The organism is Butyrivibrio sp. (assembly GCF_017433805.1).
Classification (GTDB): domain Bacteria; phylum Bacillota; class Clostridia; order Lachnospirales; family Lachnospiraceae; genus Butyrivibrio.
The window spans coordinates 115,343-173,013 of sequence record NZ_JAFRGN010000013.1 but is presented as its reverse complement, the minus strand read 5'-3'; the positions used below and the strand labels follow the sequence as shown (position 1 = coordinate 173,013).

Genomic DNA, 57,671 nt, shown 5'->3' with positions numbered 1-57,671 from the left:
TCCATATTCACGTAATACTCAGTATCATTCTCATTGTAGACTGAAATATTAACAAACTCAGAGGTCTCATTACCCTGTTCATCATATTTATCACGAAGAACGCCGGCTGTATTGTCATTGTTCTTAATGACATACGCCTTGGGAATAAGATAAAAGCTCTTATTAGATACAGCAGAATTAGGAATCTTGAGCCCCTTTTCATCCTCTGTTATAAGCTCTACGCTAAGTATTCTATCTCTGCAGAAAGTGATCATTGAATTAGTGAAGGTCAGAACCACAAATGTATCACCATTTAAATTGGTTGCAGTAGAAACCTTGCCCCATGACTCATTCTGATTCTTAAGGAATCTGACTTTAATATAGCCACTATCAACCATTTCCTGAACCTTATCAGGATCATCCTCATGGATGACGATAGACCACTCTTCACTGGTACATAATTTGTAGACTGGATCACCAGCCTTAACAAGAGCATTGTTGATAAGCTGATTCTTGGAATAAGAAGCATTATCAAACATTTCAAGCTTAAGATCTGATGGTGCAAGGTCTTCATAACCATCAGTAGAATAGATAACTATTCCAGTATTGCCTGCATACTTGTAGTTAATAGCCTGCAAAGCTGAGCTATTAGAGTTAAGAGAACTGATATTATTTAGAATGGAATTATTAGAAAGCTTCTGAACTGTACCATCAAGACCAACCTTAAAGTCATAGACAGTATAAAAATCATGTTCATTAAAAGATGACTTGAAATCAACTATCTGAGATCTGAGCTCTCCAAGGTCTTCATCCCCTAGAAATACTTCATCAGAACCCTGAGACTTGAGGAATTCAAGCAGCTGACCTGATTCATCTACAGTATATACCAGATTACCAACAGCAACTCTTCCGCCTTCTGCAGCAAAATAGTTAACGTATCCAGCAGTATCACTTTCAACGATCAGTTCATCCCTAAGAGCTATTGCATCATAGATATTATTGGTAGAAAGAGCTCCCTCTTTGACCTCATAGCCAACTATGTGCTCTTTTCTGAAATATGAAACAACACTAATAATGATGTATATCGCAATTACCGCAAAGAATACAACACCAATATTAATATTATTAAGATTCTTAGGATATTTAGTTACTTTCTGACTACTCCCCTTAGCCATCTGGCTCCAACCTTTTCATACACAAAATAATTTCAAAAGATAAGCCGCGGAATTCCGCGGCTCATCATAATACTCATATCACAGATAATTATCAAAGTGAAATAACGATCTTTGATTTAACGGATTCTGGAACTTCAGCCTCATCCATTGAAAGGCTGAGAACAAAATCAATATTGAACTTCTCTGAAAGTTTTTCAAGCTTGTCTATAGTCTCAGTAATATCCTGACCTTCTAGGCAAGAAATCTTGAGAAAACTATCAAAATACATCTGCTGGAGATCATGGTCTTGAGAAATAATACCACTTACGAAACCAATGAATTCATCGGCATTTGAGATCATAAAATCTGATACAACAATTAAACGAATCTTGTTATTAAGCTCATACATGTGCTTGGTGTTCTTATCGAGAAAGGCAATACTACCTAAAACATTCTTAACTTCAGCATTTACCTTATCCAATAAGCATTTGGTCTTTCCTTTTCCCTTTTTCCCAACAATTAACTGAACCATTGGCATACCCTCCTGCAAGCAAGAATTTTTGATATATTAATTATATGTTATTGGTACTTAAAAGACAACCTTAATTAACGATTTCCTTCAACAATTGTGTCATATCATTATACAGAGTACCACTGTCTGTATCCCGCATGATTACTGAGATGTAAGGATTTCCTGCAGTATCTCTGGCAAGCAGAATAAGGCAATGTCCTGCAGCCTGCGTAGTACCTGTTTTACCGCCTATAACAGTTACTCCGGAGGGCGCAGATTGTGCTCCGGTGATAAAACCATTTGTATTTGAAATATCGACATCTTTGGATGCTCCAGTGGAATCTAAATAAGATGTCGTATAGGTATTCATATTGATTATTTCGCTGAATGTATCGTACTGCATAGCTGCATTAAAAATAAGATACATATCATATGCCGTAACATAGTGTTCATCACTGGTAAGACCATGTGGATTCTCAAAATGAGAATTAGTGGCACCAATAGCATAGGCTTCAGTATTCATCATGTTTACAAAGTCCGGAATTGATCCGCCAATATTAGATGCAATAAGGTTAGCTACATCATTGGCAGAATAAATAAGGAGAATGCGAAGAGCCTGATCAAGAGTCATTCTATCTCCTTCTTTTAAGCCGATCTTCTGGGCTCCACTCTCAGTAACATACACATCAGAGCCTGCAACCAGGACCTGCTCAAGACTTCCATACTTAAGAGCTACATAAGCAGTCATTACCTTGGTAAGACTGGCAGGCATAACTCTTTCATTGACGTTCTGAGCAAACAAAGTCTCTTTTCTGGAAAGATCAAAAAGACCGGCACTGACAGAATCTGTAATACCAGAATCCCCATCACCTATATCTGTATTAACAACACATAGATCAGACGCATAGGTCGGATAATACAAGGAAACCTTGTCATCAGATAAAAAAGAATTAACGGAATATCTGGCTGCAGTCTCTGCACCCACACATCCCGTTAGATTTGTAGTTAGAATTAGTAAAGAAGCTACTACACAAATAGCTTTATTTATACATTTCACGCCACTCAAGATCCCCTCTGTCAAGTGATTTGATTAAAAGCTCAGCTGAAGCCAGATTAGTTGCGACAGGAATATTATGCATATCGCAAAGTGTCATTACATTATTAACATCTGGCTCATGAGATTTAACTGTAAGTGGATCTCTAAGGAAAATTACAAGGTCGATTTCGTTATGCTCAATTGCTGCTCCGAGCTGCTGTGCTCCACCAAGGTGTCCAGCAAGATATTTGTGTACAGAAAGGTTTGTTACTTCCTCTATAAGTCTGCCTGTTGTTCCTGTGGCATATAAATCGTTTTTACTAAGGATACCTCTGTATGCGATACAGAAATTCTGCATAAGTTTTTTCTTGGCGTCATGTGCTATAAGTGCTATATTCATGAACTTATACCCTCCCCAAATTATACTTGTTACTCTGAAGTCTTACATTTAAGACAAATCCCATTCCCATGTAGGAACTAAGAAGTGATGTCAAACCATAGCTTACAAATGGAAGTGGAATTCCAGTATTAGGAATAACTCCAGTTGCAACTCCAATATTAATAAAGCCCTGAAAGCCAATCCAGGCTCCGACACCTGCAGCAATTATCTCTCCCGCCTTGTTCCTGGCCTTCATGGATATCATGAAGCACTCAACAGCAATAGCAAGAATAAGAACAACTACTACACAGGCACCTACAAATCCAAATTCCTCACCAATAACAGTGAAAATAAAGTCTGTAGGAGATTCTGAAATGAAACCACCATTCAATACTGAACTGATCTCATTTGTATTATATCCCTTACCATATAACTGGCCCGAACCAATGGCCATCATGGAATTAAGTGTCTGATACGCATCTGAGTTAGCATAGTCCTCAGGATGAAGCCATGCAAGAATACGCCTCTGCTGGTATTCATGAAGAATACTGCTCTCTCCCTGTACTGCATTATAAATAACAAATAATACTGATGGAATTGCTATAGAAAGAACAGCTATGACAATTTTCCAGCTAATTCCTGCCACGAACATAATAGTACTAAAAATCGTCAAAACCATAATACAGGTCGACAAGTCTGGCTGAAGTGCTATAAGGGCCAGTGGTAATGCAAGGAACATAAGACATATTAGGACAAAACCAAAAGATTTGATTCGGTCCTTATATTTCATAATAAACTGAGCATAAAATAAAATCAATAATATTTTAGCCGCTTCTGAAGGCTGGAAAGTAATGCCAAAAAGGTTGATCCATCGCTGTGCACCGTTAGTGCTACTTCCAAGAGGTGACAAAACAAGTGCCAGTAAAACCGCGTTACCTATATAAAACAAAATATAAAGCTTAACAATCAGCAGATAGTCCAGTAGAGAAATAAAGATCATCATAGCTACACCCAGAACAAAACCTGCTATCTGCTTATTGCTGGAAGCAGGTTCTGCTGAATTGATTGCCATTATGCCAATTGTAGTTAGTGCCATGACCATGATCACGAGCGCAAAATCGTAATCAATAAGTCTATACTTTTTAATCATAAAGTAATATCTCCGATTAGCTTAATCAGCATTAGTAGCGCCATCCTGAAGAGTCTGGGCTGTACCTGAAATAATCTCATCCTCATCCCTAAGTTCAAAATAATAAGAAAGAGCATCCTTGGTAATCTGAGCTGCATAGCTTGAAGTATAACCATTAGCTATTCTGGTAGCTATTGCTATCTCAGGCTTCTCATATGGTGCATAGCAGACAAAAAGTGAGTGGTTAGGCTTACTCTTAGATTCCTGCGCTGTACCTGTCTTACCTGCAACAGCAACACCAAGATTAGAGTAATATGCCTTATCCAGAACAACCTGTCTCATACCAGTATGAATAGCATTCCAGTAAGACTGTGGCATATCAATAACATTTCTGATCCTTGCAGAATAATCTTCAAGAAGGTTACCGTTTGAATCAGTAGTTTTATCTATAAGTGTAAGATTATAGCAAGTACCACTGTTAGCTACAGTAGTAACATATCTTGCAAGGCCAACTGTTGTATAAGAGTTAGTACCCTGTCCAATAGCAGAACGCACAGCATCCATGTTAGATATCTGTGGCTCAGATTCAGCTATCTCTATACCAGATTTCTCAGAAAGACCATAAAGATCCGCATACTTGGCAAGCTTCTCAAGACCTGTATCCGGAGAATAGCTATCTCCCTCAAGTCCAAGTCTGTAACCGACTTCATAAAAGAAACAGTTACAGGAATTACGAATACCGCCGGTAACATTAAGGCCGCCATGACCTCTTGGATAAATCCAGCATCTAGGTGGATTGTCAGTCTTATCAAAAATACCACCGCAGTAAATTACAGAATCGGTAGTAATGATACCTTCCATAAGTCCTGCAGTAGATGAAACCATCTTAAAAGTAGAACCAGGCGCTGTCTTCTGCTGTGTAGCGTAGTTGTACAAAGGATTGGAATTATCCTTACGGAGGCTGGCGTAATACTCAGCATCAACACCATTAGCCATCATATTATTGTCATATCCAGGATATGAAACAAGCGCTAGTACATCACCGGTATTAACATCTGTAATTACCATTGATCCGGTACATGGATCAAGCGCAAGCTGCGCTGGAGTAATATCAAGGTTAGAAATACGATTAACCATGAAAGTATAGGCAGATTCTCCGCCTCTTTGCCACAGTTCAAGCTCTTCCTCATCCACATGAATGGCATTCTGTTCTATTAGAATGTCGCACACCTGAGATCCGGAAATATAGCCATCAAGCAAAAGATATTTATACAGCCTTGTCTTAAACTCAGCATCATCTGCAAGTTCAGTAATAATATATTCTGTGATCTGGTTAAAAATCTCCTCAGAATCAGCATATTGATTATCAATGCTAAGTTTGGAAACATCAATCCAGTTCATGGCAATGGCATATTTAAGATACTCTGCCAAAGAAATTGTCTCATCATTTGTCCAGGCAACGTAAGTAGCATCTTCCTTATCAACCTTGGACGAATCCAAAATACCATCATTATACAGATTCGCAGCAATATGACTCATATACCACTGATACTCTTTGGATAGATGGTCATAGCTTGTCTTATTCTCAGAAAGCTCTGCTCTTATCTGTTCTACAACGCTTTCATTTTTACCAAGGAAAGCTTCATAAACCGCTTTCTCACTGTCTCCAGCATCCTTGGCATAAAAATGATTAACATCAACTACGTTATTATCAAAAATAGCGTAATAAACATCATAAATAGGAATAACAATATTACTGGAGCTGGAAGTCTCAGTAAATGTATATGTCTTGATATTCTGTATCTTAGAAACAAGAATACCAGCAAGTGACTGCTCAATAATGTTATAGCATGCCTCAGTAAGATCCTTATCAATAGTAAGATAAACATCATTACCAGCTACTGAATCAACATAGTTACTGGTCTCGATTACCTGACCTGTATTATCAACATAAACCGTTTCAGAACCTTTTGTACCCTGAAGAACACTCTCCATGGCCTGCTCAATACCGGATTTACCTACTGTATCGTTGATGCCATAGTTACTGTTTATCTGCTGAAGCTCATAGAGCTCATCCTCAGAAACTTTACCTGTATATCCCAGAATCTGTGAAAAATACACTGAGTCAACATACTTTCTTGCAGTGCTCTCTTCAATAGAAACACCATCAAGAGTATCTGCATTTTCCATAACATCAGCAACAGTCTGATCACTAACATCCGAAGCAACCGTTGTATCAATATACTTCTGATAGCTGTTAGTACTCATGTTATATCTGATATTAAGTACCTTAAGTGCTCTCTCATTAGTGTAGTTAAGCCTTGGAACAAACGTGGAGGAATCATCAGGGTCCTCATAATCACCAATTCCAAAGTTTTTGCACATATCATCTACAACTTCTGCAGCTGTCTTGGTCTTTTCTTCATACTTAAGTTCATTTATTGAGCTTCGGCCATAAACATCAGCAAGAAATCTAAGAAGAGCATTTCCTTCTACAGTAAATTCAAAAGAATTATTCTCATCCAGAACAATCCTAAAATCCTGGTCTACAGAATCGCCATTTTCCTCGATAATATCGATAAGCCTGTTAAGAGTAGTGTTAATAGACTTATTCTTACCTCTTCCGGATTTATAAACGTCCTCAATAGTTACGGAATTAGCCAGCTCATTATAAGCAAGGAGCTTACCATTTCTGTCATAAATATTGCCTCGTGTAGCAGCGATGCTCTTTTCCTTCTTGATACGCAGTTTAAAAGAGTCAAGGTAATACTCACCATTAATAATCTGCAGCGAAAAAAGTCTGTAGATCATTACAGACGCAAGACAGAGAAGAACGCCACATACTATGACAGCTCTGGACGTTATGAACTTGATTACAGCTTCCCTTATTTCACTAAACAAATTTCTTGGCACTCCTTTGTTCTCTCTCATCTATCCTATTGTTCAGATACAGAATAAATGGGTAAAAGAAAATTGCTATCAGAGCTGTATAGACCACCTCTGGTACTATGACATTCATCATGTAATAGCCTATATCAAACTTGGTCCTGAACAAGAACATAAGAACATAGCAGACAAAACCAAATAAGAAATCGGCTATAGTGATAAACACAATAGGTATAACGATGTTCTGTGAAAAGAATACTTCATGAAACTTACCGACAATAAATCCAAGATACATATAGATAAGGGCAAAAAAGCCTATATATGTTCCAAAGAAAATATCTACCAGAAGTCCACTAAAAAAACCCATGATGAGGCCTGACTTATCTCCCTTGATAAATCCTGAGGAAGCAACAACTATCATTAAAAGATTTGGTGCATTGCCACCAAAATCCAGAACTCTGAAAACAGTAGTCTGTAAAACAAATGAAACAAGCACCAAAATAAAATTGGTAATAAATCGCCTAATATTCATTTAATTACCCTTAGTCAGTAACATTTTTCTTAAGTTCAAGTAACACCAAAACAATGTTAAGATGCTCAAAATCAACAGCTGGAGTCATTGTGCCAGACTTGGTCAGGTTGTTTGAATCATCATCAATTGTAGAAATATATCCTACAAGAATACCCGGCAAGTATTTGTCACTAATGTTTGATGTAACAATCTTATCTCCTATGCTAACCTTGTCTACATCATCAACAAGCTTGGAAAATCTGATAAGTCCCTGTTTGTATAGCTCAAGGTCACCAGAAACAATAAGATTATCTGATGATGACAGAACCATTCCACTTACAGATGCGTTATCAGCAATAATAGACTGAACCTTAGCCCAGTCAGGACCTACATCTATAATTCTTCCAACAAGCGCGCCATTAGCCATGACATTCATATCAATAGCAAGTCCGTCGTCAGAACCCTTATCAATTACAAAAGCGTGATACCAGTTACCAGCATCCTTGGCAATAATACGGGCACCGATCTTGTCGTATCTCTCATAAGGATCATCAAGCTGATACATATTACGAAGCTCTATCAGCTCATATTTTTCCTGTTCAAGTGTTGTATTAGCTATAGTAAGCTCATCGATCTCATTTTTGAGTCTCTCGTTTTCATCAAGAAGCTGTGTAATAGATGAAAGCTTATCTGTAGTATTCCTAAGGTAAGTCCCAACAGTTGTAATACCCTTCTGAAATGGCACAACAAAAATGCCTGCAAAAGAATTAAGCGGGCCTGTAAACAGATTAGTATTAAACGTTATGATTATCATTCCTGTGCATAGCACTGTTAAAATAAAGAGGAGATATTTACTTGGTAATGTAAAATCTTCTCCTCTTCTCTTGATAATGGGACTCATTATTTATCCTCTTCAATTCCATATGCAAGAGCTTTATACTGGTCTTCCTTGATGATCTTGGCAAGTCCAAGTGCTCCTGATCCCACTGGATTCTCAGCAATATTAACGTTAAGTCCTACGCCATTGCTAAGTCTCTGTGCGAGGTGGCATACCTGTGATGCACCACCAGTAAGATAAAGACCATGCTTAAAGATATCAGCAGCAAGCTCTGGTGGAGTTTTCTCAAGTGCAGCCTTGATGTTATCAAGAATTGCATCAAAGTTCTCAATCAGAGCCTGGTTCAGAAGCTCTGTAGGAATCTTACGCTCAACAGGAAGTCCTGTAACAATGTCTCTTCCATAAACAACAGCGTCCTTACCTTCCTTCTCAAGATCCTTAAGAGAGATCTTAACAGCCTCAGAAGTCTTCTCACCGATGAGAAGTCCAAACTCCTTACGGATAACGTTTCTGATTGACTCATCGAACTTCTTACCACCAACCTTGATAAGCTTACTTACTACGATTCCACGAAGTGAAAGAATAGAAATCTCAGTTGTGTCATAACCAACGTTAACAACAAGAACACCCTGGGAGTTCATAACGTCTACGTTCATTCCAAGACCATCTGCAAGAGGCTTCTTAACCATCATGATCTTCTTGGCCTTGATGCCAGCGTCATTGATAAGGTCATGGAAAGCTCTTCTCTCAACCTCTGTTACATCCTTAGGTACTGCAATATAAACCTCACAAGGCTTAACAGAGCCCTTCATCTGATCTGTCAAAAAGAGCTTAACTAAAGTCTCCATATGCTCAATATCAGCGATAACACCGCTGTTAAGAGGATAAGTTATCTTAATCTTATCTGGAGCCTTCTCATACATCTCATATGCAGAATTGCCATACGCAAAGACATTAGTCTTATTCTCGATAGCAATCATATTCTTCTCAACTGTAAGAGAATCCTCATCCCTGTTGTAAATCTTGATGTTGCTGGTTCCAAGATCGATTCCAAAAATATTACCCAAAACGTCCTCCTTATTGCCACAGCATGCCTTTTTCTTTAAGGCTGCAAAATGACCTGTCTCCTATAATAATATGATCTCTAAGTCTTATATCAAGCATATTGCCTGACTGACTAATTTTATTGGTGATTGAAACATCCGCTCTGCTAGGAGTAGGATCTCCAGTCGGATGATTGTGCAGAAGTATAATGCCTGAAGCTCCGCACTTAAGAGCATGCATAAACACATCTCTTGGTGAAAGACTTGCTGAATTAACGGTTCCCATGGATAAAAGACATTCCTCAATAAGATTAAGTTTATTGTCGAGGCATAAAAGAATTACCTTCTCTCGCTCCTCGTGGCGAAGCCTTTCCATGTAATGCTCTGCAACATCAGCTGGATTATTGCAATTAAATACGCTTTCCCTCTTCTGCGCAGACATTCTCTTGGCAAGCTCAGCGATACATTTGAGTTTGACCGCCTTGACCTGACCGATTCCATGAATGCCCATAAGTTCATCCATGGATAGAGAAAAAAGTGCATTGAGCCCTTTTTCCTTGCCTCTTCCCATCTCCATTATCTGACCGGCTATATCAACCGGTGAGCTTGTGCTACTGCCAGTTCTGATAATGATTGCCAGAAGTTCAGCATCCGTGAGACTCTCAGGTCCATAGGCCAAAAATCTCTCGTAGGGAAGCCCTTCTCTGTACACTGCATTTTCAGCAAGTAGTGTATTAAATGATTTCATGAATCTCCTTCCGATATTAACTCCAGACAATCAGAAAAAGACCACTATATATTTTATCACATATAAAGTTTAGTTTAAACAAGATTCTGACACTATTCCCGCATCAACAAGGCTCTGAAGAGTCTTAAGTATGCCGAGTTTAGCGTGAGGCCATGTAAGACCACCCTGAAAGAACACTGAATAAGGCTCTTTGATAGGGCCATCAGCTGAAAGCTCAATAGATGATCCAGATACAAATGCACCTGCAGCCATAATAACCTGAGCATCATATCCAGGCATATCCCATGGCTCTGGAGCAACGAAGGAATCTACTGGAGCAGCTGCCTGAACGCCCTGACAGAAAGCAATTACGCCGTCTGCTCTTCCAAAAGTCACAGCCTGAATAATATCGTGTCTTGGCTCAGTAGCATTTGGACATACATCAAAGCCAAGCTTCTCATATACATTTGCTGCAAATATAGCTCCCTTAAGAGCAGAAGCAGTTACTGTTGGAGCAAGGAAGAATCCCTGATAGAACTGAGGAAGAATTCCAAGAGAAGCACCAACCTCTTTTCCAAGTCCAGGAGAAGTAAGTCTGAAGGCTGCATTCTCAACACATTCCTTAGTTCCTGCAATATAGCCACCAATAGGAGCAAGTCCGCCGCCTGGATTCTTGATAAGAGATCCAACAACCATATCAGCACCCACATCAGTAGGCTCCTTGATATCAACAAATTCGCCGTAGCAGTTATCTACCATGCAGATAACATCTTTTTTAATTGATTTGATAAAAGAAATAAGCTCGCCAATTCTGTCTACAGAAAGAGTTGGTCTTGTCTGATATCCCTTAGATCTCTGGATAGTACAAAGCTTAATATTGTCATTCTCAAGAAGAGTCTTTTTGATATTGTCAAAATCAAAGGCTCCATCTGGAAGAAGGTCTACCTGAGCATAGATGACACCATATTCAGCAAGAGAACCCTTAGATGGTCTAATACCAATAACCTCTTCAAGCGTATCGTATGGCTTACCAACTGGTGAAAAGAGCATATCACCAGGGCGAAGGTTACTCATAAGCGCAAGTGCAAGAGCATGTGTACCACAAGTGATCTGAGGTCTTACAAGTGCATCCTCTGTATGGAAAACAGATGCATATACAGCCTCAAGCTTCTCTCTACCGATATCATTGTAACCATAACCAGTTGTTCCTAGAAGGCAGGCCTCTGAAACCTTGTTATCCTGCATTGCCTTGAGAACCTTAAGCTGGTTATATTCAGCGTTTTCATCAATCTTCTTAAATCTTTCTTCCAGATCACTTAGAATCTTCTCGCCAAAATCAACTACTGCGTCAGATATTCCAAGTGCTTTATACATTTCCTTCTTCATAAATCCTAATCATCTCTTTCAAAATTAATTCATCATCGTGACCAAATTCATTCTTATCAATCCAGATCACATCCTTCTCACGTCTAAACCACGTGAGCTGTCTCTTGGCAAAATGTCTTGTATTAAGCTTGATAAGGTAAATAGCCCTATCAAGATCATACTCACCATCAAGGTAGCCAATGATTTCTCTGTAGCCAAGACTCTGCATTGATGTAGCTGTCCTTGGGATGTTGTACTGTTCAAGGGATTTAACCTCATCCACAAGACCTTCTTCTATCATCTGATCTACTCTTTTGTCTATGCGAGAGTATAGCGTTTTTCTCTCATCTGTCAATACGAAATATCTAAAATCATAGGGAGAGGTGCGCTGGTGCTGCTCTTCATTGTGCTCAGAAATAGGCTTTCCTGTCTTATGGAAGTATTCCAAAGCTCTTATAACCCTCTTTGAGTTATTCTCATGAATAATCTCAGCAGAAACAGGATCCACTGCCCTAAGCTCCTCATGAAGAACGTGAACGCCTTCAATTCTGGCTCTCTCCTCTAGTAAATGTCTGTAGCTATCGTCCTCATCAGTTTCTGTAAAATCAATATCGTAAAGAACCGCCTGAATATAAAAGCCTGTTCCGCCAACGATGATTGGAACCTTCCCTCTGGATGCTATATCTGCTATAGCCTCTTTTACAAGCTTTTGGAAGGTAAAGACATTAAAGTCCTCTGTAGGCTCCAAAAAGTCTATAAGATGGTGTCTTACTCCTCCCATCTTCTCAGGGCTTATCTTGTCTGTTCCAATATTCATATATTTATAGACCTGCATAGAATCAGCGGAGATTATCTCTCCGCCAAGTCTCTTTGCAAGTTCTATAGATAGTTTTGATTTTCCAACGGCCGTAGGCCCTGTGAGAACAATAAGTTTTTGCATATTATTCAACTACTCTCTTAAACTTCTTATCAATCTCATATTTGCTCATTGAGATAATCGTAGGTCTGCCATGTGGGCAGTTATACGGATTATCAAGTTCTAAAAGCTCATCCAAAAGAGCTTCCATCTCTTCTCTTGTCATTCTGGTATTACCCTTAACAGAAGCCTTGCACGCCATGCTGGCAATCTTATAGTTGATTACATCTGGTGTTCTGTCAAGGTTGGTCTCTCGTGACAATTCATCCAGAATCTCCTGGAACATCTCTTTTTCACTGTCACAGCCAAAAAGATCTATCGGAATAGCTCTCATGGCATATTCATGACCACCAAAATTCTCAATATTAAAGCCAAGCTTTTCAAAATACTGCCTGTACTCAAGGAATACTTCTTCTTCAGCAGCCGATAAAGTTACAATAACAGGAGGATTGACCATCTGAGAAAGGATGTCTCCCGCCTTGTATCTCTTCATCATTCTCTCATAGTTGACCTTCTCGTGAGCAGCATGCTGATCAACCATGAACATCTTATCCTTAAAGCCAATGATCCAGTAGGTTCCAAAAATCTGTCCAAGAATCTCATATTCCTTGACATTTTCTTTAGTAAGAACCTTTTCATCAAAGAGATTAAGCTGAACTGGCTTTTTCTCAACAACAATCGCATCCTGATGCTTGATTATTGGTGATGGGCGCTCGTTCTTCTCTGCCTTGGAGCCATCAAGGTCTCCAAATATCCTTGTCCAGACTGCTGATTTGTTAACGTCCTCAATCTTGATTGGTTTTTCCTTTACTCCAGTAGCATAAACTGGTTCGCTCTCAGCTACCTTATTTTCTTCGAAACGAACTCGCTCAAAAGGCTGTGGTGCTGTCTTCTTAACGACCTTTTCTTCAGTATCAGTATCTATTGACGCCTGAACAGATACCTTTTCGCTGCCATCTACTCTTTCAGCTGCTGCATTAACATTAACAGGCTCTACAGTAGCTTCTTTGGCAGCTTTCTTAGTAGCCTCATCATCCTTACTGGATAACAGAGCATCCGGGATCATTTCCTGCGCGCTCAGAACATTCTCAACACTTGTCTTGATGAAATCATACAAAAGAGCCTGATTATTGAATCTTACTTCAAGCTTGGCAGGGTGCACGTTAACATCAACCATTGAAGGGTCCATTCTGATGTGAAGGATGGCAAAAGGGAACTTGTGCATCATAAGATACTGCTTGTAGCCCTCTTCAAGAGCCTTTGAAATGATCTTGTCCTTAACGTATCTACCATTAACAAAGAAAATCTCAAAGTTCCTATTTGATCTGTTAAGCGTAGGCTCGCCAAGATATCCCTCAACAGTGATCCCGTGATCAGATACGTTTATCGGACGAACGCTTACGCTCACATCTCTTCCAAAGATTCTATAGATAAGCTCCTTGAGATCGCCATTTCCTGAAGTTGAGAACTTATCATCCTTATTATTGATGTAGTGAAAAGAAATAGTGGGATTATCAAGAGCAAGATGCTCCATAACATCCCCTATATAGCTTCCTTCTGTCTGAGGAGTCTTGAGGAACTTCTTCCTGGCTGGAGTATTGTAAAAGAGATTCCTGATGATAAAGCTTGTTCCATCAGGAGCTCCAATCTCCTCCATTCCTACCTCTTCGCCACCATTTATTGAATATCTGGTGCCTGTAAGGTCATCTTTTGTCTTGGTGATGCAATCCACCTGAGCAACAGATGAAATACTGGAAAGCGCTTCACCTCTAAAGCCCAGAGAATGAATACTGAACAGATCATCTATATTCTTGAGCTTACTGGTTGCATGTCTCTTAAAAGCTTTACGAATCTGGCTCTTCTCGATACCGCTTCCATTGTCAGTAACGCGGATCATATCGATTCCGCCGCCCTTAATCTCAACAGTAACTGCTGTAGCGCCTGAATCTATGGCGTTTTCAACCAGCTCTTTTACAACGCTGGCAGGTCTTTCTACAACCTCACCAGCAGCAATCTGATCTATAGTATTTTTATCCAGCTCATTTATAAAGGCCATTTAGCTTTTCCACCTGTTCTTTAAGTCACTTTGTAATTTGTAAAGCGTATTTAAAGCATCCATTGGCGTCAGTGTTGTAATATCAATCTCCTGAAGCCTCTTAAGTACATCTTCGTCTGTCACAGTATCAAACAGTGACATCTGATGAGTATCAACCTCATCGTAGTGCTTAACCTTAACCTTTTTATCACCTTTGTTTTCCTTGGCGATACTCTGAACCTTTTCGGTAATATCGTTATCTGTAAGCTCAGTAACAATCTCTTTGGCTCTGTCTATTACCATGTCAGGAACGCCTGCAAGCTTGGCTACCTGAATACCATAGCTCTTATCAGCGCCGCCCTTAACAATCTTACGTAAAAAGACAATGTCGTCGCCATTTTCCTTAACTGCAATACAGTAGTTATTGACGTTATCCATTTTACCTTCAAGCTCTGTAAGCTCGTGATAGTGAGTAGCAAACAGTGTCTTGGCTCCAAGAATCTTCCTGTTAGAGATATGCTCTGTTACAGCCCAGGCAATTGCAAGTCCGTCATAGGTACTTGTTCCTCTTCCTATCTCATCAAGGATAAGAAGTGAATCCGGGGTTGCGTTCCTGAGGATATTGGCTACCTCATTCATCTCTACCATGAAGGTTGACTGTCCACTTCCGAGATCGTCGCTGGCTCCAACTCTTGTAAATATCCTGTCTACTACGCACATATCAGCCTTGGTAGCAGGAACAAAACTTCCTATCTGAGCCATCAGAACAATAAGTGCTGTCTGTCGCATGTATGTGGACTTACCAGCCATGTTAGGTCCTGTGATAATAGAGATACAATGCTTTTTATTATCAAGATATGTGTCATTAGAAATGAACATATCAGATGTATCAAGCATCTTCTCAACTACTGGGTGTCTGCCTTCCTTGATGTTGATAATACCCTCTTCATTTATTGATGGCTTAACATAGTGATTCTTTTCGGCAACATATGCAAGGGAAGAATATACATCAAGAAGGGCTATAGCCTTGGCAGTAGTCTGTATTCTGTCGATCTCAAGAGCTATTGAATCTCTTATCTTACAGAACATCTCGTACTCAAGGTTATTGAGCTTATCCTGAGCATTTAGGATTGTATCTTCAAGCTCTTTTAATTCAGGTGTTGTATATCTCTCGCAGTTTGTGAGTGTCTGCTTACGTATAAAGTAATCAGGAACCTTATCCTTAAAGGAGTTTGTAACCTCAAAGGAGTAGCCAAATACATTACTGTACTTGATCCTGAGGTTCTTGATTCCTGTCTTATCTCTTTCCTTTTCTTCCATCTCAGCAAGCCAGGTCTTACCATTGGTTCCAGCTTCTCTGAAATGATCTATATCTGCATCAAAGCCTTCCTTGATGATTCCACTCTCTTTAATTGCAAGAGGTGGCTCTTCAACGATTGCCTGATCGATGAGCTCATAAATATCTCTAAGAGCATCGAGTCTTTCCTGAAGCGCAGAAAGTTCTGCATTATCCTGTACATCCAAAAGAGCTGTCTTAATTGCAGGAATCATGCTGATAGAATTCCTGAATGCCAGAAGATCTCTTGGATTGGCAGTCTTATATACAATCTTGGACATAAGTCTCTCTAGGTCATAGATAGGTCCAAGGTATTCTCTGATCTCTTCTCTTGAAACTACGTTCTTAACAAGGCTCTCAACAGCGCTCTGTCTCTTTAATATCTCTTCTCTGTCAATAAGAGGCTGCTCAATAAAGCTCCTGAGAGTTCTGGCTCCCATGGCTGTCTTGGTCTTATCAAGCACCCACAAAAGAGTTCCTCTCTTTTGCTTATCTCGCATTGTCTCTACAAGCTCAAGGTTACGTCTTGTAGAGCTATCAAGAAGCATGAACTTACTTGCAAGGTATGGATAAATATGGGTGATGTTGTTGACATCAGACTTCTGCATATCGATCAGATACTGCAAAAGCGCACCAGCAGCAACTACGCCGTTAGGGAAGTCATCAACACCAAGGCCGATAAGAGATGACACCTTAAAGTGCTTCATCAGAAGTCTCTTGCTGCTATCCTCATCAAAGTATCTTGCATCCAGTGGATTGACGAAGATCTGCATTCTGTTACGTAAATCTTCCATATCCACGCCGCTAACAGAAAAAGACTCATTGCAGATGATCTCAGAAGGCACATATTTGCCAATTTCATCAAGCGCTTCTCTTAAGGAATCAACCTCAGTCAGATAATAATCACCAGTTGTAACATCAGCTATGGAAATACCGATATTATCAGGTGAATACAATATGCTCATGATGTAATTGTTCTTAGTCTCTTCAAGAGCCTGCATATTAAGGTTTGTTCCAGGAGTTACGATTCTGGTAACTTCTCTTTTAACAATTCCCTTAGCAAGCTTGGGATCCTCAGTCTGCTCGCAGATAGCGACCTTATAGCCTCTGCCAACGAGCTTGGTCAGATAAGAATCCACAGCATGAAAAGGAACTCCGCACATCGGAGCTCTCTCTTCAAGGCCACAGGCCTTACCTGTAAGTGTTAATTCAAGCTCTTTAGATGCAACCTGTGCATCGTCAAAAAAGAGCTCATAAAAATCCCCTAATCTGTAAAAAAGGATACAGTCTTTGTTTTCCTTTTTGGTCTGCAGATAATGCTGCATCATAGGTGATACTTTTTCTATATCAACCGTATCAAAAGTAGCGCTGCTCTCCACAACAAAAATTCCCCTTGTAACTCATTTTAAATAAAATAGATCAGATTCAGACTCTTTCCCCTGTAAAGTAGAATCCGTGGCATTCCACAAGCTTAACATCAACAAGCTCGCCAATAAGTGACTCATCACCTGGGAAGTGAACCAGTGTGTTATTGCTAAGTCTGCCTGTAACGAGGCTGTTATCCTGCTCGTTAACACTCTCAACGAGAACCTTCTCGGTTACTCCTGTAAGCTTTTCAGACTGTGTTCTTGCTGTTTTCTGAACAACCTTAAGAAGTCTGTCGAAGTTCTCTTTAACCTCTGCCTCTGGCACCTGATCTGGGAAGCCGGCAGCAGGTGTTCCTGTTCTCTTGGAATAGATAAATGTAAAGGCATTATCAAAAGAAGCCTTCTTAACTACATCTATAGTCTCGTCCACGTCAGCTGGTGTCTCACCAGGGAAGCCAACGATAATATCAGTTGTAATAGCAACATCAGGAAGCTTAGTCCTGATCTTATCTACAAGTGCAAGATATGAATCCTTGGTATACTTACGGTTCATACGGCGAAGGATTTCTGTACTTCCTGACTGAAGTGGCAGATGGATATGTCTTGCAAGTTTAGGATTTCTCTCGATTACATCAAGAAGCTCATCAGAGAAGTCCTTGGGATGAGGAGTCATAAATCTGATTCTCTCAAGTCCCTGTACCTTGCAAACCTCTTCAAGAAGCTCTGGGAAGCTTATCTTATTAGGATCATCATCCTTGAAATCAAGACCATAAGAGTTAACGTTCTGACCAAGGAGCATAACCTCTTTAACTCCATCAGCAACGAGCTTCTCACACTCTCTTACGATATCCTTAGGAGATCTGGATCTCTCACGACCTCTAACATAAGGAACAATACAGTAAGTACAGAAGTTGTTGCAGCCAAACATAATGTTTACGCCTGACTTAAATGGGTACTTACGAAGAACTGGAAGGTCTTCAACAATCTTGTCTGTCTCTTTCCAAATATCGATTATCATTCTGTCTGACTCAAGACAAGTGCAAAGTAGCTCAGCAAATTTATAGATATTATGTGTTCCGAAAATAAGATCAACAAATCTGTAGCTCTTCTGAATCTTCTCAACTGCTGTCTGCTCCTGCATCATGCAGCCACAAAGAGCTATCTTCATATCAGGATTCTTTTTCTTGAAATTACTACATGCACCAAGACGTCCATACACTCTCTGATCTGCGTTATCTCTTACTGTGCAGGTGTTGTAAATTACAAAGTCAGCATTCTCAGACTCAGACTCTTCGTAGCCTACAAGACGAAGGATTGCTAGAAGCTTCTCAGAATCTCTTGCATTCATCTGACAACCAAAGGTTACAACGCAGGCTGTAAGCTTTCTGCCAAGCTCTTTTTCCTTGTCAGCAACATAAGCTTTGGCCTTCTCGATAAACTCAAGCTGTCTAAGGCTCTCTGCATCTGTGATCTCATTTTTATTACTATTTAAAACATTTATTTCTTTACTCATTACCAAAAACTCTTTCTAAAAAAAAACATATTAAAACTTAGTACCATACGCATCAACGATTCCAAGAAGGATATCTACAACCTTCCTCATTTCCTGGATTGAAGCGTACTCATACTTGCCATGATAGTTATAGCCGCCTGTGCAGAGGTTAGGACATGGAAGTCCCTTGTAAGACAACGCTGCACCATCTGTGCCGCCTCTGATAGGAGAATCAATAGGTGTGATTCCAAGCTCTGTCATAACCTTCTTGGCATTATCAACAAGGTGCATGTGAGGACGGATCTTATCGATCATGTTGTAGTACTGATCGTGAACCTCGACTTCTACTGTGCCCTCTCCATATTTCTTGTTAAGATATTCAGCAGCAGCCACAAACAGTTCTTTCTTCTGAGCAAAAAGAGCTTCATCATGGTCTCTTATAATATATGATGCGCTAGCCTTCTCTGTTCCGCCATTAACCTCAGTAAGGTGGAAGAAGCCTTCTCTTTTCTCTGTATACATAGGATTCTGGAATGCAGGTAAAAGAGCATGGAACTCATAGCAAAGAAGCGCTGCATTTATCATCTTGTTCTTGGCATCGCCAGGATGAACGCTTCTACCGTTAACCTTGATATTACCCTCAGCAGCATTGAAGTTCTCGTACTCGAGTTCTCCAAGCTTGCCACCATCAACTGTATATGCGTACTTGGCACCAAATCTATCAATATCAAAGAAAGCTGTTCCAGCGCCAATCTCCTCATCCGGAGTAAAGGCGATCTTAATATCGCCATGCCTTAAATCAGGATTAGTCAAAAGAGTCTCAGCCATAGTCATGATCTCAGAAACTCCGGCCTTATCGTCAGCACCAAGAAGTGTTGTACCATCTGTAACAATGAGGTCTTCTCCGATGTGATTAAGAAGCTCAGGGAAATCCTTAGGTGATAAAACAACCTTCTCCTCAGCATTGAGAACTATGTCTGTTCCCTCGTAGTTATCAACAATACGAGGCTTAACATCCTTGCCGCTTACTTCATCAGAAGTATCCATATGTGCCACAAAGCCAATTGCTGGTCTGTCCTTGCCATCATCAATGTTAGATGGAATACTGGCATATACATAGCAGTGCTCCTTGTCATAGAAAACGTCAGAAGCACCAATCTGTGTAAGCTCGTCAGCAAGAAGTTTAGCCAGATCATGCTGTTTCATTGTAGATGGTGATGTGCCAGTTGTGTCATCAGACTGAGTGTCGATTTTAACATACCTAAGAAATTTTTCGATTACGTCAATTTTTGCCATTTTTCTTTCTCTTTGTTTCCTTTTTCTTTTTATAATCTGGATCGATTTCGCTTATATAAATCCTAGCGCTTCTCTCGTCCAGAACATTAAACTCTGGGTCCTGTACCCCGAGCGTCTTACCATTCAAATCCCCAGTATCCATCAGAAGACTCCAGCGAAGCCCATCAGGAAGCTTAGGAAGAGCAAATTCATTTTTTGCCCAGTGCATGTTGTAACAAGCATAAATAAATGGCTTGTCAGCTGCTTTTTTATCGTATAAACCACAGTACAGCATGCCAAGAATATGGCTATATCCAGATAAATCAGGTCTCCATGCCTCTTTGCCATGACAGGAAAGATCAGGGTAACCACAGGATATATAGTCCATAAGCTTATAAGGCTTATGATTATGCAAAAAGCTATGCGCAAATCTAAGATTCACAATACTCTTAACATACTCAAAAACATCTCTGTTCTTATCAAGAGCACGCCAGTCAACCCAGCCAATTTCGTTGTCCTGGCAATAAGGATTGTTATTACCTGACTGTGAATTACCAAATTCATCACCGCTAAAGAGCATCGGTGTTCCCTGAGCCATAAAGAGCATGGTCAGGATGTTCTTCATCTGCTTCTTACGAAGCTCTAATATATTGTGCTTCCTTGTACGGCCCTCGATACCACAGTTCCAGCTGAGATTGTTGTCTGTGCCGTCCTTGTTGTTCTCACCGTTTTCCTCGTTGTGCTTGTGCTCATAGGTCACAAGGTCAGCAAGTCTGAAGCCCTCGTAATCACATATATAATTGATAACGCCGTTGTCGCAGCCATTATTTATCATAGCTTTGAGGAAATCATTAGCTGTATTATCGTCGCTCTTTAAGAATCTACGGCTCGCATACATAAATGAGTGGTTATATATAGCAAGAACGCGCTCATCAGGCGTTTTGCCACCATAGATATCTCCTGTATCAAACCAGTCGTACCATATCTTGGCATCTGTAAATAAAGGCTCCTTAACTATCTGTCTGATAGGAACTCTTGAGCCCTTGAGATGGAATCCATCAACGTGATAGGTGCATCTCCAGAATCTAAGAGCATCGATTATAAGAGATTCGTTCTCGTTCTCCTCGAAAAAGAACTGCATAATAACTTCAAGTCCGTTTTCATGAAGTGTCTTAACAAAACTCTTAAACTCATTTTCTGCATCACAAGGATTCTCGCAGAAAGCAGTTCTTGGAGCAAAATAATAGCCCTTTTTATAGCCCCAGAAGTTTACTTTTCTGGTAATCTCGTTTTCATTTAAAAGGCTTCCATCCTTGGAATAGATGACTTTATTGCCTATAGCCTTAACCTTTTTAACAGGGTTCTCAACCTCATTCATCTCATAAGCAGGCATCAGCTCTATAGTTGTAACACCAAGCTCCTTGAGATATGGGATTTTCTCAATTATTCCGCCAAAGGTTCCTCTCTTGGAACTTGTAACACCACTACTGGCGCTCTTAGTAAAACCTCTGACATTCAAAAGATATACAAAGCTATTCTCATACGGAATATGAGGATTAGCATCGCTTCCCCAGTCAAAACATACTTCAGAATGTGAATGAAGGGACTTATTATCAAGCTTGGCTCTGATCTCATTATCAGGAACATCTGTCCCGAACTTCTCAAGACCTATAACATGCTTGGCATAGGAATCACAAAAATATGAATCATCCGCAAAATAATTGTAGGAGTCATATTCATCAATGTTCTCTATTCCTCTAATCCTCGCAGAATAAATAGCCCCTCTCTTAAAGGACTTAGGAAAAGAAATAGACAGAATATCTACAATCTTGCTCCCCTCCGACTTATACAGCGTAATTCCGCACTTCTTGTTATCCCCGAAAATAGTGCGAACTACCAGACTCTTGTCGTAATCGATATAACAGCCGAGAGGATATGGCTTCTCATTGCAAATCTCAAATTTCCCACGCATTTTTCATACTCCCAATCTTTCACATATGCCGTAATATTTTACCACAAAAAAGCTTTATATGCTAATAAACTATGCTATAATCGACATATACGAGAACAAATTCCACAAGGAGGCATAAAATATGGAATTTTCTAAGATTGCAACCGAAATGAACACCAGAATCGAGAATGGCGAGCAGGAAACAGTTGAAATCGAGCTTGATCACGGCGAAATCGTTAATTGCGCCATTATGATCGTGCTTACTGTTAACGATAAAGATTACATAGTTCTTTTACCACTTGATAAAAATGGTCAGAATCATGATGGAAATGTCTGGTTCTATGAATTTATCTGGGATGGATCAGATAAAGAGCCTGAACTTGGCTATATAAGTGATGATGCTGAGTACGAGGCTGTATCAGAAGCTTTTGACCTCTATCTTGACGATGTTGAGTTCGATGAGCTCGTAGAGCTCCCAGAAGAAGGACTTGACGGAGAAGAATAATTTTTTTCCCATAAATGCCTGAGGGGCCTTAGGAACCTTGAAGGTAGCATCGGATTCTCACTATTTCCGGTACAATACGACATTATGAGCGCTGATTTAGCCCTTGTCATTCCGACATAGAGCATTCGGCGCTCTTCTTCTATCTGCTCCTTTGTAACTGAGCTTCTGCTTGGAATAACGCCTTCATTCAGACCTGGGAGCCATACTATATCAAACTCAAGCCCCTTAGATCCGTGCATTGTTAGGAGTCTTACACACTTTCCTTTATTTACAGCCTTGCCCTTTGAGTCTGTATCAATACTTTCTTCCTTTATCCTGTCCAGTTCTTTTAATAAAAGCGTATTATCAGGAATCTTTTTTGACAGCTCGCTCAGCTCATCAAGTGCGCTTATCTCCTTTGAAAAGAGCTTATCTATACCAATCTCATTTCTCAGAAACCTTATGGAAAGAGCTGGTCTCATATGAGCTATCATGTTTATCTGTCTGAATAGCTTTTCAATTTCTTTTATCCTCTCATGATTACCACGATAATACTTTAATAGCTCAGCTTCGCTTACCGCATCCTTGGATAACGCACTTCTGCTGATATATCTGTTGGGGTTATTCATAATCCGTAAAAAGAACTCCCTCTTTTTGCCCTCATATGCAAACCTTAGGTAGCTCTCGCATAGCTTAACAGCTGGAGAATCGGTAAAAGACTTAGCGTAATTATCAAGATTAGTAGGAATCCCGTACATCTTACACTCTCCAGCCAGTGCAAGAGCTTCTGAATTAGTCCTGAAAATAAAAGCTATGGTATCAAGTTTATCCATATTATCCTTGAGAAACTTGATAATGGCTGCGCTTTGATGCTTTTTATTTATATACTTTCTGGGATAAACAAAGCCATTAGGGCTTGCTGTGTCAGGCCTTAGCTCCTTATTAAGTCGTATGATGTTTTCTTTTATAAGATCATTCGATGCGTATAATATTATTTTTGCGCATCTATAGTTGATATTTAAATTTATGATTTTAGGACTCTGCCCTTCAAACTGCTCTGTGAACTTCTGCATTATTCCAGGGTCAGAGCCTCTAAAGCCATATATAGACTGGTCATCATCTCCTACAACAAAGAGATTATTAGTCCTGCACAGAAGCCTTATAACCTTATACTGCATGAGATTTATATCCTGATACTCATCGATTAGAACATACTTAAATCTCCTGCTCCACATATCAAGAAGGCTTTTATCTTTTTGTAAAAGCTCGTAGCAGCGAAGAATCATGTCATCAAAATCAATCAGACCAAACTCTCTAAGTAGCTCATTATATTCATTGTAAATAGCTGTAAAATATTTAGATAATGGAACGCTTTCCTGATGCTTATCAGGTGCTTCTCCAGTATTCTTGATCCTGGAAATTTCAGAGATAATATCCCCTATCATTTCAACAGCATCAGTACATTCCTGTTTATCAATATCATGCACAGACGATAATTTGAGGATAATATCCTTAACAAATCTGTACTTATCTTTCTCACTGGCTATTTTAAGTTTATTAGATGGATTCGATTGACGAATTATCTGATAAAAAACAGAATGAAATGTGCCAAAACACACCTCAGGATAAAGAGAATCTGTAATCTTATAGAATCTGTGCTGCATCTCTATTGCTGCAGCTTTCGTGAAGGTTATTACTAAAACTGATGAAGGATCTACTGAACACTCCTCGATCAAATGCTTTAGTCTTTGTACTATAACAAAGGTTTTGCCGCTCCCTGGCCCTGCAAGAACCATTGCAGGGCCATCTTTATGGAGAATAGCCTCCATCTGAGCGGCATTACCATTTATATTATTTCTCAAGAAGTGCAATACTCTTCTTAATTCTGGCGATTGTCTCGTCCTTACCGATAACTTCCATGAGTTCAGTAGCTCCACATGGAGTCATCTCCTTACCACATACAGCAATTCTTACTGGCCAGAGAACGTAACCATTCTTGTACTCGTGAGACTTGATGTAATCTGACAAAAGAGCAAACAGAGAATCGTTAGTGTAATCATCATGTGCCTCAAGAAGTGGAAGTACCTCTTTGAGAACTGCAAGTGATGTCTCCTCGTTAGTCTTCATCTTCTTGTGAGCAAAGATAGCTGTATCATACTCAGGCATCTCCTCAAAGAAATCTACCATACCCTCGATATCAGGGAAGATCTCGATACGAGTCTTAACCATGTTAGAAATTTTCTTAAGATCAAGAGGCTTCTTGATAACTTTCTCAAGATAAGGCTTAGCCATCTCAAAGAACTTATCCTCATCCATAGCCTTGAGATACTCACCGTTCATCCATTTGAGCTTAGTATAGTCAAATACAGCAGGTGACTTGTTGATACGTGTATAATCAAACTTCTCAATAAGCTCCTGAAGGCTCATGATCTCCTGGTTGTCATCTGGTGACCATCCAAGAAGAGCTACAAAGTTAACAACTGCCTCTGCAATAAAGCCCTGCTCGATAAGATCCTCGAATGAAGAATGTCCGCTTCTCTTAGAGAGCTTGTGGTGCTCCTCATCAGTGATAAGTGGGCAGTGAATATACTTAGGAACTTCCCATCCAAATGCATCATAAAGTCTGTTGTACTTAGGTGATGAAGAAATATACTCGTTACCACGAACAACGTGTGTGATTCCCATAAGGTGATCATCAACAACGTTAGCAAAGTTATATGTTGGATAACCATCTGACTTGATAAGGATCATGTCATCAAGCTCTTTGTTCTCAACTGTTACATCTCCGTAAAGTTCATCATGGAATGTAGTTGTACCCTCTGTTGGGTTATTCTGTCTGATAACAAATGGCTTACCCTCAGCAAGGTTCTTCTCAACCTCTTCCTTGGATAAGTGGAGGCAGTGCTTGTCATAAACACTGATCTGCTTCTTGCCACCGTTGCCATCATCTATCTCCTGTACAAGAGTAGCAAGTCTCTCCTCATCACAGAAACAGTAATAAGCCTCGCCCTTGTCTACAAGCTCCTTGGCATACTGCATGTAAATACCGGCCTTCTGTCTCTCACTCTGAACATAAGGACCTACTGGGCCACCGATATCTGGACCTTCATCATGAACAAGTCCTGTATCCTTAAGTGTCTGATAGATAATCTCAGTTGCGCCCTCTACAAAACGCTCCTGGTCAGTATCCTCAATTCTAAGGATATAGTCTCCACCCTCATGCTTGGAAATAAGGTAAGCATAAAGAGCTGTTCTAAGATTTCCTACATGCATACGGCCTGTTGGGCTTGGTGCATATCTTGTACGAATTTTCATTGTTTTCTCCTATATAAAATAAAATTTAAGTTTATACCAATTTATACATATCTAAACAGGTAATTCAAATATGCCGCAAGTTTCTTTTATAGCACAATCTTATACAAGTGTCAAAAGAACTATTAACAAAATATCAGTTCTTGCCTGTTGAACCAAAACCGCCTCTATCAGCGCCTTCAAGGTGATCACATTCCTCAAAATCAATGTGAGGCTGATTCTCCATAATGCGGAACTGGCAAATACGATCATTAAAGCTGATATGTGTATCGCGCATAGCAATTACAGGCATAAACCACTGATCATTATCTCCGCAATATGAGTGATCGATAACGCCCATGCTGTTGGCCTGTATTACTCCAAAGTTCTTGAAGGTTGAGCTTCTAGGCACTACATGTGCTTCATAGCCCTCTGGAATCTCCATTGCTATTCCAAGTGGAACAAGCTTAAATTCTCCCTGCTTGAGGTCAATATCCTCAGCGCTCCTAAGGTCTATCCAGTCAGATTTGCCATCTATATACTGAAGTTTCTCAATCTTGTCGTTAAAATATTTGATCTTTATTGTTTTGTTCATGTTACTCCCCAGTTTCTAATTTAAAATTATGTATTATTTTATCATAAACATTCAATTTCTATTATAGCTTTATAGTATAAAAAGTCACTACATGAAATACCAGCCACTGCGGTGTCCGCAGTGACTGGTACTTTTGAAAGTGTATGAAGAAAAGATATTATCTATAGTAAGCTGTTACTGTCTCACCCTTTGATCCAAGTGGAATCTCATGGTCAAGACCTACAAAATTGCCAGTACGTGAATCTGACCAAAGAGTCTTTTTCATCATGTTGTACTTGGCAGCATCCCATGTTACCCAGTCGCCTTCAAGAAGTCCGCCTGTGTCACCAGAGTTAGGATTGATGCACCAGAAGGTATGATTGATGTGATTCTTGGCAATGAACTCGGCCATAATGTTAAGGTACTTCTCATTGCTGCCGCCATCCATGAATCCGCCCCACTCGCCGATAAGAAGTGGTGCAATGTCTTTGTCCTGAAGATAGAACCAGCTGTCATACCAAACGTCATTGAGAAGAGTCTTTTCAGAGAAGTCCTTCTTGAACCATGACTGCTCATATACAAGTGGGCCGTAGTCATGAGGTGAATATACGAGCTGACTCTGGTATGCACCGAGGTCTACAGGATATTCGCCAGCATTTCTGAGGTTTCCACCCCACCAGCCGCCGTAATACTTGAGCTGATCTTCTGTAGCGTTAGGATCCTGTGTGCCGGAATTATAGTCATATCCTGCTCTTGGAGTCTCCTCAATACCTTCTACCATGATAAGAAGCTTAGGATTAACTGCAAGGATTGCCTTACCGCAACGGCTTGCTGCATATCTCCAGTTGTTCTCATCTGTAGAATCATCCCACTTAGCAGATACTGCTTCAGACTGTGAGAATTTGCCGTGAGGCTCGTTCTTAAGGTCGCAAGCGATGATTGTATCATCATTCTTGTACTCATTAACAAACCATGTCCATCCCTCGATCCAATCCGCTGTTGTAAAGCCCTTAGGGCCATACCATACATTGTAATTGTGACCTGAGTTATTGGCATCTGCACTGTGGCAGTCCATCATTACCTTGATACCATTTTCTTTGCAAAGAGCAAGGAAAACATCAAAGATTTCTCTTGAGCCCATGTCAGAGCCGTCAGCTCTTTTAAGCTCAGGATTTGCATAAGTGTTTACGTTAACTTTAACGTTCTTGCCTGACTTCCACTCAAATAAAAGCTCTGTAGAAATAGGTACTCTCACAAGGTTAATACCGTGATCAGCCATACCTTCTACAACTGTTTTCATGTTAGCGCTCCAAAGTCCATGGAATACTCTCTCTGAGCAGTTAAAGCCAAACCAGTTAGCACCTGTAAGATATACTTCGTTACCATACTGATCAAGGATTCTATGTCCATCTGTATGAAGCCAGTCATCACCAACAATAGCATCACCGTGCTCAATTGGAGTTGGGTCTGGAACTGGATCAGGATCAGGAACAACGATAATTGGTTCATCAGGATCAACTGGATCTGGATCAGGCTCAACGATGATTGGCTCATCTGGCTCTGATGCAGAAGCCTGTCCATTTACAAGAATTTCTACCTTAGAACCAATATGGCTAGAACCCTGAATACCGAATTCTACAGCCTGTCCTGGCTCAATTACACTGTTCCACTCCATAGGAGTGATAACATAATAATTTCCATCTTCTTTAATCTTTACATTCCAGCTAGAATCTATTCCAACATCATTTTTGCTTACGTTAAGAGTCCAGCTATCAGCTCTCTTAGTTGTATCATTTTTAACCTTGATAAGAACTTGATAACCTGAGCCCCAGTTATTGATGGTATATTCAGTTGTTAAATTTGTAGCTGCTGAGCTAGCATAGTTGCTAGTTTCTGCTGCATTTGCTCCAATAGTTAAGCCGCCAAAGCCTGTAAGTACAAGTACAGCTGACAGTGCTCCAATCAATGCTTTTTTGCCATAAGATTTAGTGCTCTTATGCATTGACTAACCCTCCATATAATTTGTTACCATCCACAGCCCTAAGGCTGTGGACGATAACTGTAAGTTTTTTATTTTGCTTCTGCAATAATCTCAACAGTGTTGTTAAGATGGCTTGATCCCTGAATACCAAATTCAGTTGATCCGCCTGGCTCAAGTGATGCGTTCCATGACATTGGTGTAATGATGTAGTAATTAGCATCTTCATCAACGTTTACGCACCAGCTTGAATCGATACCAACATCCTTCTTGTTAACCTTAAGTACCCAAGAATTTGTTCTCTTATCTGTATCGTTCTTAACCTTGATAAGAACCTGATAACCTGAACCCCAGTTATTGAGTGTGTACTCAGCCTTGAAGTCGCCTGTAACAACAGGATCTGGAACGATGATTGGATCATCTGGCTCTACTGGATCGTCTGGCTCGATAGGATCATCCGGCTCTACTGGATCAACTGGATCTGGATCTACTGGATCATCTGGCTCGATAGGATCAACAGGATCTGGATCTACTGGATCAGGATCTACGATAACGATTGGATCTGGAATTACAACAGGCTCTGGAGCATATCCTTCGCCAAGTACAAGCTTTGATCCCTCAAAGAGCTGCATTCCGTTAGGTGTAGCCATCTGATTGTTGCTTGTGCCGCCAAGTCCCTTTACGCAAGGGCTATTAGAATAATCCCACTTACCAGGAGCTGTGAATCTGAGCTGAAGCTCGCACTTGCACTCGCTCTGTCCGCCTGGATAGATCTGAGCGCCTGTAAGGTCAACATCTACGTAGTAGATACCTGCCTGATCAGAAGGCTGGAAGTCAGAAATTCTAACCTTATGCTGCATGTATGTTGTAGAAACAGTCATGTCTGAAGCCTTGTAGCCCTGTGCGATAACGTCGCTAAGGTCAAAGAACAGACGAAGTGTAAGGTTATCTGAAAGTCTTGCTGGCCAAGCTGTATGGTTCTCGATAACAGCCTTGATCTCAACAAAGTTGATCTTGTTGTTCTTATCCTGAGCATTGATGCCAGCCTTAAGAACGAACTCTCCTCCATCAGTCTGCTCAATAGCAGTTGGAGTTGCTACAGCGCCGTAACCATTCTTCTCATAGAGATATGCACATGCGCCTGTGAAGCCTGCATTATAATCGCAAGCAACTTCGTTAGCGATATAATCGCTACGATCGTCAACGTAACTGTCGTTAGCACCACTTGGTCCACCTACAACAGCACCAACAAGTGTATGTCTTGATGTCTTAGGCTCAGCATTGAGGTTGTTTGACCAGCAACCATGAGCTGCTCTGTGGTGAGGATTCTTAGGTGACTGTGAGTTGTAACCAACCATGAAGTTCTGTCCTGAACTTCCAAGTGTGTAGTTAACAGTTCTCTCGATGTAAGCATTAGCATCAGCAATGTGCTGGCTGTCAGCCTTATCAAGTCCTACATAGATTGCATCTATGAAAGCCTGGTTGTTAGCATAACGAACTGATCCCCACTGGCTGAGGAATGAAAGTCCGCCAGGGCTGATTGTAATAGGATTTGATCCTGCAAGCTTACCATTCCAGCAATCGATACTGTTCTCGATAGCTGTGTAGTACTTATCTTTTCCTGTAAGTTCTGCAAGAAGAAGGCAAGCGCCCATGTGAGTATCATCCCATGACATTGTCCATGAGTAAGCCATTTCTGTGCCGCCCTGGAACTCTGTACCAAAGTTCTCAGCATACTGCTCAGCCTTTGTAAGGTAAGTCTTGTCGCCTGTAGCCTTGTATAACCAGCAGCCTGCAAGTGCAAGCTCATCATAGAATCCACTATAGGATGTATAGAATCCGCTAGCAGCCGTATATCCTGCATCACTCTTAGCTCTTTCTGCCATTCCGAAAAGAGTCTTAGCGTGTGCTAAATATGTAGCGCTAAGTGAAGGATCAGAGTTCTTGAATACAAGAGAAGCAACTGCAAGAGATGCTGCAGCTTCACCTGTAACACATGAACCACCATTAGCTGAAGTGTCATCTACCTTGTATGAAGGTCTGTCCATCTTGAGCTCAACAAGTTCTGGAGCTCCCCAGAAGCCGTGATCCTTGCCGCCGTCACCTACCTGATAGTAGTAAGTACTTGAATCTGGATTACATTTTACAAAATAGTCATTGGCCCACTGAATGTCGTGGAGCATCCACTTTTCCTGGCCTGACTGGGTATATGCCTTAGGATTGTTAAGATATGACCATCCAAGGATCATAGATGAATATGCCATAGGCAGATTGAACTTAACGTTATCACCTGCATCATACCATCCGCCTGTAAGATCAAGGCCATTATCTCTACCATCGTTTAATCCTGAGTCAGCTCTCCAGTTAGTTCTTGATAAGGTTTCCTCTGAAAGCTTACCTGACTCCTGAAGCTGATAGAACAACAATGATTTCGCCAACGCATCCCCATAATTGTAGTTGCCAGCAGCCTTTACATTTACTGAAGGAAGACTAAGTCCTCCAACCACCATAAAAGCTGATAACGAACATACCAATGCCTTTTTGCAAAAAGTTTTTGTTACTTTATGCATAAAACACATTCCCTCCTTAAATTGTTATGTTATTTAAACGATATCTGCGCGCTAGATATCATCAAAATCAAGAACTAGTTTCCGAGAAAATGGCTTAAATACTTCATTTCGAAATTGTTACAATATTCGTAGTATTCTGAAAGCTTTTACATTTTTGTAATATTCAGATACATCTGGCATAATTGTCAGTAAATTTCAATACTTATATTAACTTAAACGTTTTAGCTTGTAAATGTTTTTTAATATATTTTTAATTGTTTTTTAAATTTTGTTACATTTTACTTAACACTTTTTTGCTTTAAGTATCACTAATTTATTAACGAAAAAAGGATATCAGTTTTCGTAAACTGATATCCTTCATTAAATCTTTTTTCGTATTAGCCCTGATTCTGTTTCTCAACAAGGTGGTCTCCGCAGTATTTCTCGCGAAGTTTCGGTTTATCTATCTTACCTGTAGCGTTTCGAATAACGTGATCAAAAATGATTTTTCTAGGTCTCTTATACCTTGGAAGATCAACACAGAAAGCATTGACCTCTTCCTCAGTAAGAGTCATACCCTCTTTTACCTGAATGATGGCTGCAGCAATTTCACCAAGTCTGGCATCTGAAAGACCTATTACAGCAGCGTCATGAATCTTATCATTCTTCATGAGGAAGTTCTCAATCTGAACTGGATACAGGTTCTCACCACCAGAAATAATAACATCCTTTTTACGATCTACAAGGAATATGAAACCGTCCTCATCCTGACGAGCCATATCTCCTGTAAAGAGCCAGCCATCCTTGAGGATTTCATCTGTAGCTTCTTTATTCTTGTAATAGCATACCATTACACCAGGTCCCTTAACACAAAGCTCTCCGATCTCGCCCTGGGTAACAGGCTTGCCTTCCTCGTCAACAATTTTGGTCTTCCAGCCGTAGCCTGGAACTCCGATAGCTCCAACCTTATGAACATTTTCCATTCCAAGGTGCACACAGCCAGGACCAGTTGATTCAGATAATCCGTAGTTGGTGTCATACTTATGATCTGGGAAGTACTCAAGCCAGTGTCTTACAAGACTTGGTGGAATTGGCTGAGCACCTATGTGCATGAGTCTCCACTGAGACAGCTTGTAATCTTCTATTTTGAGCTTACCACTATCAAGTGCAGCCAGAATGTCCTGTGCCCACGGAACAAGGAGCCAGACTATTGTACAATGCTCCTCAGAAACAGCTCTGAAAACCGCCTCTGGAGAATTACCTTTCAAAAGAACTGCTCTGCTTCCTGTAAAGAGTGAGCCAAACCAGTGCATCTTGGCACCAGTGTGGTACAGCGGAGGTATGCAAAGAAAACAATCATTATGAGTTGTCTCGTGATGCATAGCTTCCATCTTGGCAGACTGCATAAGAGCTGTATGTATATGTAAAATAGCCTTAGGAAATCCTGTTGTACCTGATGAGAAGTAAATTGCAGCATCGTCGCTATCTTCTATTAAAACTCTAGGTGCAACAGATGAAGCATTTGATGCCTGCCTGAAGTAGTCCTCAGCATAGGATGGACACTGATCTCCTACGTAATATAGAAGCATTTCCTTTTTAAGCTTCTGAGCGATATCCTCAATACGTCCAATGAATTCTGGACCATAGAATAAAACGTCGGAGTCAGAAGCCTTTAAACAATAGTCAATTTCCTCTGAATCAAATCTGAAGTTAAGCGGAACAGCTATTGCTCCTGATTTAAGAATTCCAAAGTATATTGGTAACCACTCAAGGCAGTTCATTAGAAGAATCGCACATTTCTGCCCCTTCTTGATTCCTCTTTCCATGAGCATGTTGGCTACTCTGTTAGCCTTTTCATCAAATACAGACCAGGTGATCTGTCTCCTGTAATATGCTGTTGATGTAGGCTGGATCAGTTCATATTCTTTCCAAGTAACTCTCTGTTCCTCCCTGATCTCGGGATTGATCTCAACAAGAGCAACCTCTTCCCCATAAAGTTTGCTGTTTCGTTCTAGTAAATCTGTAATCGGCATAATATTGTAATCCCCTTCTTGTACGCTTTAAAGTACTAAAGTACAGTATATCGAATTTAAATTAAAAGGTCAAACACTCTTACGAATTTAACTTGATTTTATTGACCAATTTTATTATTCTGTTATAAGGGTTTACTTTATCGCTTTAAACCATAAACTTGTTTTGCAGTTTAATGCGCTAAAAAAGAAGTTTTGTAGGAGGTATTTTAATGAGTTTGTCAAACACTAAGCAGCTCATGCTGGGCAATAAGGCTGTTGCCCGTGGTCTCTATGAGGCCGGCGTCTGTTTTATCTCAAGTTATCCTGGAACTCCCAGTACTGAGGTAACAGAAGAAGCTGCTAAATATGAAGAAATCTATTGTGAATGGGCACCTAACGAGAAGGTTGCTATGGAGTCAGCCTTTGGTGCATCACTCGCTGGTCGAAGAGCATTCTGTGCTCAGAAGCACGTTGGTCTCAATGTGGCAGCAGATCCACTTTATACAATGTCATATACAGGAGTTAACGCTGGTCTCGTTATCGTTGTAGCTGATGATGCAGGTATGCACTCTTCACAGAACGAGCAGGATTCTAGGCATCATGCAATTGCAGCCAAGGTTCCTATGATAGAGCCTTCAGATTCTGCAGAAGCTCTTGAATTTACTAAACTTGCTTATGAATTATCCGAGAAGTTCGATACTCCTGTTCTTCTCAAGATGTGCACAAGAGTTGCTCATTCACAGTCTATCGTAGAAACAGGCGAAAGAACTGTACCTGATAAGCCATATGAGAAGAACATTGCCAAGTACGTTATGATGCCAGGTAATGCCAAAAAGCGTCATCCTATCGTTGAGCAGCGTACCAAGGATCTCATTGCATATGCTGAGAACTGCCCTCTTAACAGAGTTGAAATGGGCGATACCAAGATTGGTATCATCACCTGCTCCACTTCATATCAGTACGTAAAAGAGGTATTTGGTGACAGCGTAAGCGTTCTCAAGCTAGGAATGACCAATCCTCTTCCAGAGAACCTTATTAAGGACTTCGCTGCCAAAGTAGATAAGCTCTACGTTGTAGAGGAGCTTGATCCTATCATCGAAAATCACGTTAAGTCTCTTGGGCTTGAAGTTACAGGCAAAGACCTTCTTCCTATCTGTGATGAGTTTTCACAAACACTCATTGCCAAATCCTTTGATAAGGAAGTCGCTAGTTCTTTTACCCTTGAAGAAAATATACCTAACAGACCTCCAGTAATGTGCGCAGGCTGCCCTCACAGAGGTTTGTTCTACACTCTTAAAAAGAATAACTGCACTGTTCTTGGTGATATCGGATGCTATACACTTGGTGCTGTTCCACCACTTGGTGCAATTGAAATGACACTTTGCATGGGCGCTTCTATTGGTGCTCTTCACGGCTTTAATAAGGTTCGCGGCGCAGAAAGCGAGCATAAGACTGTAGCTGTTATCGGTGATTCAACCTTTATGCATTCCGGTATGACAGGGCTTGCTAACGTTGCTTATAACCAGTCTAATTCCACAATAGTTATCGTAGATAACTCTATTACAGGTATGACAGGCCATCAGCAGAACCCTACAACAGGCTACAACATCAAGGGTGATCCAGCTGGTAAAATCGATCTCGAGGCACTTTGCAAGGCTATGGGCTTTGAGCGCGTAAGAGTTGTTGATCCATATAACCTTGATGAATGTGACAAGGTAATAAAGGAAGAACTTGCAGTTGATGCTCCTTCTGTAATTATTTCCAGAAGACCATGTGCTCTTCTTAAATATGTTAAGCACAACAAACCACTTAAGGTTAACACCGACAAGTGCGTTGGCTGTAAGTCATGTATGAGAATTGGCTGCCCTGCTATTTCCATGAAGGATGGCAAGGCTAGCATTGATACAACACTTTGCGTTGGCTGCAACGTATGTAGTCAGCTTTGTCCAGTAGGAGCCCTTGAAGCTCCAGAAAGGGAGGCATGATTACTATGGAAACTAAGAATATTATGATTGTTGGCGTTGGAGGACAGGGTTCTCTTCTTGCCAGCAAATTACTGGGTCACCTTCTTCTCAATCAGGGCTATGATGTTAAGGTTTCAGAAGTCCACGGAATGAGCCAAAGAGGTGGCAGCGTTGTAACATACGTAAGATATGGAGATAAGGTTTACTCTCCTGTCATTGATAAAGGAGAAGCTGATTTCATCGTATCCTTCGAGGCATTAGAGGCTGCCAGATGGCTTCCATTCCTCAAAAAGGATGGACAGATCGTAACTAATACTCAGCAGATCGATCCAATGCCTGTTATTACAGGTGCAGCTGAATATCCTGCTGATCTTGTGAGCAAGTTAAAGGCTACAGGTGCCAAGGTAGATGCTCTTGACTGTCTCTCACTTGCAGAGGAAGCTGGTTCAGCCAAGGCTGTTAACATCGTTCTTCTTGGAAGACTCTCTCACTACTTCGATCTTCCAGAGGATGCATGGATGAAATCACTTGAAGCCAATGTTCCAGCCAAGTTCCTCGAGATGAACAAAAAGGCCTTTGAGCTTGGCAAAAATCACGCTTGAAAAATGTAACTAATTAACGTTTATAAATGGGAAAAGTTAGCTTGGGAGAAAACTTATGGAGCAATACTATCAGAAAGAAATAGAAACTGCCTCCGTCGATGAACTTAGGAGGATTCAGAGCGAAAAGCTTGTTAAACAGGTTAAGCGTGTATGGGATAATGTCCCATACTACCGCAAAAAAATGGAAGAAAAAGGTGTAACGCCTGACGACATTAAGTCAGTAGATGACCTTCATAAGCTCCCATTTTTATCCAAAAAGGATTTAAGAGATGCATATCCTACAGGACTTCTTGGAGCTCCTATGAAGGACTGCGTACGTATCCACTCAACTTCAGGAACTACTGGCAAGCGTGTTGTAGCTTTTTATACTCAGCATGATATTGACCTCTGGGAAGACTGCTGCGCAAGAGCAATCGTAGCTGCTGGTGGAACTAATGAAGATATTTGTCAGGTTGCATACGGCTTTGGTCTGTTCACAGGCGGCGCTGGTCTTAACGGCGGTTCTCACAAGGTAGGCTGCCTTACAGTTCCTATCAGCTCCGGTAACACTGACAGACAGATGATGTTCATTCAGGATCTTGGTGCAACCATCATCTGCTGCACTCCTAGCTACGCTGCTTATATTTCAGAGAGATACAAAGAAGAAGGCTATGCTCCTGAGGATATTCCTCTTAAGGCTGGTATCTTCGGTGCTGAGGCATGGAGTGAAGAAATGCGTCAGGAAATTGAGTCTTCTCTTGGAATCAAGGCTTATGACATCTATGGTCTTACAGAATTATCTGGTCCTGGTGTTGCTTATGAGTGCTCTGCTCAGGATGGTATGCACATCAATGAGGACCACTTCATTGCAGAGATCATTGATCCAGATACAGAAGAAGTTCTTCCAGAAGGTTCACAGGGTGAGCTTGTCTTCACAGCTGTAGACAAGGAAGCCTTCCCAATGATCAGATATCGTACAAGAGACATCTGTAAACTCACAAGGGGTAAATGCTCCTGCGGAAGAACCTTTATCAAGATGGCTAAGCCTATGGGCCGCTCAGATGATATGCTCATCGTCAGAGGCGTTAACGTATTCCCTAGCCAGATCGAAACTGTTCTTCTCAACAATGGTTATGCTGCAAATTACCAGATTGTTGTAGACCGTCAGAATAATACAGACTCTTTGGATGTACAGGTTGAGATGACTCCTGAGATGTTCACAGATAACGTTGGTGAAATCGAGGAACGTCAGAAAAAGCTTGCAACAGACATGCATTCAATGCTTGGTATCAAGGTTCGTATCTCACTCCTTGCTCCTAAGTCAATTGCCAGATCAGAAGGCAAAGCTGTCCGTGTAATAGACAAGCGTAAGATTTAATATCTGTTTAATTGCACAAACACACACGTAAAGAGTAAACTATAGTTAGATACTTTATAGGAGGCAAATATGAGTATAAAACAGATATCCGTCTTTCTTGAAAACAAACCTGGAACTCTCAAAAAGCTCACCAGTGTTATGGCCAAAAACAATATAGATATGCGTGCTACCTCTCTTGCCGAGACCAAGGATTTTGGTATTGCAAGAATCATTGTAGATGATGCTCTTGAGGCAGTTAACACCTTAAAGGAAAATGACTTTGTCGCAAGCCTCACTCCTGTTCTTGCAGTTGAGATCCCTGATGAAGCAGGCGGACTTGATAAGCTTCTTGATGTATTTGCCAATGCTGATGTCAATATCGAGTACATGTATGCTTTCCCAGGAAGAGGCACAGAGGGCCATGCTTACATGATCTTCCGTGTAGGTGATACTAAGGCTGCTGAAGCTAAGCTCACAGGTAAGGGCCTTAAGATCCTCTCACAGGAAGATATCGCAAATATCTGATTCATATATCTATTATCAAAAATAAGGATTGCTTCGTTGCAGTATTTACTGTATCGAAACAATCCTTTTTTATTCTCTATGAAAATAACTACTGTATATAGATAAATGTATTCTTCCTGAATACATTGACAATATTACCGAGGGCTGAATAAATAAGACCAAAGCAATATATCAGCACAACTGTATTATGCTTGGAGCTAAAGGCAATACATGCTATTGCAAGGAAAATATCAAAAAGGCCATGGGCAAATTTAAACTTCCAGGTAGTAGCACCATACTTCCTTGTCTCATTAACTCTTAATATCTCCACAAGGCCAGCAAAGCCATGTATAAGTGCAAGGTACATCAGTATATAACCCCTTGGAAGGTCATACAAAGTACCTGTAAAAAGACCTATATCCAAGAGGAAAACTCCCTTATATAGAGCTCTTTTACCACCAACCATAAATCTTGTGAGAGTAAAAAAATCATATAGCTCTTTAATTCCGCTTACTAAAAGTATAAGTGAAATCAAAATAACTATCAGGCTATAGCCAAGCTCAGGCATTCTCATAATTATTATTGCCAGCGCTATGGTAGCCAGCGAATATATTAGCACTGATATTTTCTGAAATGTTGTCATGCAGTCTCCTCTTTTTTAGGAATACGGATTTCTTTGGTAAATCCTGTCAGTATATTACCAGATTTAAATATCTCATTAGTTACCATTCCCTTGTGAGAAATAGCTCCCATAATGAATTTAGCTAGAAAAGTCCTACTTCTGTTTCGTCTATTGGAGTTATTAAACTCCTCTATATACTTATCTGAGTCAAAAGCAGGTATTTCTTTTCCCGAAAGGCTTTCTCCAAATGCCTTCCAGTCATCTGAAGCATCTGGCTGCTTTTTCCTAAGTATGGAATCTATCTGGTCTTTGAACTGACTAATATCGTCAAAGGCGTAAGTATCTTTCTCAAATACTTCTATTTCACCTCTAAGGTACTTCATCGCCTGAACCATCTGAGCAAAGGCCATCATATAGTCAGATGGATTGTCTTTTACTATGTCCTTGTAATCATTCCAGGCTGGAACATACCTATACTTCATATAAGAGTAATCAGGTAAATGCCCTGCTCTTCCATGTCCCAGATTCATTATGGAGTGTTCATTCCCCTGAAAAAGACTGTTTGTAAATAAGCCTTTCTCAAGATCGTCAGGAGCTGTAGCACTATGTCTGAATTTGATACTCCTCTCACACTCTGTGCCATCATCAGAAGTATAAATTTCAGTAAATTCGTTAGTAGTATTATTTATTACAAGCGAAGGAGTCCCGGCAAAATTCATATGTGCCCAGGTATCAGCAAGTACATGCATTGCTATTCCAACAGATTGAAGTGGCTTATTTTTGGCAAGTTCAACTGTCTTAACTACAAGATCGCCATTAGGCCCACAGATGAGTCTGTATTTATGCATGTATCTCTTAGTTCTATGAGGCTTTTGGACGTACAGATCACGAGGAAGGAAATGGAAGGATGCCCATATCCTGGTTATCTCCTGAAGTCCCAAAATATCAGTTCTTGCATCCATCATCTCAAGCTGTAGCTGAGTTGTCGCAGCAATATGAGGCGCTTTTATTCTGTTTAAAAAGGTTTTTGAGCATAGATCCACAAGCTGCGCACTATAAGCAATATCAAGCGCTTCTTCATGCTCGTAGCCAGCTATGATTGCCGCGCAGTAGGTGGCATAATAATGAAAATCTATCTGCATATCAGCTATTTAGCTCCTTTTTAATCTTAAGAACTTTAAATGAGGAATAGATCATATCAAGCAAAAGAAATATGAGTGTCATATCAAGTACCACAGCAACAATAATAGTATCTATGGTATCTGAATCAGAAAATTTGTCGTTATAGTTAAACAGTCCAAGGATTGAAAAAAAGGCATAGATAATTGCCCATACCAGAAAGCCTTTTCTGATTCTCTTTTTGCTCGTAATATCAACCTTGCTAAATTTAACAGCCCCAAGTCCAATCCTTACATGAAAAAGAATTGATATTAAAAACACAAGCATTACAGCACCAATCAGAAAATATTTGAATCCATCATAAACAGATTCATCTACGCCGACAATATCATAGATGTTATCTGCTCCATACGCGATCGATAAAAAGAATTTAAAGGTGATCCAAATGGAATACAAGATAACGTAAACACCGCTGATTGATATATTAGATTTATATTTTCTAAGAAGTGATTTTACCTCTTCGTCCATACTAATCTCCAGAAAAGAAATAGTTATTATTTCGTTAATACATTAATTATATCACAATCATAATGCATAAAAAATGGAGCTCATAAAATGAGCTCCATCTGTGTTTCTTTAACTCGCATTCCCATCTTGTCATAGAACTTTCTGGCACTTTCATTGCCTTCCCAGACATTTAAGCTAACTTCATAGCAGCCAAGTTTTCTAGCCTCCTCTTTGACGAATTCAAAGAGCCTGGTTCCAACATGCTGATCTCTGAAATGTTGATCCACACACAGATCATCAACAAAAAGAGATGTGAACGGAACCATTGTACTGGCAAAAGGCTGCTCCTTTAGGATGCAGAATGCATATCCCATTACAGTATCGTTTTTGTCTACTGCAACATATATGGGTCTTTTATTATCTATAAGTATTTCTTTTAACTCTTCTCTACTGTACTTAGTAGTACCTGATACAAAAACATCCGGACGTATATGGGCATGTAGCTCAAGTACCTGTCCAAGTAAATTCAAAATGCTGTCAATATCTCGTACCTTAGCTCGTCTGATGTCCATATTATCCTCCCTTATCCAATAGCTTCAGGCAACTCCCTCGTTCTCATCAGAAAGTGATGTGCTCTGATGAACAAGAACTTCTTTATTGTAGCATGCAAATGCGCCGTCAACCAGTGCCTTATCAGGCTTTTTGGTAAATGCTGATACAGCAGGAACAATCACAAGACCAGCGATCATGCAGAATGCACCAGCGTTAATAGGTGACTGTAAAAGAGCTGGGAAGCTGCTACGAACAAGCATGTTGGCAAGCATAACTACAGTTGAGAACACAAAGCTGCACCATACGCCTGCCTTGGTTGTGCCCTTCCAATATAAGCCATAAAGGAATGGTGCAAGGAAAGCTCCTGCAAGTGCGCCCCATGAAACACCCATGAGCTGAGCAATAAATGTAACGTTCTGCTTGTACTGAACAATTGCGATAACTACTGAAATAGCAACGAATACAACGATCAAAAATCTCATGATAAAGAGCTGCTTCTTTTCATCCATATCTTTTACCACATGGCCCTTTAAAAGATCCAGTGTAAGAGTTGAGCTACTTGTAAGAACAAGTGATGAAAGTGTTGACATAGAAGCCGATAAAACAAGGACAACAACTACTGCAATGAGAATATCAGGAAGTCCTGAAAGCATTGCAGGAATGATGCTGTCATATCCGCCTGCTGCAATGTCTACTCTGTCTGAGAAAAGACGTCCAAAGCCGCCAAGGAAGTAGCATCCACCAGCAACTATAAACGCAAACATTGTTGAAACGATAGTTCCCTTTGAAATAGACTTCTCACTCTTAATTGCATAGAATTTCTGAACCATCTGAGGAAGTCCCCAGGTTCCAAGAGATGTAAGGATTACAACACCTAGAAGGTTAAGTGGATCTGGTCCAAAGAAAGAAGCGAAAATACCAGGAGTTGTTGATACTGTCTCGTCAGAAATTCTTGCAAGTCCGTCAAGAGAAGCAAGAAATCCGCCCTTACTGCCAAGAACAGAAAGAACAACCGCTGTGATACCAACCAGCATGATGATACCCTGAATGAAATCGTTGATAGCTGTAGCCATGTATCCGCCTGCGATTACGTAGATACCTGTCAGAACAGCCATAACAATAACACATACAGAATAGTCAATGTTGAAGGCCATTCCAAAAAGTCTTGAAAGACCATTATAAAGAGATGCTGTGTAAGGAATAAGGAAAATGAATGTGATGATTGAAGCAGCTATCTTAAGAGAATTACCGCCAAATCTTGCAGCAAAGAACTGTGGCATTGTAGCAGAATTAAGATGTTGAGTCATGATTCTGGTACGTCTTCCAAGGATACGCCATGCAAGAAGTGAACCAATAAGCGCATTACCGATTCCTACCCATGTAGCTGCGATACCATATTTCCAGCCAAACTGTCCAGCGTAACCTACGAAGATAACAGCTGAAAAATAAGATGTTCCATAAGCAAATGCTGTAACCCATGGACCAACAGATCTTCCACCAAGAACAAATCCGTTTACATCAGTAGAATTCTTCCTACAGATAAAACCGATTGCCAGCATAGTGGCGAAGAAAACTAGAAGTAACAAAACTTTGATGATCATAAATACCCTCCATAACCCCTTTTTATTCATGTTTTTGACTAAAAGATGTCGTCTTTAATACTTTAACGCTTTAAATCGTGTTAGTCAATCATATTTTCATATTTATTAGCACTAAATAATAAAAAATAAGCAAAAAAAGATAACAAATACCTAAACATCCGTGTTATTATATGTCTGTTGTTTATTACATCTTATAAAAGGAGCAAAGGTTATGAAATTATTTGTTGACACAGCCAATATTGAAGAAATTAGAAAAGCTAATGACATGGGGGTTATCTGCGGCGTTACTACTAACCCATCACTTATCGCTAAGGAAGGAAGAGACGTTTACGAAGTAGTTAAAGAGATCGCTTCTATCGTAGATGGTCCTATCTCAGGTGAGGTTAAGGCTACAACAACTGATGCTGAGGGCATGATCGCTGAGGGACGTGAGATTGCTAAGCTTCACAAGAACATGGTAGTTAAGATTCCTATGACTGTAGAAGGTCTTAAGGCTTGTAAGGTTCTTTCAAGCGAAGGCATCAAGGTTAACATGACTCTTATCTTCACAGCTAACCAGGCTCTTCTTTGCGCTAGAGCAGGTGCTGCATTCGTTAGCCCATTCCTTGGAAGACTTGATGACATCAGCGTTCGTGGTACAGATCTTATTTCAGAAGTTGCTGAGATCTTCAGCATCCACGGAATTGAGACAGAGATCATCGCTGCTTCTATCCGTCATCCTATGCACGTTACAGACTGCGCTCTTGCAGGTGCTGACATCGCTACAGTTCCTTACAAGGTAATCGAGCAGATGACACATCACCCTCTTACAGATGCTGGTATCGAGAAGTTCCAGAAGGACTATCTTGCAGTATTTGGTGAGTAATTGATTAACTGATTGAATATAATAAAAGCTTAGAAAAATCAAATCGATTTTTCTAAGCTTTTTTTATTACAGTCACTCTTATTGAAGAAGCTTTTTTATCTCCTTCTCATTGTTCCTAGTAAGCTCACTAAGTTCGTAAGATCTGATTCTTTCTTTTACTAGAATTGGAACCACAAATCCGTTCTTTACAAGAACTGAAAGACGATTAATGACGGTTTTGTTCGTAACACCGAGCTCTTTGCTTACCTCCATAGGTGTAAACTCACGTTTATATTTCTTCATCAGAAAAAGAAGCAGCTCCTTCTCTTTACCTTTTAGATAAGATACACTTCCGCTTATTTCATCTGCATTTGATTCTTCTGATAATTCGCATATCCTATTGGAGTAGAGCTGCACCATTCTGAGGAAATAATTAATCCATATTTCAGGATGTGGTGGATTATCTCTTCCAGAATAATATAACGCCGGTAGTCCCATCTGTATCGACTCATAATACTCATTTATGTCGTAAGCGAAGTACTCCTCCAAAGATCCAATTCCGTTAAAACCAAAACCATTCAAATCAAGGATGTACCCAGACAACAGTCGTGCTGTTCTTCCATTTCCATCTTCAAAAGGATGGATTGTTACCAATTGATAATGGACCACCGCTGCTATAATAAGTGGATGGTCATCAGTAGTATTTACATACTCTACAAGTTCATCTAATAATTCCGGAATATCGCAGTATTCTGGCGGAATGTAATCTGGATTTCCACTTTGTGAATCATATACAGCAAAAAGAACTCCTGGTGGCATAGGACCTCGAAGTCCAATCTTCTCCTTTGAAGCGCCTTTTTCTACATACTTTTGGACATCCAAAATAAGTTTTTTTGAAAACCTTTCCTTCTCCTTAGCCTTTTCTTCAAGGTAATTTAGAGCCAAGAAATAATTACGAACTTCCTGCTCTGGTCTCAGGTAATGCTTTCTCTCATCGCTCTCGATTACTTCATCAACTTGCTTTTCAGAAAGTGGATTACCTTCAATTTTATTTGATGCATATGAGCTTTTCTTTTTGGAATTTTTGCGAAGCTTATTCGCAACTGATTTGGAAAGTTTTACTGTAGAAACCTTGTAACGATTCTTCTCTATTTCAGTTATATATTTTAGAATTTCATTGGTCAAAGTTACTTTTATCATGCGTTTTCCCTCTATATGATTATAGCAAAAGCCCTCAATTCATTCCACTAAAATTACACTATTTTTCCACTATTTTTCACAATGATACAATGACTTTCCAAATGTGACACTCACATCATCTTCCGATCCGCTGCAATACATCAAGAAACTACGTTCGAATCGAAACTTAAACCAAGAATTATTGAGTTGCCATTATTACTTTATAAATATTTTCTCTGGCGACGTTATAGTCACATCGCTAATTAGCTCAAACACAGATAGAATGTGGACTGCCTTAATGACTCTAACTTTTGACACCCCTGAAACCCGCATATTTTGTATTGATTTTGCAAGTTACTGCGCTGCAGGGGGATTAACATCATACCCCCACGATCTGAGTATATCTTCAGCTTCATCATCGGATATCGTCTCAAGATTTTCCCAACAACCCTGGCCTAGATAGACAGCCCTTGCATATGATTCATCCTTATGATCTGGCCTTGGGATAAGCTCGCTCCATTTAGTATCGCCTTTATGCAATATCTCGGGTGTTAACCCATTCCCTCTTTTTCTTATAAGAACATCTTTATACCTAAAATCATATTCGTATCTCATAATATGCTCCAGTTCTCATCAATAAATCTTCAACACATAACTAGTATACCATGTATACATAATAGCTTATCAAAGTATAATCATTAGTCACTGTAAACTCATTTTCATATCTGTAAATTTTGTAAAATTCCGCAATTATTGACATACGCTTAATAAGAATTGCGTAGCAAAAATCCGTTCAAAATACTATATTTTATGTGGGGTTATGCGTGCATTTGTTTGCATGCAAAAATAGACAAAAAAATGTATTTTGGAGGTATGGTATGAAACAACTAATTTATTCAGTCTATGTAATTCTACCGATTATTTTGTTATGGGGAGCGAAGTTTTCTGGGTTTAAGAATTTCAACGAAGAATTCTTATCACTTAAGCAGACTAAGGCAGTTCAGGGATTCCTTGCTATCTGCATCATGCTCCACCACATCGCACAGAAGACCTGCGCATCATGGATCCAGCCACAGAGCAGAATCGTTCATGGTCTCGATATCTTTGTAAATGCAGGATTTCTTCTCGTTTCTGTTTTCCTTTTCTTCAATGGTTATGGTGTATACAAGAGCTTCCATTCCAAGGAGAACTACTTAAATGGCTTCATCAAGAAGCGTATCTTACCTGTTGTTCTTGCTCTTTACACAACTACACTTATCTTCTTTGTAGCAAGACTTCTTATTGGTGAGAAGATGGATGGCAAGCAGATTGCTCTTTATCTTACAAGCATTGATCTCTGCAATCCTAATACCTGGTATGTTATCGTTCTTCCATTCTTCTATCTGGCATTCTATCTGTCATTTAAGTTCATCAAGAAGGATGGCCTTGCAGTATTTGCTACTACTGCATTCGTTATAGCTTATATCGTTCTGGGTACAAATATTGATCATAACGACTACTGGCTCAGAGGCGAATGGTGGTACAACTGTGTAATTCTTTTCCCTGTTGGAATCATCTTTGCTAAGTTTGAGAACAAGATTGTTCCTCATCTTCAGAAGTTCTACTGGGTATATTTTGCAGTTGCATTTATTGGTTACTATCCTGTTTATCGTTGGTCACAGGGAGTATGCGGCAGATTTGGATACTATGGAGAAGAATGGCTTCCTCATAACATAGTTGTTATGAACAGACTTATCAGCGTTTCATCACAGGCAGTTGTTACAACCCTTTTCGTATTATGCGTTCTCCTTCTTAGCATGAAACTCAAGGTTGGCAACAAGTTCATCAACTTCATGGGAACAATCACACTTGAGTTCTATCTCATCCATGGCTTATTCGTAGAGCTCTTTGGATGGCAGTTTGACGGTGGTGTTCGTTCACCTCACCACATCAAGTATGTAATCGTATATGTTCTTGTTGTATTTGCTCTTGGTGTTCCATCCGCTATCCTTCTCAAGCATATCCACGAGATTATTCTTGGGAAAAGAAAAGTATCAGCAAAAGCATCACTTAAAATTTCAGCATAAATAAAGATAATAAAGGAAATACTATGGGAGCATTTGAAAACAAAAATTACAGAAATCTTCTCAAGGAAATTGGAATTCCAGAGGAGGAAATTCAGGCTCGTATCAAGGAAGCTGTTCAGACTTTCTTTTACGATGAGAATGAGCGCATCTATCACGAAACCGGTGCAGATATGGGATATCTGTGCGATACAGGTAATAACGACGCCAGAACTGAGGGTATGTCCTATGGTATGATGATGTGCGTTCAGCTTGATATGAAGGAAGAATTTGACCGTATCTGGAAATGGTCCAAGACCTATATGTTCATGGACGAGGGCGAGAATGAAGGCTACTTTGCATGGTCATGCCAGACAAATGGAACCAAGAACGCCTACGGTCCTGCTCCTGACGGAGAAGAATTCTATGCTATGGCTCTTTTCTTTGCTTCCCATAGATGGGGCGACGGCGAAGGAATCTTTGAATATAGCCGCGAGGCAAAAGAAATCCTGAGTGCCTGCATACATAAGGGTGAAAACGGACGTGTTGGCTATCCTATGTGGAATAGAGACAATCATCAGATTCTCTTTGTTCCAGGCATCGATTTTACTGATCCTTCCTATCATCTCCCACAATTCTACGAGCTCTTTGCTCTTTGGGCTAATGAGGAAGACCGCGATTTCTTTAAAAAGGCAGCAGCTGCTAGTAGAGACTATCTTGTTACAGCCTGCCATAAGGAAACTGGACTTAGCGCCGAGTATGCTAATTTTGATGGCACTCCTATGGATAAAGAGCTTGCATGGGGCTACTATGGTAACTTCTATAGCGATGCATATAGAACAGCCGCTAATATCGGTCTTGATAGCGTATGGTTCTCAGATGACCACGGTCAGCAGTCAGCACCAATCCGTATGATGAAGTTCTTTGGAACAGATCTTGAGGCAGTCAGATGCGAATACAAGATAGACGGAACACCTACAGACAGACCTGTTCTTCATCCTCTTGGTCTTGTTTCTACAATTGCTCAGGGCGCTCTTGTAGCTAAGACTCCAGAAGAGATGGAGCTTGCCACCAAGTGGATTAAGTGGTTCTGGAATCAGCCAATGAGAAAAGGCGTTCGCCGCTACTATGATAACTGCCTGTACATGTTCGCTCTTCTTGCGTTGTCAGGAAATTATAGAATTTATTAATTGCGTATTATTCCACTTCATATTTATAATCCATATTAAAAGGATGACTGTTACATAACAGTCATCCTTTTACATTCTTATTATTTATTATTTTTGAGCTCCTGATCAAGTCTGATCCACTCAGAAAGCGTAAGTGGTGTGTAGTCAGATTTCTTACAGAAGCAGTTGATCATATTACATGGAATCGTACTCTCATGTTCACTTCCAATTGGATAATACGGTGTTTCTTTTATCAGATCGATGATCTTCTGCATCAAGAGCTCGTCTCTTGTCTCATGGACATGACCATACAGCATAAAGGTTTTAGGATCACCATTGTGGCGCTTACGATACTGGCCCTCATAGAAAGGAATTGGATAATGGCTGCAGATTACTTTTTTCTGAGAATCAGTAATCTCGCGGTAATTATCAATCCATTCAAAACGGTCTGCATCAAAGTCAGGCTTTCCCACAAACTTATCGTGATTACCTGTGATAAGGCATAACTTACCATTAAGACGATGGATAAGTTCATTGGTCTCATCCACAGTTCCAAGGGACAAGTCCCCAAGGATAACCACCGTATCAGTCTTACTGACCTTACTATTCCATTTTTCTATCATGTATTCATTCATTTCTGTAACATCAGCGAAACCTCTTTTATCCATCTTGGTATTAAGAGCTCCGTGATAGAAATGACAGTCAGCTATGTAATGTATCAAATATATAACCTCATAATTATCAATGTGTACCCATGACAATACACAAATCACTTCAAATCTCCGCCATCATCATGAAGAAGCATATCTGGATCCTGATCTGCTGCAGCTGTTGCAAGCTGATCGCACCTCTCATTCTCTGAATGTCCAGCATGTCCCTTAACCCAGTTCCATCTGATGCCATGTGGCTCAGCAGCAGCCAGAAGTCTCTTCCACAGCTCAACATTTTTAACTGGCTTATTACCTGCTGTCTTCCAGCCCTTCTTGATCCAGCCATCGATCCACTTGTCATTAAATGCCTTGATAACGTACTGTGAATCAGAGAACATCTCAACATCACAGGGTCTGTTCAGAGCTTCAAGTCCAACTATTGCGCCCATAAGCTCCATTCTGTTATTGGTAGTCTTGTCATAGCCTGCGCTAAGTTCCTTCTCATGAACTTCACCCTTGGCATCCACATATCTGAGTATTGTACCATACCCACCCGGTCCATCTGGGTTTCCTCTTGCTGATCCGTCTGAATATATTTCTACTCTCATTTTATTTCTCCTTATCACAAATTGGCGTAGCCGCCTTTTCTAATGATATCTGCATGCATCTTATCTGCATCTCCAAAGCCTTTTTCGCCAAGCTCAGTACTAGCCCTGGATAAAGCATCTTCAAACCCTTCTGCTGTTTCATCGAATATCTTCATAGCAAGTCTTTCTGGTATTCCGACAGTTGCTGCTGCACTTGAAAAGCTTGCTCTGTTAAGACGTTCTATATCAAGTTCTCCGCCGATATAAAAACTCATTTCCTTTGTCATATTATAAATCCTGGTGCTGACAATGTCATATGCAGGTGACAATTTAATATTCTTAAGATTATCATTATACACCAGCGAATAGTTCTTAATATGGCAATCAGTATTACCAATGATAAAATTGAAACATATCCTCTTCCAAAGTTTGTTCTGTTCCATAATAGGATCACTACAATAAAAGCGTACCAGATCAAACATCCTGCGAATATAACCAGAATCCTCTTTTTCATATTTGTCACTGGCTGATATTCCCATGGCCTGTGCAAAGTCTTCCTGATGAAGCCTGATAGGCACTTTAAGTCCATCTATGACTTTTTTATCACTGATCACTCTGTCATATCGCTTAGTAGCATAAAGAATATCTGAATCAGCGCCGCTTCCTGTATCTACAATGAATGTTTCAGGAATATCGATTCCAAGATTATGAGCTGTCAGCATACACAGCTGCTCATTAAGTACTATTCTCTCAAGTCTCACATGGCTCTGTTTGACAATATGAGTACTGGGAGCATCTCCTGTTGGTAAATACCAGTCATCATTAGCATCATCATAATATAAACCAACCTTACCAGTTGCTCCGGTCAGAGATAAATGCGTCTCCAAAAGAACCTGAGTAGATTTGGACGCGCCTTCCTCAGCAAGAGCCTTCACCTGCTCAACAGAGAGTTTCTCATAGTCAGATGTACTCTTATCCTGTAATCCGGACAAATCATCATCAACAACCTTGATGGCACCAAGGCACTCACTTCCAAGAGTTGCAAGAATCGTCATATAGTCATTCTCATCCGTCTTGATCCAGTTTGCTACAGCCTTTCTGGAAAAGCCTTCCGGTAAAAGACCTTCAAAAAAATTCCTGGTCACAGATGAAGAAAATGCTTCCTCCTGCAAAGGCAGTGAAATAGATATTGGCGCAGCATATACTGAATCAAGATATTCTCTGGAATACTGAAAACAGGCATCGTTATAAGACTCACCAACAATACTGCCTACAAATTTCTGTTCACCGGTTATCTCTATAAATATAGACAAATGCCTCATTTATATACCTCTCTCATTAAGCTCAATATCAATTCCCAATAGATTAGCCAGATAAATAGCCTTACCTAGTTCTATTGAAGCCTTGCCATTTTCCAGGTCAGAAATAAAGCTGGCACTGATACCACTTACTTCACATACATACTTCTGTGTGTATCCCATTTTCTTTCTTCTCTTTTTGATCATTTCACCAAAAGATTTAGAATCCGTAATTTTCATGGCATTCCCTCTGTTCATGCACATCACGACTTTATTACCATACATTATAGCCGTACGGCTATATACTCATCTCAGATAATAAAAAATAGCCGTTCGACTATATTAATATAATATGATTATAAATATAGCCGTACGACTATGTCAATAGCAATAATAACTATTTAGTTATGCCCAAACTCCATCTTTAAGGAAGTGCTCAGCAAGGTTCTGGGCATCATCAACGATCGTCTTATCATAACCAAGAACACTTAAGAGTTTAATGGCATTACGCGTTGTAGCCGGTCCCTCTTTTATCTGATAATCAAACTGGACGTCATTGTCAGTTACATTTCCCTCAAAGTGATAGATATCAAACTCATTCCTAAGAAGAGATGTAAGCTCTATATCGTGAGTAGCTGCAAAACACATTACTCCGTTATCAGCGCAGCACTTGAGAATCTGAGTTGATGCTGCAATTCTCTCAACTGTGTTAGTTCCGCGAAGCACCTCATCAACAAAGCAAAGTACAGGAGCACCCTCCTCTTTATTGGCATCAAGAATTCTCTTAATAGACTTGATCTCTACAATGTAGTAGGAATCTCCTCCAAAGATATCATCCTTGAGCGCCATTGATGAGTAAATTCTGTAAATAGGAGCCATGTAGCTCTTACCAAGGACAGTATGAATAGACTGCGCCATTACTGCGTTTATTGCACAAGTCTTAAGGAATGTGGATTTACCAGAAGCATTGGATCCGGTAATAAGAAGGCCTTTTCCTGTTTCAATACTATTAGCAACCGCATCAGCAATAAGAGGATGATAAAGCTCTTCTCCAGCATAACTGCCCTCTGCAAATTCAGGAATACAATATCCGCCTTCAAAAGACTTTCTAAAGCATGCTATAGATATCTCAGCTTCTAATCTTCCGAGGATAGTGATTATCTCATCAAGGTCATCCTTTTTATCCAGAACCAGCTTATACATGTTATTAAACTTAATAAGATCAAGATGAAGCGCCATCTTTATATATTCCAGTATAATTTCAAGCGGATTTCCAGAAGAATTATACTTACTACTTCCCATAAGTATAAAAGAGCCTCTGGTAAAGGACTTAAAATTCTTGGCTAAAGAAGTAAGTCTGTCTACATCCTCTGAAATCTCAGAAATCTTTACTTTTTCAAAGTATCCAGCAGCATATATTGCCCTTAGAATATAAGCAAAAGATGCAAGATATGGCTCTATTTTATTCTTTATCCCAAAATAGTTAATAATATTAGTAAGTGAGATTGCTACCAGTGCAAGAAAGCCAACAGTAAAATTAACAAACATTAAACCGGCAGCTACAGCCATAAGTGCAATCATCAGAAAATGTCTGGCATTTGATAAATCAGGAGCATTATCAAGATATCCTATATAGTCATAAATTGAATATCTGATTCTTCTGCCAATATTTGAATAAATAACCTGACATTTTCTTCTTTCTTCATCATTATTCATGAAGAAATCAACATGCCTCTCAAGCTTATCAAAATCGTCTTTTTGCTTGGGTGATCTGAGCATATAGTAAAGATACTCTTCACCAGAAGCGCTAAGACAGTAATTCATTCTGGCAAATACGCCGTCCATATTAAGGTCATTCCAGGTTGTATCATCAATCTGAAACTCTTCCTTGTGCTTGGAATAATAACCTGGCAAATGGTCAAGATCGTCAGCCTTATACTCTCTGTTTGGAGCCTGACCGAAATTGTCCTTGAGCCTTTTAATCAGATACTTTTCCTGAATTTTCTTATCACGAAGCCCCAGCAGGTAAGCAATAAGGCAAATTCCTGCTAAAACGGCTAATAATATTAGTGCTTCCATAAATTTCCTTCTCTATTATGTCTGACTCAAGTTAGTTTCCGTAAATTCTAGCCTTGATCTCTTCTGCCTTGGCATAAACCTCTGAAGGTGTTACGCCAATATTGAATTTACCATTCTCGTAGCGGATGATACCACCGATCATAGTCATGATTACGTTGCTCTTACTGCCACTATAAACGATGTTCTTGACGATATTGTTGATAGGCTGCATATTAGGCTGCTGCAGATCAAGCATGATGATATCAGCAAGTTTCCCCTCTGCAAGTACGTCTGCATCATTAAGTCCCATAGCGTGGGCTCCGTTAACTGTCGCCATCTTGAGAACTTCTGCAGCATCTACGCTTGATGCATCCATATCCTTGAGCTTGGCAAGACCAGTAACCAGGAACATCTCCCTGAACATATCAAGGCAGTTGTTGCTGGCAGGTCCATCAGTACCAATGGCAACAGGAATACCGCATTCAAGATATTTGGCAATAGGGGCAATACCGCTTGCAAGCTTAGTGTTAGAACCTGGATTAGTCACAACATAGAGACCTCTCTTTTTCATGATCTCCCTGTCTCTGTCATTAGTCCAGACAACGTGATAGCCGCCACCGCCATATTCAAAAAGACCTAAACTGTCAAAGAACTCTATAGGAGTCATGCCATATCTCTCAACACACTCTTTTGTCTCAGTCTCTGTCTCCTGGATATGTGCCCAGAAAGGAGCCTTGTACTTCTGAACGAGCTTAGCGCACTCTTCTAAGAGCTCTTTTGAGCAGGTGTACTCTGCGTGAACGCCGAGGATAAAAGAGTTATATGGGTCTTTTCCATTGATATCTGTATAGTACTTCTCAAGAAGCTCTACAGACTGGCTGAAATTGTTGACGCAGCTGGTCTGAACGCATCTCATTCCGCAGTCTCTAAAGACATCTGCCACCGTAAATGGTGTCAGGTACATTTCAAATACAGATGTAATTCCGCTTGTGAGATATTCCAGAATAGAAATCTTGGATAAATGATAGATATCCTCTCCAGTCATCTTGGCTTCTACAGGAAAGATCTGTGTTCCAAGCCAGTCCTGAAGTGGCAGATCATCAGCCTTGGACCTCATAAGAGTCATAGCTGAATGAGTGTGAGCATTCTTAAAACCAGGCATAAGGAGATTGCCATGGCAGTCAATCTCCCTATCCCAGATAAGAATCGTATCTTTATGTTCATTGCAGTAGTTTCGGCCCTCTTCCTCTGTACCTACGAAGATGATTCTGTCCTCAACTACCCAAACTTCCCCAAAGAAAATGTCTCGTCCTGACTCCATAGTCAGTACTCTTGCATTATAGAATCTTGTTCTCATACCCGCTCCCGATAAACAAACAATTTATTATAATGTAAAGCCCTTAATAGCCTCTGTTACAAGCTTTGTGAAAAGAGGTGCTACCTTATCAGCAGCTTCCTGAACTTCTTCATGACAAAGAGGCTGCTCGCTGATACCAGCAGCAAGGTTACTGATGCAGGAAACGCCACAGATTCTCATACCCATGTGGTTAGCAGCAATAGCCTCGATAACAGTACTCATGCCAACTGCAGAAACTCCGAGCTTGCCAAGAAGTCTGATTTCAGCAGGACTCTCGAAAGATGGTCCTGTAAGCTGGCAGTAAACACCTTCCTTAAGGTCAATACCCTCAGCCTTAGCAGCTTTTCTGATAACTTCCTGAAGATCCTTGTCATAAACCTCTGACATATCAGCAAAACGAGGTCCCAATTCGTCAACGTTTGGTCCGATAAGTGGATTAGGAGCAAAGATAGAAACATGATCTGTTATGAGCATCAGATCGCCAGCCTTAAAGCCTTCTCCAAGTCCACCAGCCGCATTTGTTAGGAACAGGATCTTAGCTCCCAGCATCTTCATCAGTCTAGCTGGAAGTACAGCATCTGTTACATCGTAGCCTTCATAGAAGTGAACTCTTCCCTTCATGCATACAACCTTAACATCTCCAACATATCCAAAGATAAACTTTCCAGCGTGTCCTGGAACAGTAGATACAGGGAAGCCTGGAATATCGCTGTAGCTGATCTCTGTCTCAATCTTGATATTATCAGCATAGTTACCAAGTCCTGAACCAAGAACAAGAGCAACATCTGGCACAAAATCAGTCTTCTCTCTTACTGCCTTTACACAACTTTCAAGTTTTTCATAAATTGCATTTGACATAAAAACACCTCATCTTATATATGTTTATTTCATTTCCACGAGTTACGTTTTAATTATAAAAAAGAAACTCCATGAACTATAATACCATAATTCATGGAGCCTTTGATAGCTTGAAAATCAACTAATATTCTCTGAATTCTCTATTTCTTCTACTGTTTTTTCTGCGGTTTCTTCCGCCGTTTCTTCCAGCTGTCCTTCAGTAATACCCGGTTCTGGAGTAGAAGGAAGAGATAACACACCGCTCAGCACCGGCTGAATCGTGTTATTAGCCGCGTGCTCAATTGCCTCTTTGATTCCACCCTTATAGAATTTATTGACGAACTTGCCCTGCATTCCAGAAAGCGCCTCGGGTCCCATGGTCTTCATGGTTGTAATCAGCATACTGGTACCAGGCGTTTCCATAAGCCTTATCTCAATCCTTGCAGGAACAGATGGATGGATAAAAGTTCCTTTCCTGTCATCCCTGTCAGCAGCGTCATCGTAAAAGAAAATGTTAAACGTGCGAAGACATGCTTCTTCGAGGAAATTTATCTCATTTCTGATTACAAGCCTGTTGTATTCATCAGTTGTTACATACGAACAAAGCGATACCTCGTATATTTCCCCATGCATGTTGATCTTGCTGGTATATCTTTTACCGCCAAATCCGCATCTTAAGCTATATACTTCAATTCCTTCATATATATCGATATAAAAAGAATTATCATCGCTTATTCTAAAGCCTATCTTGTTCATACCATCTGTAAAGTTGTTATGAACAATCTGCATCATAATAGGGAAAATGCCAACGCCCTTTTGCTCGATGTCATATGTCTTACCGTCAAGTCTTGTGAGCCACTCCTGGATCAGGTGGTTCTCTTTTCTTATGTTAAAAGACCTGACTTCTGACTTAAAGTAACCTCTCTTATCGCCGTAGCTGGTCGTCTTGGTTCTAGGTGAACCTGTTGTCATCCTGACAGCTTTGTTCTTCCAGCCGCCTGAATATATAACAGGGAAATTATTATTCCTGCCACTAACTGATTTACAGATAGCCTTGAGAGAATTAAGCGCCGCAAAGTCCTCAGGAAGCGCATTGTCATGAACTTCAATCCTGGACTTCATGGCTTCTCTGATCATTATAGCCATCTTGCTGGTCTGAAAAATGTCAGTGTTACCAGCATTTGTGACCACAACCATATCAATATCAGGATATATGAACACGTTCTGCCCCAGCATTCCGTTATAGGCAAAAGAGCCAGGTCTGTCATCATTTATCCATAGCTGATAGCCATAGTGTGAGTTATCATCTTTGCCTGTTTCTATCTGCCAGGACGTAGACTCTTTTACCCAGTCAGCAGGAACAATCTGCTTGCCATCCCACATACCATTCTGCAGATACAGCTGACCTAGCTTGGCCATATCCTCAGCTCTGATAAATAGGCCCCATCCGCCCTTTGTGATACTCTGAGGACAGCTCTCCCAGAATATTCTCTGAATTCCCATAGGGACAAAGATCTTCACTTTGCAGTATTCAAAGCAGGACATTCCTGTTTTCTCTGTAATTATTGCTGACAGCATATAGGTATTCATGCTGTTATATTCAAATGTAGTTCCAGGATCTGTTTTAAATCCAGCCTCCAGAAAGCTCTTTCTCCAGTCATTACCACTAATCGAGCCAGATTCGTAGAATTCAACGCCGCTGGTCATATTAAGTAGATTCTTAACAGTTACGTTCTTTCTCAGAAAACCAAATGGACTCATCCTAGAGCTGAAAATATCGCTAAGCTTATCATCAATCGAGAGCTTTCCCTCATCAATGAGTATTCCAATAGCCATTCCCACTATGCTCTTGCACATGGAATAGGAAACATGCCAGGTATCCATATCGAAAGGTTCAAAGGCACATTCTGCGATGACATTTCCATGCCTTAAGGCCATGAATTTATGAATATTGCACTCTTTGGTCTCAGAAAGTTCTCTGATAAGATCAACAAAAAAAACAGAACTTACGCCCTGAGATTCTGGTGACTTACGCGGAAGCCTCGTCTCGCCGATCACAGTATCATGCGAAAACTCAGGCTTCTGAGGATGATAGTCCACCTTGCTGATTTCACCAGTTTCCCTGGCAACCAGCTTCATTAAAAGCTCTCCAACGTCTAGTTCTGCTCTTGCCATTATTTATTTCCCCCGATATTTGAGTGCCCTCATGGAATTCAGGATAGCTATAACAGCAACACCTACATCTCCAAATACTGCAAGCCACATGGTAGTAAGACCAAGTGCGCCAAGTACCAGGATTATAAGCTTAACTCCTAGGGCAAATACAATATTTTCTTTTACAATACGCATTGTCTTTCTGGCGATTGCTACAACTAATGCTATCTTGGAAATATCATCGTCCATAATGACAACGTCTGCAGCCTCAATAGCTGCGTCACTTCCAAGTGATCCCATTGCGATACCAACATCAGCACGCATCAATACAGGTGCATCATTGATGCCATCTCCGACAAACGCTAGTTTATTATCATTATCTAATGAAGAAAGCATTTTTTCAACCCTGCTGACCTTGTCCGCAGGAAGAAGCTCAGCAATTACCTGATCTACGCCGATTTTTTCAGCCACTTCCTTAGCAGCCTTTTCTCTATCACCTGTCAGCATAACTGTGTTCTTAACACCGCAAGCTTTGAGAGCTCTGATAGCATCTGCAGCAGATTCTTTTATCACATCTGAAATAATAACTGCTCCAAGATACTTGCCATCATAAGCTACATACACGATTGTTCCGCCGCTTTCAACCTGGTCAAACTTAATACCATAATCAGTTAAAAGAGCTGCATTGCCCAAAAGAAGCTCTTTTCCCTCATATACAGATGCAATACCGTGGCCGGAAACCTCTTTGGTCTGTGTCTCATCGACGAGCGTGTTATCAATGATCTGAGGGCCATTTTGATACATACCCTCCTGATAAGCCTGACAAACTGATCTTGCGATAGGATGGTTAGATAAAGACTCGCCATGAGCTGCAACCTTTAAAAGCTGTGCTTTATCTATGCCAGCATCAGGATTTACATAAGTTTCTGTAACCTTGAACTCGCCCTTAGTGATAGTTCCTGTCTTATCGAAGACAACTGTATTTATCTTGGATACTGACTCGAGATAGTTACTGCCCTTAACAAGTACACCAATCTTGGATGAAGCACCGATTCCTCCAAAGAATCCCAGAGGTACAGAGATTACAAGTGCACAAGGACATGAAACAATGAGAAAGATACATGCTCTTCTGATACTGTCAGCCCATGGAAGAATTCCTGTAACACCTGGAATAATAGCAAGTAAAAGAGCTCCGATAGTAACTACAGGAGTATAGTATCTAGCAAATCTTGTGATGAAATTCTCCATTCTGGACTTCTTATTGCTTGCGTTCTCCACGAGCTCAAGGATCTTGGAAACAGTAGAATCCTCATAGGCTTTTTCTACCCTAACCTTGAGAATTCCTTCGCCGTTAACGCATCCGCTAATTACGCTATCTCCACTGACAACCTTTCTAGGAACAGACTCTCCAGTAAGAGCAGCTGTATCAATAAAGCTCTCGCCTTCTACAACAACAGCGTCAACGGGAATCTTCTCGCCTGCACGAACAAGAAGCATATCTCCTACACTTACTTCCTCAGGATCAACCTCAGTAGCATTTCCTTCGTCATCCAACAGGTTAGCGCTTTCTGGTGCAATGCTCATCAGATCAGAGATAGACTGTCTTGATTTACCAACAGCTACGCTCTGGAACAATTCTCCAATCTGGTAAAAGAGCATAACTGCAAGAGCCTCTGTATATTCCTGAATTCCAAAAGCACCAAAGGTTGCTATCATCATCAGGAAGTTTTCATCAAAAACCTGTCCGTGACTAATATTGATAGCAGCTTTCTTGATAACGTCATAGCCAATGATGATATATGGAACCAGATATATTGCAAAAGTCACAAACCAAGGAAGTGGCTCAAATACTCCAGCTTTATCAAGTGCCA

Annotated in this window: 47 protein-coding genes (2 of these 47 running past the window's edge); 8 read left to right on the top strand and 39 right to left on the bottom strand. The window is 40.3% G+C overall.

What is annotated here, in order from left to right; translation table 11 throughout:
* From IJI01_RS04160 to IJI01_RS04080, 17 genes are all read right to left on the bottom strand, one after another.
* Positions 1–1,154, bottom strand: the 5' portion of a protein-coding gene (locus tag IJI01_RS04160) for an HlyD family efflux transporter periplasmic adaptor subunit (RefSeq protein WP_292186283.1). It extends 253 nt beyond the left edge of the window; only the first 1,154 of its 1,407 coding nucleotides appear in the window; its start codon is at positions 1,152–1,154; its stop codon lies beyond the left edge, outside the window.
* A gap of 91 nt (positions 1,155–1,245) precedes the next feature.
* Positions 1,246–1,665, bottom strand: coding sequence for a twitching motility protein PilT (locus IJI01_RS04155; RefSeq protein WP_292186280.1), 420 nt, complete (start codon positions 1,663–1,665; stop codon positions 1,246–1,248).
* A 70-nt stretch (positions 1,666–1,735) separates the two neighbouring features.
* A complete protein-coding gene (locus IJI01_RS04150; protein WP_292186277.1) occupies positions 1,736–2,629 on the bottom strand; it encodes a D-alanyl-D-alanine carboxypeptidase family protein in 894 nt (297 codons plus the stop codon).
* 55 nt (positions 2,630–2,684) lie between these two features.
* On the bottom strand, positions 2,685–3,080 hold the full coding sequence (gene mgsA / locus IJI01_RS04145; protein WP_013280872.1) for a methylglyoxal synthase: 396 nt from the start codon (positions 3,078–3,080) through the stop codon (positions 2,685–2,687).
* Positions 3,081–3,084: 4 nt separating this feature from the next.
* Entirely contained in the window at positions 3,085–4,209 is a 1,125-nt protein-coding gene (locus tag IJI01_RS04140; protein WP_292186273.1) for an FtsW/RodA/SpoVE family cell cycle protein, read from the bottom strand.
* Between the two features lie 21 nt (positions 4,210–4,230).
* Positions 4,231–7,089, bottom strand: a complete 2,859-nt coding sequence (locus IJI01_RS04135; RefSeq protein WP_292186270.1) for a penicillin-binding transpeptidase domain-containing protein — start codon at positions 7,087–7,089, stop codon at positions 4,231–4,233.
* Positions 7,082–7,606, bottom strand: coding sequence for a rod shape-determining protein MreD (mreD, locus tag IJI01_RS04130; RefSeq protein ID WP_292186267.1), 525 nt, complete (start codon positions 7,604–7,606; stop codon positions 7,082–7,084). Before mreD ends, IJI01_RS04135 begins: the two co-directional genes overlap by 8 nt.
* 10 nt (positions 7,607–7,616) lie before the next feature.
* Positions 7,617–8,486, bottom strand: coding sequence for a rod shape-determining protein MreC (gene mreC, locus IJI01_RS04125; protein ID WP_292186265.1), 870 nt, complete (start codon positions 8,484–8,486; stop codon positions 7,617–7,619).
* The gene (locus tag IJI01_RS04120; RefSeq protein ID WP_292186263.1) at positions 8,486–9,490 is read right to left on the bottom strand and encodes a rod shape-determining protein; all 1,005 of its coding nucleotides are present in this window, start codon (positions 9,488–9,490) and stop codon (positions 8,486–8,488) included. Before IJI01_RS04120 ends, mreC begins: the two co-directional genes overlap by 1 nt.
* Positions 9,491–9,500: 10 nt before the next feature.
* Positions 9,501–10,214: a RadC family protein gene (gene radC, locus IJI01_RS04115; protein ID WP_292186260.1), complete on the bottom strand. Its 714-nt coding sequence runs from the start codon at positions 10,212–10,214 to the stop codon at positions 9,501–9,503.
* 69 nt (positions 10,215–10,283) lie between these two features.
* Positions 10,284–11,579, bottom strand: coding sequence for a methionine gamma-lyase family protein (locus IJI01_RS04110; protein ID WP_292186257.1), 1,296 nt, complete (start codon positions 11,577–11,579; stop codon positions 10,284–10,286).
* The gene (gene miaA / locus IJI01_RS04105) at positions 11,560–12,498 is read right to left on the bottom strand and encodes a tRNA (adenosine(37)-N6)-dimethylallyltransferase MiaA (RefSeq protein WP_292186255.1); all 939 of its coding nucleotides are present in this window, start codon (positions 12,496–12,498) and stop codon (positions 11,560–11,562) included. The genes IJI01_RS04110 and miaA overlap by 20 nt, the downstream gene beginning before the upstream one ends.
* Position 12,499: 1 nt before the next feature.
* Positions 12,500–14,530, bottom strand: a complete 2,031-nt coding sequence (gene mutL / locus IJI01_RS04100) for a DNA mismatch repair endonuclease MutL (RefSeq protein WP_292186253.1) — start codon at positions 14,528–14,530, stop codon at positions 12,500–12,502.
* Positions 14,531–17,173: a DNA mismatch repair protein MutS gene (gene mutS / locus IJI01_RS04095; RefSeq protein WP_292186926.1), complete on the bottom strand. Its 2,643-nt coding sequence runs from the start codon at positions 17,171–17,173 to the stop codon at positions 14,531–14,533.
* A 97-nt stretch (positions 17,174–17,270) separates the two neighbouring features.
* On the bottom strand, positions 17,271–18,725 hold the full coding sequence (gene miaB, locus IJI01_RS04090; RefSeq protein ID WP_292186251.1) for a tRNA (N6-isopentenyl adenosine(37)-C2)-methylthiotransferase MiaB: 1,455 nt from the start codon (positions 18,723–18,725) through the stop codon (positions 17,271–17,273).
* Positions 18,726–18,755: 30 nt separating this feature from the next.
* Complete coding sequence (pepT, locus tag IJI01_RS04085) at positions 18,756–20,000, bottom strand: peptidase T (RefSeq protein WP_292186248.1); 1,245 nt, start codon at positions 19,998–20,000, stop codon at positions 18,756–18,758.
* Positions 19,987–21,951, bottom strand: a complete 1,965-nt coding sequence (locus IJI01_RS04080) for an alpha-amylase family glycosyl hydrolase (RefSeq protein WP_292186246.1) — start codon at positions 21,949–21,951, stop codon at positions 19,987–19,989. Before IJI01_RS04080 ends, pepT begins: the two co-directional genes overlap by 14 nt.
* Positions 21,952–22,072: 121 nt before the next feature.
* Here IJI01_RS04080 and IJI01_RS04075 point away from each other — a divergent pair, with 121 nt between their 5' ends.
* Positions 22,073–22,435: a DUF1292 domain-containing protein gene (locus tag IJI01_RS04075; RefSeq protein WP_292186243.1), complete on the top strand. Its 363-nt coding sequence runs from the start codon at positions 22,073–22,075 to the stop codon at positions 22,433–22,435.
* Here the strand turns inward: IJI01_RS04075 and IJI01_RS04070 are convergent.
* The 6 genes from IJI01_RS04070 to IJI01_RS04045 form a co-directional block, all read right to left on the bottom strand.
* On the bottom strand, positions 22,366–24,276 hold the full coding sequence (locus tag IJI01_RS04070; protein ID WP_292186239.1) for an ATP-dependent helicase: 1,911 nt from the start codon (positions 24,274–24,276) through the stop codon (positions 22,366–22,368). The genes IJI01_RS04075 and IJI01_RS04070 overlap by 70 nt on opposite strands.
* Positions 24,266–25,729 carry a glutamate--tRNA ligase gene (gene gltX / locus IJI01_RS04065; RefSeq protein ID WP_292186236.1) on the bottom strand — a complete coding sequence of 488 codons (1,464 nt, stop codon included), beginning with the start codon at positions 25,727–25,729 and terminating at the stop codon, positions 24,266–24,268. The genes IJI01_RS04070 and gltX overlap by 11 nt, the downstream gene beginning before the upstream one ends.
* 133 nt (positions 25,730–25,862) lie before the next feature.
* Positions 25,863–26,300: a dUTP diphosphatase gene (locus tag IJI01_RS04060; protein ID WP_292186233.1), complete on the bottom strand. Its 438-nt coding sequence runs from the start codon at positions 26,298–26,300 to the stop codon at positions 25,863–25,865.
* Between the two features lie 157 nt (positions 26,301–26,457).
* A complete protein-coding gene (locus IJI01_RS04055) occupies positions 26,458–28,281 on the bottom strand; it encodes a cellulase family glycosylhydrolase (protein WP_292186230.1) in 1,824 nt (607 codons plus the stop codon).
* Positions 28,282–28,349: 68 nt separating this feature from the next.
* Complete coding sequence (locus IJI01_RS04050; protein ID WP_292186228.1) at positions 28,350–30,827, bottom strand: glycoside hydrolase family 9 protein; 2,478 nt, start codon at positions 30,825–30,827, stop codon at positions 28,350–28,352.
* A gap of 377 nt (positions 30,828–31,204) precedes the next feature.
* Positions 31,205–32,839 (bottom strand): class I adenylate-forming enzyme family protein, encoded by a 1,635-nt coding sequence (locus tag IJI01_RS04045; protein WP_292186226.1) that lies wholly within the window; start codon positions 32,837–32,839, stop codon positions 31,205–31,207.
* A 209-nt stretch (positions 32,840–33,048) separates the two neighbouring features.
* Here IJI01_RS04045 and iorA point away from each other — a divergent pair, with 209 nt between their 5' ends.
* The 4 genes from iorA to IJI01_RS04025 all read left to right on the top strand — a co-directional run bounded on the left by iorA (position 33,049) and on the right by IJI01_RS04025 (position 37,245).
* Positions 33,049–34,803, top strand: coding sequence for an indolepyruvate ferredoxin oxidoreductase subunit alpha (gene iorA, locus IJI01_RS04040; protein WP_292186224.1), 1,755 nt, complete (start codon positions 33,049–33,051; stop codon positions 34,801–34,803).
* A 5-nt stretch (positions 34,804–34,808) separates the two neighbouring features.
* Positions 34,809–35,384: an indolepyruvate oxidoreductase subunit beta gene (locus IJI01_RS04035; RefSeq protein WP_292186221.1), complete on the top strand. Its 576-nt coding sequence runs from the start codon at positions 34,809–34,811 to the stop codon at positions 35,382–35,384.
* Between the two features lie 55 nt (positions 35,385–35,439).
* Entirely contained in the window at positions 35,440–36,741 is a 1,302-nt protein-coding gene (locus IJI01_RS04030; protein WP_292186218.1) for a phenylacetate--CoA ligase family protein, read from the top strand.
* Between the two features lie 69 nt (positions 36,742–36,810).
* Entirely contained in the window at positions 36,811–37,245 is a 435-nt protein-coding gene (locus IJI01_RS04025) for an acetolactate synthase (RefSeq protein ID WP_292186216.1), read from the top strand.
* An 88-nt stretch (positions 37,246–37,333) separates the two neighbouring features.
* Here IJI01_RS04025 and IJI01_RS04020 read toward each other — a convergent pair whose 3' ends face one another.
* The 5 genes from IJI01_RS04020 to IJI01_RS04000 form a co-directional block, all read right to left on the bottom strand.
* On the bottom strand, positions 37,334–37,867 hold the full coding sequence (locus IJI01_RS04020; protein ID WP_292186213.1) for a DUF308 domain-containing protein: 534 nt from the start codon (positions 37,865–37,867) through the stop codon (positions 37,334–37,336).
* Positions 37,864–38,988, bottom strand: a complete 1,125-nt coding sequence (locus tag IJI01_RS04015; protein ID WP_292186211.1) for a DUF6765 family protein — start codon at positions 38,986–38,988, stop codon at positions 37,864–37,866. The genes IJI01_RS04020 and IJI01_RS04015 overlap by 4 nt, the downstream gene beginning before the upstream one ends.
* A gap of 1 nt (position 38,989) precedes the next feature.
* A complete protein-coding gene (locus tag IJI01_RS04010; protein ID WP_292186209.1) occupies positions 38,990–39,493 on the bottom strand; it encodes a hypothetical protein in 504 nt (167 codons plus the stop codon).
* Positions 39,494–39,573: 80 nt separating this feature from the next.
* Entirely contained in the window at positions 39,574–40,044 is a 471-nt protein-coding gene (locus IJI01_RS04005; RefSeq protein WP_292186208.1) for a GNAT family N-acetyltransferase, read from the bottom strand.
* A gap of 24 nt (positions 40,045–40,068) precedes the next feature.
* Positions 40,069–41,625 (bottom strand): sodium:solute symporter family protein, encoded by a 1,557-nt coding sequence (locus IJI01_RS04000; protein ID WP_292186207.1) that lies wholly within the window; start codon positions 41,623–41,625, stop codon positions 40,069–40,071.
* A gap of 211 nt (positions 41,626–41,836) precedes the next feature.
* Between IJI01_RS04000 and fsa the strand changes: the two genes are divergently transcribed.
* Positions 41,837–42,490: a fructose-6-phosphate aldolase gene (gene fsa / locus IJI01_RS03995; protein ID WP_292186205.1), complete on the top strand. Its 654-nt coding sequence runs from the start codon at positions 41,837–41,839 to the stop codon at positions 42,488–42,490.
* 78 nt (positions 42,491–42,568) lie between these two features.
* On the opposite strand, the gene IJI01_RS03990 is transcribed toward fsa, so the two are convergent.
* Both IJI01_RS03990 and IJI01_RS03985 read right to left on the bottom strand, forming a co-directional pair.
* Entirely contained in the window at positions 42,569–43,669 is a 1,101-nt protein-coding gene (locus IJI01_RS03990; RefSeq protein WP_292186203.1) for a Fic family protein, read from the bottom strand.
* Positions 43,670–44,002: 333 nt separating this feature from the next.
* Positions 44,003–44,263: a hypothetical protein gene (locus tag IJI01_RS03985; RefSeq protein ID WP_292186201.1), complete on the bottom strand. Its 261-nt coding sequence runs from the start codon at positions 44,261–44,263 to the stop codon at positions 44,003–44,005.
* 263 nt (positions 44,264–44,526) lie between these two features.
* Between IJI01_RS03985 and IJI01_RS03980 the strand changes: the two genes are divergently transcribed.
* Complete coding sequence (locus IJI01_RS03980) at positions 44,527–45,714, top strand: acyltransferase family protein (protein WP_292186198.1); 1,188 nt, start codon at positions 44,527–44,529, stop codon at positions 45,712–45,714.
* A 23-nt stretch (positions 45,715–45,737) separates the two neighbouring features.
* Positions 45,738–46,880: a glycosyl hydrolase family 8 gene (locus IJI01_RS03975; RefSeq protein ID WP_292186195.1), complete on the top strand. Its 1,143-nt coding sequence runs from the start codon at positions 45,738–45,740 to the stop codon at positions 46,878–46,880.
* An 80-nt stretch (positions 46,881–46,960) separates the two neighbouring features.
* Here IJI01_RS03975 and IJI01_RS03970 read toward each other — a convergent pair whose 3' ends face one another.
* The 9 genes from IJI01_RS03970 to IJI01_RS03930 form a co-directional block, all read right to left on the bottom strand.
* Complete coding sequence (locus IJI01_RS03970) at positions 46,961–47,581, bottom strand: metallophosphoesterase (RefSeq protein WP_292186192.1); 621 nt, start codon at positions 47,579–47,581, stop codon at positions 46,961–46,963.
* Positions 47,582–47,628: 47 nt separating this feature from the next.
* Entirely contained in the window at positions 47,629–48,117 is a 489-nt protein-coding gene (gene rnhA / locus IJI01_RS03965; RefSeq protein WP_029232230.1) for a ribonuclease HI, read from the bottom strand.
* Between the two features lie 14 nt (positions 48,118–48,131).
* Complete coding sequence (locus IJI01_RS03960; RefSeq protein WP_292186187.1) at positions 48,132–49,418, bottom strand: HipA domain-containing protein; 1,287 nt, start codon at positions 49,416–49,418, stop codon at positions 48,132–48,134.
* Positions 49,419–49,634, bottom strand: a complete 216-nt coding sequence (locus tag IJI01_RS03955; RefSeq protein ID WP_026661553.1) for a helix-turn-helix domain-containing protein — start codon at positions 49,632–49,634, stop codon at positions 49,419–49,421.
* 165 nt (positions 49,635–49,799) lie between these two features.
* Entirely contained in the window at positions 49,800–51,473 is a 1,674-nt protein-coding gene (locus IJI01_RS03950; protein WP_292186180.1) for a MutS-related protein, read from the bottom strand.
* A 31-nt stretch (positions 51,474–51,504) separates the two neighbouring features.
* Complete coding sequence (locus IJI01_RS03945; protein WP_292186177.1) at positions 51,505–52,809, bottom strand: amidohydrolase; 1,305 nt, start codon at positions 52,807–52,809, stop codon at positions 51,505–51,507.
* A gap of 27 nt (positions 52,810–52,836) precedes the next feature.
* Positions 52,837–53,667: a purine-nucleoside phosphorylase gene (locus IJI01_RS03940; RefSeq protein WP_292186174.1), complete on the bottom strand. Its 831-nt coding sequence runs from the start codon at positions 53,665–53,667 to the stop codon at positions 52,837–52,839.
* Between the two features lie 117 nt (positions 53,668–53,784).
* Entirely contained in the window at positions 53,785–55,821 is a 2,037-nt protein-coding gene (locus IJI01_RS03935) for a serine hydrolase domain-containing protein (RefSeq protein WP_292186171.1), read from the bottom strand.
* A 3-nt stretch (positions 55,822–55,824) separates the two neighbouring features.
* Positions 55,825–57,671, bottom strand: partial view of a heavy metal translocating P-type ATPase gene (locus IJI01_RS03930; protein ID WP_292186168.1) — the 3' portion only. Its footprint extends 67 nt past the window's final position; 1,847 of the gene's 1,914 nt are visible here — the last part of the coding sequence; its start codon lies beyond the right edge, outside the window; the stop codon is at positions 55,825–55,827.

Excerpts from the sequence above, each read along its gene's own strand:
- IJI01_RS04155 (WP_292186280.1), bottom strand. The coding sequence starts at position 1,665 with ATGGTTCAGTTAATTGTTGGGAAAAAGGGAAAAGGAAAGACCAAATGC.
- mgsA (WP_013280872.1), bottom strand. The coding sequence starts at position 3,080 with ATGAATATAGCACTTATAGCACATGACGCCAAGAAAAAACTTATGCAG.
- IJI01_RS04140 (WP_292186273.1), bottom strand. The coding sequence starts at position 4,209 with ATGATTAAAAAGTATAGACTTATTGATTACGATTTTGCGCTCGTGATC.
- mreD (WP_292186267.1), bottom strand. The coding sequence starts at position 7,606 with ATGAATATTAGGCGATTTATTACCAATTTTATTTTGGTGCTTGTTTCA.
- mreC (WP_292186265.1), bottom strand. The coding sequence starts at position 8,486 with ATGAGTCCCATTATCAAGAGAAGAGGAGAAGATTTTACATTACCAAGT.
- radC (WP_292186260.1), bottom strand. The coding sequence starts at position 10,214 with ATGAAATCATTTAATACACTACTTGCTGAAAATGCAGTGTACAGAGAA.
- IJI01_RS04110 (WP_292186257.1), bottom strand. The coding sequence starts at position 11,579 with ATGAAGAAGGAAATGTATAAAGCACTTGGAATATCTGACGCAGTAGTT.
- miaA (WP_292186255.1), bottom strand. The coding sequence starts at position 12,498 with ATGCAAAAACTTATTGTTCTCACAGGGCCTACGGCCGTTGGAAAATCA.
- mutL (WP_292186253.1), bottom strand. The coding sequence starts at position 14,530 with ATGGCCTTTATAAATGAGCTGGATAAAAATACTATAGATCAGATTGCT.
- mutS (WP_292186926.1), bottom strand. The coding sequence starts at position 17,173 with ATGATGCAGCATTATCTGCAGACCAAAAAGGAAAACAAAGACTGTATC.
- miaB (WP_292186251.1), bottom strand. The coding sequence starts at position 18,725 with ATGAGTAAAGAAATAAATGTTTTAAATAGTAATAAAAATGAGATCACA.
- pepT (WP_292186248.1), bottom strand. The coding sequence starts at position 20,000 with ATGGCAAAAATTGACGTAATCGAAAAATTTCTTAGGTATGTTAAAATC.
- IJI01_RS04080 (WP_292186246.1), bottom strand. The coding sequence starts at position 21,951 with ATGCGTGGGAAATTTGAGATTTGCAATGAGAAGCCATATCCTCTCGGC.
- IJI01_RS04075 (WP_292186243.1), top strand. The coding sequence starts at position 22,073 with ATGGAATTTTCTAAGATTGCAACCGAAATGAACACCAGAATCGAGAAT.
- gltX (WP_292186236.1), bottom strand. The coding sequence starts at position 25,729 with ATGAAAATTCGTACAAGATATGCACCAAGCCCAACAGGCCGTATGCAT.
- IJI01_RS04060 (WP_292186233.1), bottom strand. The coding sequence starts at position 26,300 with ATGAACAAAACAATAAAGATCAAATATTTTAACGACAAGATTGAGAAA.
- IJI01_RS04055 (WP_292186230.1), bottom strand. The coding sequence starts at position 28,281 with ATGCATAAGAGCACTAAATCTTATGGCAAAAAAGCATTGATTGGAGCA.
- IJI01_RS04050 (WP_292186228.1), bottom strand. The coding sequence starts at position 30,827 with ATGCATAAAGTAACAAAAACTTTTTGCAAAAAGGCATTGGTATGTTCG.
- IJI01_RS04045 (WP_292186226.1), bottom strand. The coding sequence starts at position 32,839 with ATGCCGATTACAGATTTACTAGAACGAAACAGCAAACTTTATGGGGAA.
- iorA (WP_292186224.1), top strand. The coding sequence starts at position 33,049 with ATGAGTTTGTCAAACACTAAGCAGCTCATGCTGGGCAATAAGGCTGTT.
- IJI01_RS04035 (WP_292186221.1), top strand. The coding sequence starts at position 34,809 with ATGGAAACTAAGAATATTATGATTGTTGGCGTTGGAGGACAGGGTTCT.
- IJI01_RS04030 (WP_292186218.1), top strand. The coding sequence starts at position 35,440 with ATGGAGCAATACTATCAGAAAGAAATAGAAACTGCCTCCGTCGATGAA.
- IJI01_RS04025 (WP_292186216.1), top strand. The coding sequence starts at position 36,811 with ATGAGTATAAAACAGATATCCGTCTTTCTTGAAAACAAACCTGGAACT.
- IJI01_RS04020 (WP_292186213.1), bottom strand. The coding sequence starts at position 37,867 with ATGACAACATTTCAGAAAATATCAGTGCTAATATATTCGCTGGCTACC.
- IJI01_RS04015 (WP_292186211.1), bottom strand. The coding sequence starts at position 38,988 with ATGCAGATAGATTTTCATTATTATGCCACCTACTGCGCGGCAATCATA.
- IJI01_RS04010 (WP_292186209.1), bottom strand. The coding sequence starts at position 39,493 with ATGGACGAAGAGGTAAAATCACTTCTTAGAAAATATAAATCTAATATA.
- IJI01_RS04005 (WP_292186208.1), bottom strand. The coding sequence starts at position 40,044 with ATGGACATCAGACGAGCTAAGGTACGAGATATTGACAGCATTTTGAAT.
- IJI01_RS04000 (WP_292186207.1), bottom strand. The coding sequence starts at position 41,625 with ATGATCATCAAAGTTTTGTTACTTCTAGTTTTCTTCGCCACTATGCTG.
- fsa (WP_292186205.1), top strand. The coding sequence starts at position 41,837 with ATGAAATTATTTGTTGACACAGCCAATATTGAAGAAATTAGAAAAGCT.
- IJI01_RS03990 (WP_292186203.1), bottom strand. The coding sequence starts at position 43,669 with ATGATAAAAGTAACTTTGACCAATGAAATTCTAAAATATATAACTGAA.
- IJI01_RS03985 (WP_292186201.1), bottom strand. The coding sequence starts at position 44,263 with ATGAGATACGAATATGATTTTAGGTATAAAGATGTTCTTATAAGAAAA.
- IJI01_RS03980 (WP_292186198.1), top strand. The coding sequence starts at position 44,527 with ATGAAACAACTAATTTATTCAGTCTATGTAATTCTACCGATTATTTTG.
- IJI01_RS03975 (WP_292186195.1), top strand. The coding sequence starts at position 45,738 with ATGGGAGCATTTGAAAACAAAAATTACAGAAATCTTCTCAAGGAAATT.
- rnhA (WP_029232230.1), bottom strand. The coding sequence starts at position 48,117 with ATGAGAGTAGAAATATATTCAGACGGATCAGCAAGAGGAAACCCAGAT.
- IJI01_RS03960 (WP_292186187.1), bottom strand. The coding sequence starts at position 49,418 with ATGAGGCATTTGTCTATATTTATAGAGATAACCGGTGAACAGAAATTT.
- IJI01_RS03955 (WP_026661553.1), bottom strand. The coding sequence starts at position 49,634 with ATGAAAATTACGGATTCTAAATCTTTTGGTGAAATGATCAAAAAGAGA.
- IJI01_RS03950 (WP_292186180.1), bottom strand. The coding sequence starts at position 51,473 with ATGGAAGCACTAATATTATTAGCCGTTTTAGCAGGAATTTGCCTTATT.
- IJI01_RS03945 (WP_292186177.1), bottom strand. The coding sequence starts at position 52,809 with ATGAGAACAAGATTCTATAATGCAAGAGTACTGACTATGGAGTCAGGA.
- IJI01_RS03940 (WP_292186174.1), bottom strand. The coding sequence starts at position 53,667 with ATGTCAAATGCAATTTATGAAAAACTTGAAAGTTGTGTAAAGGCAGTA.
- IJI01_RS03935 (WP_292186171.1), bottom strand. The coding sequence starts at position 55,821 with ATGGCAAGAGCAGAACTAGACGTTGGAGAGCTTTTAATGAAGCTGGTT.